The organism is Methylobacter sp., assembly GCF_004322395.1.
Classification (GTDB): domain Bacteria; phylum Pseudomonadota; class Gammaproteobacteria; order Methylococcales; family Methylomonadaceae; genus Methylobacter_A.
Window position 1 is genome coordinate 1 of sequence record NZ_SCTW01000154.1, and the last position, 57,671, is coordinate 57,671.

General features: G+C 48.4%; 46 protein-coding genes and 1 pseudogene (1 of these 47 running past the window's edge). 30 read left to right on the forward strand and 17 right to left on the reverse strand.

Features of this window, described 5'->3' with window-relative positions; all coding sequences use genetic code 11:
* Positions 1-121 precede the first annotated feature (121 nt).
* Together EPO18_RS19755 and EPO18_RS19760 are read right to left on the reverse strand one after the other, a co-directional pair.
* Positions 122-373, reverse strand: a complete 252-nt coding sequence (locus EPO18_RS19755; protein WP_292436466.1) for a hypothetical protein — start codon at positions 371-373, stop codon at positions 122-124.
* Positions 374-428: 55 nt separating this feature from the next.
* Positions 429-1,262 (reverse strand): annotated as a pseudogene (locus EPO18_RS19760) (IS3 family transposase); the annotation flags it as partial.
* Positions 1,263-1,385: 123 nt separating this feature from the next.
* On the opposite strand from EPO18_RS19760, the gene EPO18_RS19765 reads away from it, so the two are divergent.
* Together EPO18_RS19765 and EPO18_RS19770 are read left to right on the forward strand one after the other, a co-directional pair.
* Positions 1,386-2,600 (forward strand): argininosuccinate synthase, encoded by a 1,215-nt coding sequence (locus tag EPO18_RS19765; RefSeq protein ID WP_292436468.1) that lies wholly within the window; start codon positions 1,386-1,388, stop codon positions 2,598-2,600.
* A 208-nt stretch (positions 2,601-2,808) separates the two neighbouring features.
* Positions 2,809-3,420: a hypothetical protein gene (locus tag EPO18_RS19770; protein ID WP_292436470.1), complete on the forward strand. Its 612-nt coding sequence runs from the start codon at positions 2,809-2,811 to the stop codon at positions 3,418-3,420.
* 77 nt (positions 3,421-3,497) lie between these two features.
* Here the strand turns inward: EPO18_RS19770 and EPO18_RS19775 are convergent, their stop codons facing one another.
* Both EPO18_RS19775 and cysG read right to left on the reverse strand, forming a co-directional pair.
* On the reverse strand, positions 3,498-3,836 hold the full coding sequence (locus tag EPO18_RS19775) for a c-type cytochrome (protein ID WP_292436472.1): 339 nt from the start codon (positions 3,834-3,836) through the stop codon (positions 3,498-3,500).
* A 207-nt stretch (positions 3,837-4,043) separates the two neighbouring features.
* Entirely contained in the window at positions 4,044-5,438 is a 1,395-nt protein-coding gene (cysG, locus tag EPO18_RS19780) for a siroheme synthase CysG (protein WP_292436475.1), read from the reverse strand.
* A 79-nt stretch (positions 5,439-5,517) separates the two neighbouring features.
* On the opposite strand from cysG, the gene EPO18_RS19785 reads away from it, so the two are divergent.
* Complete coding sequence (locus EPO18_RS19785; protein WP_292436477.1) at positions 5,518-5,748, forward strand: sulfurtransferase TusA family protein; 231 nt, start codon at positions 5,518-5,520, stop codon at positions 5,746-5,748.
* A 240-nt stretch (positions 5,749-5,988) separates the two neighbouring features.
* Here the strand turns inward: EPO18_RS19785 and EPO18_RS19790 are convergent, their stop codons facing one another.
* Together EPO18_RS19790 and EPO18_RS19795 are read right to left on the reverse strand one after the other, a co-directional pair.
* Positions 5,989-6,516 (reverse strand): DNA-deoxyinosine glycosylase, encoded by a 528-nt coding sequence (locus EPO18_RS19790; RefSeq protein ID WP_292436479.1) that lies wholly within the window; start codon positions 6,514-6,516, stop codon positions 5,989-5,991.
* Between the two features lie 28 nt (positions 6,517-6,544).
* Positions 6,545-7,078 carry a rod shape-determining protein gene (locus EPO18_RS19795; RefSeq protein ID WP_292436481.1) on the reverse strand — a complete coding sequence of 178 codons (534 nt, stop codon included), beginning with the start codon at positions 7,076-7,078 and terminating at the stop codon, positions 6,545-6,547.
* Between the two features lie 176 nt (positions 7,079-7,254).
* Between EPO18_RS19795 and EPO18_RS19800 the strand changes: the two genes are divergently transcribed.
* The 4 genes from EPO18_RS19800 (at position 7,255) to EPO18_RS19815 (ending at position 12,587) form a co-directional block, all read left to right on the forward strand.
* Complete coding sequence (locus tag EPO18_RS19800) at positions 7,255-10,122, forward strand: response regulator (RefSeq protein WP_292436483.1); 2,868 nt, start codon at positions 7,255-7,257, stop codon at positions 10,120-10,122.
* Positions 10,123-10,639: 517 nt separating this feature from the next.
* Positions 10,640-11,221, forward strand: a complete 582-nt coding sequence (gene sodB, locus EPO18_RS19805; RefSeq protein WP_292436486.1) for a superoxide dismutase [Fe] — start codon at positions 10,640-10,642, stop codon at positions 11,219-11,221.
* 164 nt (positions 11,222-11,385) lie between these two features.
* Positions 11,386-12,081: an SDR family oxidoreductase gene (locus tag EPO18_RS19810; protein ID WP_292436488.1), complete on the forward strand. Its 696-nt coding sequence runs from the start codon at positions 11,386-11,388 to the stop codon at positions 12,079-12,081.
* Between the two features lie 5 nt (positions 12,082-12,086).
* A complete protein-coding gene (locus EPO18_RS19815) occupies positions 12,087-12,587 on the forward strand; it encodes a DUF3455 domain-containing protein (RefSeq protein WP_292436490.1) in 501 nt (166 codons plus the stop codon).
* 130 nt (positions 12,588-12,717) lie between these two features.
* Here EPO18_RS19815 and EPO18_RS19820 read toward each other — a convergent pair whose 3' ends face one another.
* The 5 genes from EPO18_RS19820 to arsC form a co-directional block, all read right to left on the reverse strand.
* The gene (locus EPO18_RS19820; RefSeq protein WP_292436492.1) at positions 12,718-13,644 is read right to left on the reverse strand and encodes a ketopantoate reductase family protein; all 927 of its coding nucleotides are present in this window, start codon (positions 13,642-13,644) and stop codon (positions 12,718-12,720) included.
* Positions 13,637-14,341 (reverse strand): DnaA regulatory inactivator Hda, encoded by a 705-nt coding sequence (gene hda, locus EPO18_RS19825; RefSeq protein ID WP_292436494.1) that lies wholly within the window; start codon positions 14,339-14,341, stop codon positions 13,637-13,639. The genes EPO18_RS19820 and hda overlap by 8 nt, the downstream gene beginning before the upstream one ends.
* A 2-nt stretch (positions 14,342-14,343) precedes the next feature.
* Positions 14,344-14,697: a DUF2069 domain-containing protein gene (locus tag EPO18_RS19830; RefSeq protein ID WP_292436496.1), complete on the reverse strand. Its 354-nt coding sequence runs from the start codon at positions 14,695-14,697 to the stop codon at positions 14,344-14,346.
* On the reverse strand, positions 14,694-15,287 hold the full coding sequence (wrbA, locus tag EPO18_RS19835) for an NAD(P)H:quinone oxidoreductase (protein ID WP_292436498.1): 594 nt from the start codon (positions 15,285-15,287) through the stop codon (positions 14,694-14,696). The genes EPO18_RS19830 and wrbA overlap by 4 nt, the downstream gene beginning before the upstream one ends.
* A gap of 102 nt (positions 15,288-15,389) precedes the next feature.
* On the reverse strand, positions 15,390-15,737 hold the full coding sequence (arsC, locus tag EPO18_RS19840; protein ID WP_292436501.1) for an arsenate reductase (glutaredoxin): 348 nt from the start codon (positions 15,735-15,737) through the stop codon (positions 15,390-15,392).
* 303 nt (positions 15,738-16,040) lie between these two features.
* Here arsC and EPO18_RS19845 point away from each other — a divergent pair, with 303 nt between their 5' ends.
* Positions 16,041-16,298, forward strand: a complete 258-nt coding sequence (locus EPO18_RS19845) for a type II toxin-antitoxin system Phd/YefM family antitoxin (RefSeq protein WP_292436503.1) — start codon at positions 16,041-16,043, stop codon at positions 16,296-16,298.
* Positions 16,298-16,726 carry a type II toxin-antitoxin system VapC family toxin gene (locus EPO18_RS19850; RefSeq protein ID WP_292436505.1) on the forward strand — a complete coding sequence of 143 codons (429 nt, stop codon included), beginning with the start codon at positions 16,298-16,300 and terminating at the stop codon, positions 16,724-16,726. The genes EPO18_RS19845 and EPO18_RS19850 overlap by 1 nt, the downstream gene beginning before the upstream one ends.
* 37 nt (positions 16,727-16,763) lie before the next feature.
* On the opposite strand, the gene EPO18_RS19855 is transcribed toward EPO18_RS19850, so the two are convergent.
* Complete coding sequence (locus EPO18_RS19855; RefSeq protein WP_292436508.1) at positions 16,764-17,312, reverse strand: REP-associated tyrosine transposase; 549 nt, start codon at positions 17,310-17,312, stop codon at positions 16,764-16,766.
* 256 nt (positions 17,313-17,568) lie between these two features.
* Here EPO18_RS19855 and EPO18_RS19860 point away from each other — a divergent pair, with 256 nt between their 5' ends.
* From EPO18_RS19860 to EPO18_RS19920, 13 genes are all read left to right on the forward strand, one after another.
* Positions 17,569-21,033 carry a TIR domain-containing protein gene (locus EPO18_RS19860; RefSeq protein WP_292436510.1) on the forward strand — a complete coding sequence of 1,155 codons (3,465 nt, stop codon included), beginning with the start codon at positions 17,569-17,571 and terminating at the stop codon, positions 21,031-21,033.
* A 200-nt stretch (positions 21,034-21,233) separates the two neighbouring features.
* Positions 21,234-22,103, forward strand: coding sequence for a 4-hydroxybenzoate octaprenyltransferase (gene ubiA / locus EPO18_RS19865; protein WP_292436512.1), 870 nt, complete (start codon positions 21,234-21,236; stop codon positions 22,101-22,103).
* Positions 22,104-22,243: 140 nt separating this feature from the next.
* On the forward strand, positions 22,244-23,071 hold the full coding sequence (locus tag EPO18_RS19870; RefSeq protein WP_292436514.1) for a YfaP family protein: 828 nt from the start codon (positions 22,244-22,246) through the stop codon (positions 23,069-23,071).
* Positions 23,072-23,133: 62 nt separating this feature from the next.
* Positions 23,134-24,882: a DUF2138 family protein gene (locus EPO18_RS19875; protein WP_292436517.1), complete on the forward strand. Its 1,749-nt coding sequence runs from the start codon at positions 23,134-23,136 to the stop codon at positions 24,880-24,882.
* Positions 24,879-25,517: a DUF1175 domain-containing protein gene (locus tag EPO18_RS19880; protein ID WP_292436520.1), complete on the forward strand. Its 639-nt coding sequence runs from the start codon at positions 24,879-24,881 to the stop codon at positions 25,515-25,517. Before EPO18_RS19875 ends, EPO18_RS19880 begins: the two co-directional genes overlap by 4 nt.
* A 162-nt stretch (positions 25,518-25,679) precedes the next feature.
* Complete coding sequence (locus tag EPO18_RS19885; protein WP_292436522.1) at positions 25,680-30,227, forward strand: alpha-2-macroglobulin family protein; 4,548 nt, start codon at positions 25,680-25,682, stop codon at positions 30,225-30,227.
* 197 nt (positions 30,228-30,424) lie between these two features.
* Entirely contained in the window at positions 30,425-30,769 is a 345-nt protein-coding gene (locus tag EPO18_RS19890) for a GIY-YIG nuclease family protein (protein ID WP_292436524.1), read from the forward strand.
* Between the two features lie 79 nt (positions 30,770-30,848).
* Complete coding sequence (locus EPO18_RS19895; RefSeq protein WP_292436526.1) at positions 30,849-32,525, forward strand: DUF2300 domain-containing protein; 1,677 nt, start codon at positions 30,849-30,851, stop codon at positions 32,523-32,525.
* 2 nt (positions 32,526-32,527) lie between these two features.
* Positions 32,528-33,316 carry a YfaP family protein gene (locus EPO18_RS19900; RefSeq protein ID WP_292436529.1) on the forward strand — a complete coding sequence of 263 codons (789 nt, stop codon included), beginning with the start codon at positions 32,528-32,530 and terminating at the stop codon, positions 33,314-33,316.
* A gap of 291 nt (positions 33,317-33,607) precedes the next feature.
* Positions 33,608-33,907, forward strand: coding sequence for a DUF6763 family protein (locus tag EPO18_RS19905; protein WP_292436532.1), 300 nt, complete (start codon positions 33,608-33,610; stop codon positions 33,905-33,907).
* Positions 33,908-33,923: 16 nt separating this feature from the next.
* Positions 33,924-34,769 carry an ATPase gene (locus tag EPO18_RS19910; protein ID WP_292436534.1) on the forward strand — a complete coding sequence of 282 codons (846 nt, stop codon included), beginning with the start codon at positions 33,924-33,926 and terminating at the stop codon, positions 34,767-34,769.
* 18 nt (positions 34,770-34,787) lie between these two features.
* Complete coding sequence (gene metA, locus EPO18_RS19915) at positions 34,788-35,852, forward strand: homoserine O-succinyltransferase MetA (protein WP_292436536.1); 1,065 nt, start codon at positions 34,788-34,790, stop codon at positions 35,850-35,852.
* On the forward strand, positions 35,853-36,320 hold the full coding sequence (locus EPO18_RS19920; protein ID WP_292436538.1) for a nucleoside deaminase: 468 nt from the start codon (positions 35,853-35,855) through the stop codon (positions 36,318-36,320).
* 82 nt (positions 36,321-36,402) lie between these two features.
* On the opposite strand, the gene EPO18_RS19925 is transcribed toward EPO18_RS19920, so the two are convergent.
* Positions 36,403-36,807 (reverse strand): hypothetical protein, encoded by a 405-nt coding sequence (locus EPO18_RS19925; RefSeq protein ID WP_292436540.1) that lies wholly within the window; start codon positions 36,805-36,807, stop codon positions 36,403-36,405.
* Between the two features lie 214 nt (positions 36,808-37,021).
* Here EPO18_RS19925 and purM point away from each other — a divergent pair, with 214 nt between their 5' ends.
* Positions 37,022-38,065, forward strand: coding sequence for a phosphoribosylformylglycinamidine cyclo-ligase (gene purM / locus EPO18_RS19930; protein WP_292436541.1), 1,044 nt, complete (start codon positions 37,022-37,024; stop codon positions 38,063-38,065).
* A gap of 174 nt (positions 38,066-38,239) precedes the next feature.
* Complete coding sequence (locus EPO18_RS19935; protein WP_292436543.1) at positions 38,240-39,706, forward strand: helicase HerA-like domain-containing protein; 1,467 nt, start codon at positions 38,240-38,242, stop codon at positions 39,704-39,706.
* Between the two features lie 147 nt (positions 39,707-39,853).
* On the opposite strand, the gene EPO18_RS19940 is transcribed toward EPO18_RS19935, so the two are convergent.
* On the reverse strand, positions 39,854-42,502 hold the full coding sequence (locus EPO18_RS19940; protein ID WP_292436545.1) for a bacteriohemerythrin: 2,649 nt from the start codon (positions 42,500-42,502) through the stop codon (positions 39,854-39,856).
* A 364-nt stretch (positions 42,503-42,866) separates the two neighbouring features.
* On the opposite strand from EPO18_RS19940, the gene EPO18_RS19945 reads away from it, so the two are divergent.
* The 6 genes from EPO18_RS19945 to EPO18_RS19970 all read left to right on the forward strand — a co-directional run bounded on the left by EPO18_RS19945 (position 42,867) and on the right by EPO18_RS19970 (position 53,359).
* Positions 42,867-43,214 carry an FUN14 domain-containing protein gene (locus tag EPO18_RS19945; RefSeq protein ID WP_292436547.1) on the forward strand — a complete coding sequence of 116 codons (348 nt, stop codon included), beginning with the start codon at positions 42,867-42,869 and terminating at the stop codon, positions 43,212-43,214.
* 28 nt (positions 43,215-43,242) lie between these two features.
* The gene (locus EPO18_RS19950; protein WP_292436550.1) at positions 43,243-43,596 is read left to right on the forward strand and encodes a metalloregulator ArsR/SmtB family transcription factor; all 354 of its coding nucleotides are present in this window, start codon (positions 43,243-43,245) and stop codon (positions 43,594-43,596) included.
* Between the two features lie 56 nt (positions 43,597-43,652).
* The gene (locus EPO18_RS19955; protein WP_292436552.1) at positions 43,653-44,132 is read left to right on the forward strand and encodes an arsenate reductase ArsC; all 480 of its coding nucleotides are present in this window, start codon (positions 43,653-43,655) and stop codon (positions 44,130-44,132) included.
* Between the two features lie 19 nt (positions 44,133-44,151).
* Positions 44,152-45,222: an ACR3 family arsenite efflux transporter gene (arsB, locus tag EPO18_RS19960; RefSeq protein WP_292436554.1), complete on the forward strand. Its 1,071-nt coding sequence runs from the start codon at positions 44,152-44,154 to the stop codon at positions 45,220-45,222.
* A 433-nt stretch (positions 45,223-45,655) separates the two neighbouring features.
* The gene (locus EPO18_RS19965; RefSeq protein ID WP_292436556.1) at positions 45,656-50,905 is read left to right on the forward strand and encodes a cupredoxin domain-containing protein; all 5,250 of its coding nucleotides are present in this window, start codon (positions 45,656-45,658) and stop codon (positions 50,903-50,905) included.
* Between the two features lie 267 nt (positions 50,906-51,172).
* Positions 51,173-53,359: a multicopper oxidase family protein gene (locus tag EPO18_RS19970; protein WP_292436558.1), complete on the forward strand. Its 2,187-nt coding sequence runs from the start codon at positions 51,173-51,175 to the stop codon at positions 53,357-53,359.
* Between the two features lie 578 nt (positions 53,360-53,937).
* Here EPO18_RS19970 and EPO18_RS19975 read toward each other — a convergent pair.
* The 3 genes from EPO18_RS19975 to EPO18_RS19985 all read right to left on the reverse strand — a co-directional run.
* Positions 53,938-54,597: a response regulator gene (locus tag EPO18_RS19975; RefSeq protein WP_292436560.1), complete on the reverse strand. Its 660-nt coding sequence runs from the start codon at positions 54,595-54,597 to the stop codon at positions 53,938-53,940.
* A 507-nt stretch (positions 54,598-55,104) separates the two neighbouring features.
* Positions 55,105-56,043 carry an SCO family protein gene (locus EPO18_RS19980; protein WP_292436563.1) on the reverse strand — a complete coding sequence of 313 codons (939 nt, stop codon included), beginning with the start codon at positions 56,041-56,043 and terminating at the stop codon, positions 55,105-55,107.
* Positions 56,044-56,047: 4 nt separating this feature from the next.
* On the reverse strand, positions 56,048-57,671 hold the 3' portion of the coding sequence (locus EPO18_RS19985; RefSeq protein WP_292436566.1) for a multicopper oxidase family protein. The gene runs 953 nt beyond the window's last position; 1,624 of the gene's 2,577 nt are visible here — the last part of the coding sequence; its start codon lies off the right edge, out of view; its stop codon occupies positions 56,048-56,050.

Here is a 57,671-nt window from a genome sequence, read left to right on the forward strand (position 1 = left end):
TCAGGCTTGGGTTTTTTTTTGCCCGGGATTTAGGCTGAACCGACATATAATCAGAAAAGAATTTGCACAGGAATGTGTAAAATTATAGCCAGTCAAAGTTGGCAGTTCATAGACTTATCAGTTATACCCAGTGCTGACTGTTTTCTATCTCCCAATGGCCGCGCACGGTTTCGGAAAACGCGGCAAATCGGTCAGCGAAGTCAGGTAGTACCGGCTTCGGTGCTGGTTTTGTTGCCAATGAGTCGGGTCGATTTGACTCGTCCCACCGCCTGCAAGCCCTGCCATTCTGGCTTTTGCAACAGCCAGGCAATATCACGGCTGAGGCTATAACGACGAATTTCCAAGCGGCCATGATTTTTGTCGACGGTTTCATGAACCTCCAGGGAACCTTTATCGGCTGATGTGTCAACACTTTTCCGGACACACGGTTAAGCAGCTTTATGCTGCAATTCATAGTCAATCGGCGATAAATAGCCATTTGCGGAATGAAGGCGTTCACGGTTGTAAAAGACTTCAATATACTCAACCTGTCTAGTCTCCGCCCGGGTTTGATAAGTCTGATGGTGTATCAGTTCGGTTTTCAGGGTATGAAAGAAGCTTTCTGAAACCGCATTATCCTAACAGTTGCCTTTACGGCTCATGCTCTGCCGGATACCGTGCTGTTTTAATAGTGCCCGGTGACTGTCCGAAGCATATTGACTGCCTCGGTCGCTATGCCACAACAAGTCTTTCCCGGGTTTCCGTTTCCAAATGGCCATCAGTAGCGCGTCGTTCACCAGCTTATCCCTCATGTGCTCCGTCATTGACCAGCCGACCACTTGCCGGGAATACAGATCAATCACAACCGCTAAATACAACCAGCCTTCTTGAGTATGGATAGTGGTAATATCGCCAGCATAGGCCTGATTGGCCTGACTCACTGTAAATTGACGATCCAGATGATTAGGTGCAATCGACTGGTCATGCTTGGAATTCGTAGTGGTCTTGAATTTACGTTTCGTTTTACAAACCCAATCGGCTTCCCGCATCAACCGGCCTATCCGTCGTCGACTGACTGCCTGGTCCCGGTTTAATAACGATTTTTGGAGTCGCCGGGTTCCATAGGTAGAGCGACTCTTCTTGAACAAGCCCTGGATAATAGTCGTCAGTTCAATATCATCCGATTCGATCCTGGTTTGAGCGCGATGCCGCCAAGCATAGTAGGCACTTCGGGAAACTTGCATAAAGCGACACATCGAATCAATTGGAAACTCGGTATCATGAACAAATTTCAGTTAGCAATGTATAGATAGCGCGATTGCCCTGTTTAAAGTGGGTACGTTGCTGCCGAAACTCGTATTTTCCGGTATAATTTGCCGCATTTTTTAACTTAGGGTACAGGCATTATGTCGGAAATTAATAAGGTGGTTTTGGCTTATTCCGGAGGTTTGGATACTTCCGTCATTCTTAAGTGGTTGCAGGATGTTTACGACTGCGAAGTCGTTACTTTTACGGCTGATTTGGGGCAGGGCGAAGAAGTTGAGCCTGCGCGGGCCAAAGCCCAAGCGATGGGCATTAAGGATATTTACATCGAAGATCTGCGTGAAGATTTTGCTCGCGATTATGTTTTTCCGATGTTCCGCGCCAATACGATTTACGAAGGCGAATATTTGCTGGGTACTTCGATTGCCCGTCCTTTAATTGCCAAGCGACTCATAGACATCGCCAATGAAACCGGCGCGAACGCCATTTCTCACGGCGCAACCGGCAAGGGTAATGACCAAGTGCGTTTTGAGCTGGGCGCTTATGCACTGCGTCCCGATATACAGATTATTGCGCCTTGGCGTGAATGGGATTTAACTTCTCGTCAAACATTGCTGGCTTATGCTGAAGAACATAATATCCCGGTGGAAATGAAAAAAGGCAAAGCATCGCCTTATTCGATGGATGCCAATTTACTGCATATTTCTTATGAGGGTCGGATTCTGGAAGACCCTTGGGCGGAACCTGAAGAAGATATGTGGCGCTGGACTGTTTCACCGGAATCAGCGCCCGACAAACCGACTTACATTGAGCTGACTTACCGTCTGGGTGATATTGTTGCTATCGATGATGTACCTTGCACGCCTGCTACAGTTCTGGAGCAATTAAACAAAGTTGCCGGCGCTAATGGTATCGGTCGATTGGATATTGTGGAAAATCGTTATGTCGGTATGAAATCGCGCGGCTGTTATGAAACTCCGGCCGGCACTGTGATGCTCAAGGCGCATCGCGCGATCGAATCATTAACGCTGGACAGGGAAGTGGCGCATTTAAAAGATGAACTGATGCCGCGTTATGCTTCTTTAATCTACAATGGTTACTGGTGGAGCCCTGAGCGGAAAATGATGCAAACCATGATTGATGCATCTCAAGCCAATGTTAACGGCAAAGTCAGGCTCAAACTTTATAAGGGCAATGTCATCGTTGTCGGCCGCGCTTCCGATACTGACAGTCTGTTTGATGAAAGTATTGCGACGTTTGAAGATGATGGCGGTGCATACAACCAAAAGGACGCCGAGGGCTTTATCAAGTTAAACGCGTTGAGAATGCGGATAGCCGCAGCCAAGCGGTTAGGCTAACTGGTAATGTAGGCAGCATAAAATTGTAAATTTTATGCTGCCTGTCTTCCATAAAATGTATTTAAATAAAATGCAGGATTTGTGTATTAAGCTTGTATAATCGCCAGTCCGGTAGCAAAACTACCGACATAGTTTGTTATGAAAAAAATAATAATTGTTCGGTCAGGATTTGTTGCCGTAAGTTCCTGATTTCGAGAGGAAGTAATTAATGAGCGATATAGATAAGACAAATTCAGTAGTGGAGACGTTGTACGGCAGTGCTCCTACGGCTCTGCAAAGAGTGCCTTCGCATCATGCATTAATGAAAGTTAACAGATTGTTGCTGACGATAATCTGTGCCTTGATGGTTATTATTTTAATAGCGGGTTTTTTATTGTTTCCAAGCGATAGTTTTTTAACACGATATAAAAGTGCCACTGCTACTGAGGCCTACGCGGCCGAGATGAATCCGGTATTGTCAGCAGAAGTTAACGCTCTGAAGGGGCAACTGGTCGGCTTGGTCAGCGGCTCAATTGAAAGCAAACTGAACGCGTTGGAAGAGAGTATTCGGGTAGGTTCCGTATCCAGTTCCATCGGCGCTATAGAAGACTTGAAAAACGACCTTAAAGTTCTTCGCTCCTATTCAGAACCAGCCAAGAAAGGAAAGGAGACTATTTCTAATGAGCAGTTGATGCAGGAAATGTCCCAATTAAAACGCCTGATCTATGTGACTCTTGCGTCGTGCGGTTTGATGCTGGCGGCAGTTGCAGGTATTTGGATTAAAAATCGCAACCGTTTGCCTTATAAGGAAACCAGAATAAGTTATTTGGAAAAGGATTAGTCAATTCTTTCAGATATAAAAAAAGCCGCCCCAAGTCTAAGACAGGGGGCGGCTTTTTTTGTGTTTGCGATCCGGATTTATTTAGTTTCCAGGTATTTGTACAGAGCATCAACAGCTTGATCTTCGCCGTATCCAGCTTTAGTAACGGCTGGGTTTTTCATGATTTCAGCTATAGCTTTAGGCATGCCGCCTTTGCCTTCTTTTAAAACGGTTTCGAATTTCGCTCTGTCCAGTTGACCCGCTTTAATTAAAGCAGATAATTGTGGGTTTGAAGCGATATCGTGGCAAGTGCCGCAACCGCGACCGAAAGCGCGCTCATAAATTTTCTTACCAACATCAGCAGCTTCGTCAGCAAATACTTGTCCGCTTAAAGTGATTAAAGCAATACCAGCTAATGTACCTAATGATTTTTTCATATTGTTCTCTCCTTTTGGTAGTAAAAAAAGAACTGTTGTTTATTTTTGAAGAAAATAACAGTTCGATTGAAAGTAAAACTGTGAAAGCATAGGGAATTTGACGGAAAAATTCAATTGTTTATTTATTTATTTTCCTCGAGTTATATTATCGACGAAAGCTATGAATGATAACTGAATCATTTGATCGTAAATCATGGCAAATAATAATTAACCAAGCTGGCGTGTCTGAAACCAGCTCAGCTTGTCATGTAACGTGACTACGGTGCCGATAATGGTCAGAGTAGGCGGCTTAATATCCTGACCGGCAATCTTGCCCGGCAGTGTTTCCAAAGTCCCGGTAATCACTCGCTGATTCGACGTAGTGCCTTGTTGAACAATGGCAATAGGTAAATCTTTGGGACTGCCGTGCTCAATCAGCGACTGGCAGATTTTTTCCAGGCCGGCCAGCCCCATATAGATGACAATGGTCTGATTGGGTGCTGCAAGTTGCGTCCAGTTCAAATTAACGGAATTATCTTTTAGGTGGCCGGTGACAAAAGTGCAGGATTGCGCATGATCCCGATGAGTTAGCGGGATACCTGAGTAAGTTGCGCAGCCGGAAGCGGCGGTAATGCCGGGAACTACCTGAAAGTTAATGCCTTGCTGCATCAGGGTTTCAATTTCTTCGCCGCCGCGGCCGAATATGAACGGATCGCCGCCTTTTAAGCGCACCACCCGTTTCCCGGCTTTAGCCAAGTCAGCCAGCAGGGTATTGATGGATTCTTGAGGCAGCGCATGATATTGCCGTTGTTTGCCGACATAAATCTTTTCTGCATCCCTGCGCACCAAATCGAGTATTTCCGGCGATACCAGCCTGTCATAAACGACCACATCAGCCTGCTGCATCAATCGTAATGCGCGAAAAGTCAACAAATCCGGTGCGCCGGGACCCGCGCCGACCAGATAAACTTCGCCGAGATTGGTATTTTCTTTTTGCTTGAGCAGGGTTTGCTCTAATTGCTGTTCAGCCTCCAACTCCTTACCGGAGAAGATCAGCTCAGCGACAGTGCCCTGCAAAACATTCTCCCAGAAAATTCTGCGTTGAGCCGGCTTCTTAATATGCTGCTTGACCTTATCCCTGAATCTATCGGCCAGATCAGCGAGGCGGCCATAGGCGGGAGGAATCACTGTTTCTATTTTAGCCCTCAGCAAGCGGGCTAATACCGGTGTGGCGCCGCCGGAGGACACAGCCGCAATAATCGGTGAGCGGTCGATAATGGCCGGAAAAATGAAGGTGCAAAGCTCGGGATTATCGACCACATTAACCGGGATGTTTTGTTCTGTCGCCGTCTTGGCAACCAGGCAATTGGTTTTTGCATTATCGGTTGCCGATACCACTAACCTGAATTCACCAAGATCAGCAGGGGAGAATGACTTTTGCAGCAGTGTTAAGTTATGAGTTGTCTGTAGACTCAATACTGTAGGGCTCATCTTGCTGGCGATCACGGTAATTTTTGCACCGGCTCGAGCCAATAATTCAATTTTTCGGGCGGCGATTTCGCCTGCACCGATCACCAGACAAGCCTGGTCTTTAAGCTTTAAAAATACGGGGAAATAATCCATTTAATTACGATGATTCTTGGATTTAAAAGAGGATGGTATTATAAGCGCACCAAACTTAGTTGAGAAAACTTAAAAAACTATGATCGAATTTAACCTGGAATTAGATGCCAGTGGATTGAATTGCCCATTACCCTTGTTGCGCCTGAAAAAAGCCCTGATGGACATGTCCAGCGGCGATATTGTCAAAGTGATTGCAACCGATCCTGCCGCACATTTGGACTTTGGCGTTTATTCTGACCAGACCGGGCATCAAATCATTCAATTGATAAAAGAATCCGATAAACAGATTTTTTATTTCAAAAAGAAATAGCGTAGGCCGAAATAAGGCCACCCAAGTCTGTCGAAGGGCGTAGCGCGAGGTAGAGTTTCCGGCGAATCCGGGAGGAAACAGCCGGAAAAGCTTTCGCTCCTTACCTACATAATCCACATGGATGTGGTGACCGCGATTGCTCCATGCAATCTTGCGGCATTTCCTCCATCCGTGGAGGTCAAGCGGATATTGCAGGAGCAAATATCTGTCCATGTAGGCAACGCCTGTTCTCGCTGCCGCTCAAATAGGCTTATTCCTGTCTACAGAGTTAAACGTTGCCCGCCATGCCTGAAGTTTTTGTTCATAAGAGAGGGACGCATGCGCCGGGCTAGTAGAAGGAAGACGCATATAGCTGACCGGAACGGTGCCGACAGTAGGCAAGACATAGCGCCGGTAGGTCGCTTCCGCTTTTGCTCCATTGAAGAACACTGCGTGGATATTGTTATGGGTATTAAAGAAACTCTGAAAGTCATTGACAGTGATGGAGTTGGTTTCAATTTTTGCGTCCAAGCTGCCGACTCGCGTACAGGATCGCAGCACATCCCATAGTGCGATGCGGGCTGTCTTTAATTCATGTAGACGAGCATCATAGGAAGAGTCATGATCAAACCCGAGCAGTTCAGCCATGATTTTCCAGAACGCGTTACGGCGATTTGCATAGTATTGACCTGCCGCTAAAGATTCCCGTCCCGGCATGCTGCCCAGAATTAATATTTCGGAACTTGAATCTGCAATTGGTTCGAAACAGAATAAAAGTGGATTTGTCATGATGTCCTAAATGTCGCCTGCCAGTATTTTATGGAAAAAGCAGTTGGCCTCCAATCCGGGTAAAGTCTAGCCGCTGTAACTCCTCTTTGTTAAGTTCGGGACCAGTCCACACATAAACCTTTCGGGCGCCAGCCATGCTGCAAAGTTCGGCAAACGCGCGAATTTCAATTTGAGTTAAACCTCCTTCCAGCATGTCCAATGGATGAATAATAACAACCGGGGATGGGGTAAAATTCGGCACAGCTTTCTTGATGAAGTGTTTCAGGGTACGTTCAGCAACAGCGAAGTCTGCCAACAATGTTCGCGGGTGTTTAAATCCATTAACTACCGTAACATTGGGTAATCCTGTTTTAGTGTTTGCCTCATGACCAACTGCTAAGATTAAAGATTTACGGTTGGTGTTTTCTATAGCAATGATGGGCACGTCTTTGAACTCTTTATCGGATTGAACATGAAGTACAGATAAATGTTCCGGTTTAACTCGTATATATAATGTACTGCGAAAGAAATTGAATATGTGGTTTATTTTGTCGGCTAACAAGTTATTATCTGATGCCTGCATCCCTAAACTCCATTACTTACAAATTGATTTAAGGCTTTCTGTAACTGTGCTTCTAACAGAATAACCGAAATAAATTAATTAATCAGGCAACTTTTAAAGTTAGATCTATAATGCCATAAAAGTAAGTACAGATAGTCAAAATAATCTCCCAAAAAACACTTTTGAGCTCAGACAAAATGGTTAAACGAAGTATTTTTAGAAAACTGCTCGTTACGATGGTAGGCTTAATTATCGCCTTGTTGACGATGTTGACCTTTATTCAGATTGAGTTTCAAAAGGATGTGTTTGAAAAGGAACTGGAAAAACGCATAGTGTTGATGAAAGGAAGGTTAATCGATAAAGGACATATTCTGTCTGATAATTTACTGGATCAGGTCAAAAATGGAATTGCTTCAGCTAATCTTTCGCTGGTTGGGGATCAGTTAAGAAATGCGGTGCAGGAGAATAAGGAACTTTCCTACATTATATTAATGCAAGCCTCGGGTAAGGCTTATATTCATACGTTAAAACCGCAGTCAGAGATGGAGATTTTATCCGGCAAAGAAGATCTGTTCGCAGTGGCTCAAAAGGCTGCAATGGTTAATGAGTATGTAAGCGACGGTAAATCTTTTATGGAGTTTATCATGCCGATCCAGGTGAGTTCAGAACCTTGGGGGGGTCTTCGCCTAGGCTTTTCTTTGGAACTTTTTAATCAGGAGATTATTAATTCTCAACAGGAGAGTGTTCGTCAAATCCGCGAAATGATAAAAAGACTTTTAATAACCACCGCTATTTTTATCCTGATTGGCGCCGGTATTGTATTGCTGGTATCTGAGCGTCTGTCCAGACCGTTGATGCACTTGACCCGGTTGGCAGATGAGTTAGCTCAAGGTAATTTTTCAGTCAGTGACAAGGTTAAAAAAATTCGGCAGGATGGCGAAATTGGCGCATTAACCACAGCGTTTGTTCAAATGGCCGGGAATCTTAAAATTTCTTACGATAAGCTTGAAGAATATAGTCGGACGTTAGAGCAAAAAGTCATAAATCGTACCTTCGAATTGGCCGAAGCGCGAGACCATGCGGTTGCCGCTGATAAAAGCAAATCAGAGTTTCTGTCGATGATGAGTCACGAAATCCGGACGCCGATGAACGCTATCATCGGCATGACGCGCTTAGCTTTACAGACGGATCTGACTCCAAAACAACAGGATTATTTGGCTAAAGTTCAGGTTTCTTCTCGTGCACTGCTTGGAATTATTAACGATATTTTAGATTTCTCCAAAATCGAAGCCGGGAAACTGGAACTGGAAACTATCCCATTTCATTTGAATGATGTGCTGAATGATCTTGCCATTTTGACGGCTGACAGAGCAGAAGAAAAAGACCTTCATATACATTTTATTACTGCCGACGATGTGCCTTTGAACTTGGTGGGCGACCCTCTAAGACTGGGGCAAGTGCTGCTTAATTTAGTCGGTAATGCGATTAAATTTTCCAGCCACGGCGATATTTTTATCAGAGTTGCAGTGGCAGAAGACTGCGAACCAAGAGCGGATCAAATTATGCTTGAGTTTTCTGTTAAAGACACCGGCATAGGCTTGACCCCAGAACAAATGGACGGGTTGTTTCAGTCCTTTAATCAGGCCGATAAATCTACTACCCGTAAATACGGCGGAACCGGCTTAGGTCTGGCGATTTGCAAGCGGATGGTAAATATGATGAATGGCGTCATTCATGTATCCAGTAAAGTGGGAAAAGGCAGTACTTTTACGTTTAGCGCCAACTTTGGAAAACTGCAGGAAACCTATCGAAAACGAGCAGCGCCGCGCGATGCTTTTCGCGACGTCAAGGCGTTAGTAGTAGATGGTAACAAAGCATCAAGAGACATTTTATGTTTGTATTTGGAAACTTTTTTTTTCCAGGTAACTTCAGTCAGTACCGGTGAGCAAGCGATTCAACTACTGGAGAACGCTTCTACTGAAAATCCTTATCAACTTGTACTTATGGATTGGAATTTACCCAAAATGGACGGCATTACGGTTGCACGTCGTATTAAAAATAATCTTAAGATAGCCCACGTTCCTTACATTATCATGATAACCGTTCATAACAGGGAAGATATTGCACAGCGGATAACTGATCTCAATCTGAATGGGTATCTTATTAAACCAGTGCATCCATCGGCATTGTTCAATGCAATTGTTGGAGCGTTCAATCAAAATCATGTTGACGAAGATTCTGTTTTGCAAACGTGCCAACTTAGAAGAAGGAACGAAAAGCAGCATGAGATTAAGAGCGCAAGGTTATTATTAGTAGAAGATAATCTTATTAATCAACAGGTCGCGAAAGAAACATTGGAGCAGGAAGGTTTTAATATTGTTATTGCCATGAATGGACAGGATGCTGTACAAAAAATACGAGAAAGCTACTTTGATGCGGTATTAATGGATTTGCAAATGCCTATCATGGATGGTTATGAGGCGACCCGGATCATACGTTCTGAATCGCAATTTGATGATTTGCCGATTATTGCGATGACGGCTCATGCCATGAACGATGTTAGAGAAAGTTGCCTGTATGTAGGCATGAATGGGTTTGTAACCAAGCCTATAGATGTTGATGAATTATTGGCAAGCCTGACTAGTTTTATCAAACCGGAACTGCGTAAAGCGCCGGATTCTTACTTGGCAAAGGCAACCGAACAAAAAGAAGCCTTATTACCGAAATTTTTGCCGGGTATCGATATGCAACAAAGTTTAAAAAATGTCGTGGGAAATATGCAACTGCTACGTGACTTGTTATTGAAGTTTTATGAAAGCTTTAGCGATGCCGAGGCCCGATTGGATGCTCTTTTACAAGCGGGCGACGTTGATTCAGCTTTGCAGTTGCTTCATGGAATGAAAGGTGTAGCAGCCAATCTTGCGATGGCGGAATTGAAAACATGCATTGTAGCGTTGGAACAGGCTCTTAACACACAACGTGAATATCAGCCTGAATTATTGATTGACTTTGCGCGGGCGCAAAACAAAGTGCTTGAGTCAGTTGGACAGCTTACACAGCTCTAACGGTCAAGAGATAACGGCGGCAACGGTGCCGCTACATTGATCGGATGTATGCTGAGTAATTCCTAATTATAAAAATACGCAGATACCTATGGAAGCGCTAACAGATTTTCAGGGCTAAAGTCTTTGATTGATGTGCCTGGCGTAAGTCAGTCTGATCATTGCGACCTTCCGTAAGTGATTACTGATTTTGCAGGTATTTTATAGGCTGTCGTTGTAAATGACAGCATAAGTCAGCCAAGCTTTGAAAGTATTATTTAATTGGGGTATAAAGCAAATAGCTTTCAACATATCGGGTGACAGCTTCTATCGACACTCCAAAGCTGAACATTTTTGCAGGTTCGCATGGATAGCACATAAGCTGTTTTAATGATTTGCTGAGTTCCAGCTTGTGCTAATCGCTTTATTTAATCGGCGAGCAATGCTAAAGTAAATGTTTATTAAAACACTTGGTATTTATTTTTTGTTGCCGGCTGTTTACGCATAACATCTTACGACAACTTTAATTTAGGAGAATCTCATGGCTTTCGAACTTCCTGCTTTACCTTATGCTAAAGGTGCATTAGCGCCTCATATTTCTGAAGAAACTTTAGAGTATCATTATGGCAAGCATCATCAAACCTATGTAACAAACCTGAATAACTTGGTTCCGGGAACTGAATTTGAAGGTTTGTCGTTGGAAGAAATTATCATGAAATCTTCCGGCGGCGTTTTCAATAACGCGGCGCAAGTCTGGAACCATACTTTCTACTGGAACAGCATAGCTCCGAATGCCGGCGGTGAGCCTAGCGGCGCTTTAGCCGATGCTATCAATAAAACTTTCGGTTCATTTGCAAAGTTTAAAGAAGAATTCACTAAATGTGCGGTCACCACTTTCGGCTCAGGCTGGGCTTGGCTGGTGCAAAATGCCGACGGCAGCTTGGCGTTGGTTAGCACCAGTAATGCAGGTTGTCCTTTAACGGCTGGTCAAAAGCCTTTATTGACTTGCGATGTTTGGGAACACGCTTATTACATCGATTACCGTAATGCGCGCCCAACTTACCTGGAAGCATTCTGGACTTTAGTTAACTGGGATTTTGCTGCAAAAAACTTTTCAGCTTAATGTTTTGATCGATACTGCGTAAATTACAACAACCGCGAAGAACGCCAAGCTTGTTTTTTCTTCGTGGTGAGATTTTTTACCTATTGCGCAACAGCAGTTTTTAAGTAGTATAAGAAGCCTTCTGCGTCTACCGATGCAGGAGGTTTTTTTATGGGAGAAATACGATGGCTACAGTTTTAATTACCGGCGCTAATCGCGGCTTGGGTTTGGAGTTTTGCCGCCAATATGCCGAACAGGGCTGGCATGTCATTGCCTGTGCCCGTAACCCGGACGATGCGTTTGATTTAAATAATCTCGCCAGTCATCACTCTAATGTTCAGTTGGAAGCGTTGGATGTTTCAAAGTTTAAGCAAATTGATGCGCTATCTGAAAAACTAGCCGATTTGGCGATTGATGTTTTGATTAATAATGCTGGTGTATATCTGGATGACAAAACTAACGGTTTCGGCCATTTTGATTATCAGGCATGGACTGAGTCGTTGTTAACAAATACCGAAGCGCCGGCCAAAATGACGGAAGCGTTTTTACCGCACATCAAAAAGAGCAATAAAAAATTGATTGTTGCGATCAGCAGTCTAATGGGTAGTATGGCTGACAATGACAGTGGCGGCAGTATTTTTTACCGATCAAGCAAGGCGGCGCTGAATGCGGCAATGAAGTGCCTAGCGGTAGAACTTAAAGATCAGTCTATCGGTGTGCTTATATTCCACCCCGGCTGGGTCAAAACCGATATGGGGGGGCCTAATGCATTAATTAATGCCGACCAAAGTGTTTCCGGAATGCGTATTCTGATAAAGGACTTTTCATTGGATCAATCAGGCAATTTCGTCAAGTATGACGGAACGCCAATGCCATGGTAAATACTATGATCAAAAAGACATTAATTTTATGGCTCATATTACAAGGCGCGGCTTATGCTGAGACTTCAATACCTGAGCAGATTAAAGCGCCTGCCGGTTATAGTCCTGTTTTAACTGCCCATGCGAAGGGCGATCAGATTTATCAATGCGCACTCAATAAAGGCGAGTATGCATGGGAAACGCAGGCGCCCGATGCCAAGTTGTTCGATGCGCAGGGTAACATTGTCGGAAATCATACGGCAGGCCCGCTCTGGGAATATAAAGAGGGCAGCCGTGTGGTGGGAAAGGTGGTCAAGAAAATCGATATAGCGCCCGGTTCGTCTATCTCCTGGCTGCTAGTCGAGGTAGTCTCCCATAAGGGCGACGGTTTGTTTTCAAACGTCGGTTTTATTAACCGGCTTAATACGCACGGCGGCTTGCCTCCTACTTCGGGATGCGATGCCAATCATTTGGGTGGTGAAAAACGGGTTCCTTATACAGCGGATTATGTTTTTTACGGGAAATAACCGTAACTACTCAATCTATCAATACAATAGAACGCAGATGCCAAAAGTAGGCGCCTCTAGGCGACGCAGATGAATATGATAAACACAGATTAAATCTTATTTAATCATAATTATCCGCGTTATCTGCGTTCTATTTTTTAACTATTAGTTTCAATTCTCTGAGCTTCATCAAGGCATAGACCGATTCCAGGTAAGGAACTGATATGCCTAGCCTCTGAGCCGCACGTACGGCATTGCCCAGAATAGCTTCGGTTTCCATCGGCTGGCCGTTTTCATAATCCAGTAGCATGCTGGTTTTATAAGGTGGCATCGCGTAAGTATGTTCGATGTTAATGTTAATAATATTGTCGGGTAAGGGATGCCCGGAGGCCGCCGCAATGTTGAAAACGTCCTGCATAATGTTGCGTACGAAAGGCTCTTGGTTTTGCAGGATGTCCAGCGTCGGCAGGCCTCCCGATAAGACCGATAGCGGGTTAAACGGCGCGTTCCAGATGCATTTTTGCCAGCGTCCGGTGATTATGTTTTCGTTTGTGTTGCAGTCGATGCCGGAGTGGCTGAAAAGCTCGCAAAGCTGTGCAGTTTTATTGCTAATGCCGTTCGGCAGATTGCCTAATGCCAAACGCCCATAAGCCAGATGCAATATCTCGCCGGGGCCTATCCGGTTACAGCAAATAAACGCCAAACCGCTGACGACCTCATTGTTGGGAAAGGCATCCAGCATTTCCTGTTCGATTTCCACTCCATTTTGGATAAACACTATTGCGGTATTTTCAGCAACAGCAGGCTGTATCAGGGCGACTCGATCCACAGCCGGAATGACTTTCGTGCAGAGTAAAATAGTGTCAGCCGAACCTTCAAAATCCGCAGCATTCTTCAAAACTTGCGCCGGAATAAAATTCCAGCGGCCGAGAGAGCGGCTGTCAATAATAAAACCGTGCTGCTTGACCTGATCATAATCGGAGCGGCAGACTACCGACACTTCGGCGCCGGCCTTTGCCAACAGCGAGCCATAAAAAGCGCCGATAGCGCCCGCTCCAATGACAAGCACTTTAACCATGGCTGTCTTCGTCCAAAATCTGCTTTAAAAAAGGAAGGGTTAATTTACGTTTGGCGGCCAATGATGCTTTATCCAGCTTTTTCAGCAAAGCCCATAAAGAGGCCGGATCCCTGTCGTAATGCGTTAGCAGGAAACGTCCTGCTTGTGGAGCAATTTCAAAGCCCATTTGATCTGCTTTAAAAATTAATGCTTCGATGCGATCATTATCCGCTAAAGCCTGTATTTTTAAAGTCAGTCCCCAATTAAGCCGGGTTTTAAGATCGGGTAATTGAATTGCAAGGTCACCGGGGGCAGAAGATGCAGATACAATCAGTTTGTGGCCGCTATCACGATGCCGATTGAAGAAATTAAAAAAAGCCAGCTCCCAAGCCGCGTTACCGGCTATAGGCTCGATGTTGTCGAAACAAACCACATCATACTGATCAAGTCCGCTTAGCATCAAAGGTTCAGGCAGCCCAGCATTCGATAAATCGAAATAGAACGAACTGAGGTTTTGGTTTTGCGCCTGATGACAGCAAGCTTGCAGCAGATGAGTTTTACCTTGTCCGGGTTTACCCCAAAGAAAAACTTGCTGTTCACCAACGCCTGCAATGCACTGTTGTAAATGAGTAACGATTTCCTGGTTGGTACCGGGGAAAAAATCATTAAACGTTTGATTGGCCCTGAATTCAAAATGTAATGGAAGTTGCTCTGCCATTGTCAGTTTTGTTTACCTGCAAAGCGGACATAAAATGCCGAACCCAAAAAGAGCATCAAGCTCAGCATGATTTCAAGTGACGCATAGAACCGCTCATCGGCATTTACATAGGCTTCGGCAGTACCATGCAGGAAATAGATCAGGCTGACATAAGCCGCCCATGCGCAACTTCTAGGTTTGCGGTCCAGCAAGCCGCGCATCGGCAGCAATAAAGGTGTAACGGTGACCAATAAAACCAGCGCTACCGGAAAGCGGGTGGAGGGCGCAAGGATAGTATTCCAAAGCATTAATAATGCGAACAATCCGAAAAAACCAACTAAGGCGATGATGTAGTAATAAATCGGTTTTATGTTCATGCTGCTTGTTTCAATTGAAGCGCGGTTTTAGCCAAGCGTGCACCCAGCGCTTTGCACAAGATTCTTTCATGATCAGTCAATCCCACGTGATTAGCCGATACGTGGCTGGGGCCGTAAGGCGTGCCGCCCGCAGTCGTTTCACGCAACGCATGTTCAGTACTGGGTAGACCCAGTATCAGCATACCGTGGTGCAGCAGCGGTAACATCATCGATAACAAAGTGCTTTCCTGTCCGCCATGCATGCTACCGGTTGAGGTGAATACGCCGGCGGGTTTGCCGGACAGCGCGCCTGAAAACCAGATTTCGGTGGTGCTATCGATAAAGTATTTCAGCGGCGCGGCCATATTGCCGAAATGGGTCGGGCTGCCCAATGCCAAACCGTCGCAGGATTTTAAATCGTCAAGCGTAGCGTAAAGCGGGCCGTGGGCGGGAATAAGCTCTGCGGTTTTTTCGCAGATGGTTGAAACCTCGGGGACGGTTCTGAGCACCGCTTCCGCAGCGTCAACCGATTCAACACCACGAGCGATCTGATTGGCCATTTCGGCAGTGGCGCCATTGCGGGAGAAATACAAAATCAGGATTTTTGCCATAAGCTTAAGATAGATATGGATGCGATTTTTCTCACTCTCCCTCTGGGAGAGGGCTGGGGTGAGGGCTTTCTAAAAGCGTATCCTTTGGCTGTACGCAGTAGGTCATAAAATAGCACGCACATCTTCCGGCGGACGGCCAATCGCCGCTTTGCCGCCCGCGATAACAATAGGCCGCTCAATCAAAATAGGATTATTCACCATCGCTTGAAGCAGCGCTTGCCGATCCAGCGCTACGTCGTCTAAACCGTTGGCCTTATATTCGGCTTCTTTTTTACGCATTAACTCGCGCGGCTCCATATCCAATTTTTGCAGAATATCATCCAACTCCTGAACAGTGAGAGGCGTTTTAAGATACTCGATAACCTCCGGCTCGATGCCTTGCTCTTTTAACAACTGCAAGGTTTGACGCGATTTGCCGCAACGCGGATTGTGATAGATTTTTACGTTCATGGTTGACCTGCTTTTGAAATATAAAGTAACTGAAAATAGCACTTGGGCGACGACAGATTAAAAGCAACACAATGCGTCTAATCAGTGGCCCATAAAATCCGTATCTGCTGAGCCGTTACAAACAAAACCTTATGATAGCATTTTTAAAAAATTCACACTTTGCGGAGATTGGGAGCAAGGGTAAAAAATGGCAAGATACAGTAGCAAACGCCGCTCTGCTTTCTTGACTACAAATTATTTTAATTGCTATAAATAGATTTATGTAGCAACATGACTACAATATTTTTATGGCGAGGTTTTATTATGAGTATCACAACCGTTTCCAGCAGAGAATTTAATCAAGATGTCAGCAGGATAAAACGGGCTGCTGTTAATGGCCCTGTGTTTATCACTGACCGGGGTCAGCCGTCGCATGTTTTATTGACTATCGAAGACTATCAAAAAATCACCCAGCAAAAGGAAAGCATTGTCGAATTGCTTGCAATGCCCGATGCTGCCGACATTGACTTTGAACCGTCTCGCTTAAACAAAGAGCTTTATAGACCGGCGGATTTGTCATAATGGTCATGTATTTGCTTGATACAAATGTCGTTTCTGAATTGAGGAAAGCGAAATCGGATAAAGCGGATAAAAACGTAGTGTCGTGGGCTAATAGCGTTCCGGCAACAAGCCTGTTTTTATCGGTGATTAGCATTTTAGAGATCGAAACAGGCTTGCTTTTAGTCGAACGACGGGATCCGCAACAAGGCGCAGTGCTCCGTTCCTGGCTTAACGCCCATGTGTTACCGGCATTTTCCGAGCGCATTCTGGTCATCGATACCGCCGTCGCGCTCTGTTGCGCGAAGCTTCACGTTCCTGATCCTCGTTCGGATCGAGACGCCATTATTGCGGCTACCGCGTTGGTTCACGGTATGACGGTGGTTACTAGAAATACCAATGATTTTAAGCAGACGGGCGTTGAAATCTTGAATCCTTGGGAATACACGTGACAAATAAACCACAACGTAGGGCGTGCCATGCGCGCCTTTATTCGCCGAATTCGTAATTATCGTCTAAGGCAATATCTTTCCCCCAATTTTCAGCATACCACCCGTTACGCACCAGTCGGTGGAAACTCGAATACGGCCAATCCGCGACCTTGACCGCAAACCCATGCTTAACCGGGTTCCAGTGAATATAATCCATGTGCCGGTTGAAATCGTCCTCATCACGGATCAAATGATCCCAGTAGCGATGTTGCCAGAGCGTGCCTTGCTGTCTTTGGCGTAGCCGCGCGCTCTGCCATTCCGGACGATTCAAGCGTTCCCCGCAATTCTGCGTAACGGTTCGTTTAATCATGCTCCAGCGAGCGGAAAAATCCGCATCGCCCGGCGGTAAGCGCCAAATGCAATGTATATGATTGGGCAACAGCACCCAGGCAACAATGTCGAAATGCTTGCTTTGCCGGGTAAATTCAATCCCCTCTCGCAACGCCGCCCGGACATCGTCATCGGTCAGAAAGTGTTGATTGCGGAAAGTCTTCACCGTGAAAAAATATAATCCGCCCGGCACATAAACCCGTCGATAATGAGACATAACAACCTCGTAGGGCGCGCCGCGCGCGCCAAGATAGCAAAATATAGAAATATCCACATCACGAAAAGGCGCGCATGGCACGCCCTACGGAATCAACCTGCCAGCCATGAAACAGGTAGGGCGCGCCGTGCGCGCCGGAATATCGCGCAAATCCCAGTGTAGCTCAGCATAAAAGCTAGGACAAAACCTAGCGGCGAAAGTATCATGTCCGCCATTTTTATCAAAAAAGCCCGGACAACGGCTGGACAGGATGCACATGAGCACAGCTTTTTCTTTCGATATTTTCTTGAGCCACAATGTTAATGATAAACAACGAGTGCGAAGCTTGGCGGAACGCTTGCGGGCTGAGGGTTTCCGGGTTTGGTTTGATGAATGGGCGATTAAGCCGGGCGACGATATTTATCTGGCTGTCGAACATGGGCTTGAATCGGCGCGGGTGCTGGTTTTGTGTTTGTCGGAACACGCCTTGGCTTCGGATTGGGTGAGGATGGAGCGCAGCACGGTGTTGTTTCGCGACCCGTCCAACGTCGGGCGGCGGTTTATTCCGCTGCTGCTGGACGATTGCAAGTTGCCCGACAGTTTGCGGCGTTTCAAGTATGTGGATTTTCGGCAGGAGGTGGAGGGAGCATTTTTGGAGCTGGTGGAGGCTTGTCGTGTAGCCGACCAAGAAAGTCCGGCAATTACTGACATATCGCAGTCTTCAACAGTTCAGGGCCTACAAGCTGATAACAAAGACCAGCCACCGGTGGAACTTCTTGCAGTGTTAAAACGAAAGTTTAAGGCACACGCAAGCTGGATTTACAGTGTGGCAGTCAGCCCGAAGGGAGAGTGGCTGGCATCTTGCTCTAAAGATGAGACGGTGAAGTTATGGTCTATGAATGGAGGTGTATATCTGACAACGCTAAAAGGACATACGGAGGATGTAAACTGCGTAGACTTTACGACCGATGGTAACAGTATTGTTTCCTCATCAGATGATAAGACTATCCGTATTTGGGATCGGCCGACTGGGCGCATTAAGCATATTCTTAGCGGACATTCTGGTACTGTGGATCCCGTTGTTGCATTGACCGATGGTAAAAGGCTACTTTCCGGCGCAACAAATGATGATAAATCCATTAAGCTATGGAACATACAAACGGGTGCATGTCTAAAAACCATTAAAACCGAACAAACCATCTGGACCGCTGCTGCTAATGCCAGCGGTACACGCGCTGTTATCGGTGGTGATAGCGGCAAACTGACACTCTGGGATTTGGATGCCGCTGAATGTTTGGCAAGTTTGAAGGGTCATTCTGATATCGTGTATTCCGTGCAAATGACTGCCGACCAAATGTTTGCAGTTTCGGGGTCTGAAGATAAAACCGTCAAAATTTGGAGCTTGGCAACGGCTAGTTGCGTGGCGAGCTTGGAGGGGCATCAGAGTGCAGTTATGTCCGTCGCCCTCTCCCCAGATGACCGTATCATCGTCTCTACCGGATTAGAGGATAAGACGGTTCGGCTTTGGGATTTAAAGTCGGGTGATTGTTTACAGGTGATTAAATACAATAAAAATTTATTCCCCACTTCTGTCGCCTTTAGCCCCGATGGTTCACGTCTGGTGGTGGGTACATACCAAGGGCTAATTTACATTTATAGCCTCAACAAGCTAAAAGCAATTACCGTTGCCGAACCCGCTCGTCGCTACAGTAACGCCAAAGTGGTACTAATCGGCGAAAGCGGCGTAGGCAAAACCACGCTGGCGCATCGCTTGATCGCCGATGACTATGTTAAAACCGAATCCACGCACGGCATGAATGTCTGGCATTTGGATTTACCTGATGCCGAAAGTTCGGACCTGCCCAATGAAAACGAAGGCCCAGTTATTGAACGGGAGGCTTTGCTATGGGATTTGGCCGGTCAAGAAGATTACCGGCTGATACACCAGCTTTATCTGGAAGAAACCGCGCTGGCCTTGATGCTTGTTAATCCGCAAAAAGACGACCCGTTTGCCGAAGCGAGCGATTGGCTAAAAGCCTTGTCGATGTCTGTTTCTCGCAATGACCCTCAGCGCGAGGTGGCTAAACTGTTGATTGCCACGCGCTTGGATGTGGGCGGCATGAAGCTCAGTCGGCAAAAAATCGACCGTTTTTTACAAGAACACGGCTTTGCCGGTTTTTTGGAAACCAGCGCTAATCGTGGCGACAATTGTTCGGACAGTATGAACGGCGACCAGCCTTCCACATTGAAACAACTGATCGCCCAACATATTCCCTGGGATCAACTGCCGTGGACATCGACACCGCGTTTGTTGGCGGAACTTAAAAATGCGCTGGTAGCTTTGCGTGACGATGGGGATATTCGCTTGCTGCGTTTTGCCGAACTGGCTCAACGCTTGGAGCAAGCATTGCCGAATGAGGCTATCACCGAAGCGAATATGCGCACCGCCGTAACGTTGTTGGCGAATCACGGTTTGCTGCGTCCGCTAAAGTTCGGCGATTTGGTGCTGCTACGTCCTGAATTGTTGAACGGTTATGCTGCTGCGGTGATCCGGGCTGCGCGTTGCCATCGGGATGAAATCGGCTGTGTCAGCGAGGAGGCGGTTTTTAGCGACGAATTTGATTTTACCGGCGTGGAGCGTTTGCAGCATCGCCCGGATGAAGAGTTGTTGCTGCGCGCCCTGCTGCAAATGTTGCTGGACAGTTCGTTGTGTATGCGGGTATGTGAAGAAAACGGGCAATGGCTGTTGATTTTTCCGTCGCAATACCGGCGCGACCGCGACATTCCGAAGTACCCGGAAATTTTTGTTTCGTACACGTTCAGTGGCGAGTTGCAGACGATTTACACCACTCTGGTGGTGCGGCTGTGGTATAGCCGCAGTTTCGACCAAAAGGAATTGTGGCAGAATGCGGCGGAATTTACCACCAGCACCGGTAAAACTATCGGTGTGCTGTTTGAGAAATTGGGCGATGGAGCTGGAAAAATCAGCGTGTTTTTTGAAACCGGCGTACCTGATGAATTGAAGTTGATGTTTATCGAGTTTGTGCATCGTCATCTTGCCAAACGTGGTCGTGAGTTGCAGCGGCAGCGGCGTTATGTCTGCAACTGCGGTGAACCGGTGACCAATTTGGCCTTGGTGCAAGAGCGGCAAGCATTAGGCAAAAAATTTATTATCTGCCAGCGCTGTGATAAGCGGGTGCAGTTCATGGATCACATCGAAAAACGCTTGGCTTCCGATCCGGTGGCGCGAAAGGTGTTGCTTATGGAGCAAACGGAACGGCAACAGCGCGATACCCAATCGGAAGAGCAAGGCTTGATCGGGCATATGATGGCTGTTTGCGCCGATGCCAATGCGATTTTTCGTCCGGTGACAATGTTCGATTACGGCATCGATGGCGAAGTGGAATTTAAAGACCCGGAAACAGGCGCAGCCAGCGGCAGGAAGATTTATGTTCAGCTTAAAAGCGGCAACTCGTATTTGCGCAGCCGTAAACGCGACGGTAAGGAAATTTTTGACGTAACAAACGACCGGCATTTGCAATACTGGCAAAACCAGCCGGTGGATGTGTATCTAGTGATTCGCCAGCATGACGAAATGCGCGGCGAGGATGTGATTCGCTGGATGAATGTCAGCGCCTATCTTAAGCAACGGCAGGGTGCGCAAAGCAAGCAGTTGATTTTTTCAGGGGAAAAGCTGGATTTTGCGGCGGTGTGGAGGGTTAGGGACGGGTTGTTTGCGTAGGGCGTGCCGTGCGCGCCTTTCTGGCCCCTAAGGCGCGCACGGCACGCCCTACTCGTTCATAGCTATAAAAAGCTCAGTCTAAATACTGTTATAGCAGTGTTATCAATGTTCCCAAAAACTCGGCATCTGCTGAGTCGTTACCAACAAAAAGCTATAATAGCGTTTTTAACAAAACTCACGCTTTGGAATAGGCAATAACAATGATAGACGCAGCAATGGATCGAATTAAGGAATATTGGTTATTAGCACGATTCGATAAACCTATCGGCATCCTGATTTTATTGTGGCCTGCATTATGGGCGCTGTGGGTTGCCAGCGACGGCAAGCCCGATTTGCTGGTGTTGGCCGTTATTTGCCTGGGCGTGGTGTTGATGAGAGCCGCCGGTTGCGTGATTAACGATTACGCTGATCGCGACTTCGACCCGCATGTAGAGCGCACCAAACAGCGGCCTATCGCGGCCGGTAAGGTTAAGCCCAAGGAAGCATTGATCGTTTTTGTGGTGCTGTGTTTGTGCGCTTTCGGCCTGGTGTTATTGCTGAATATCTACACCATCATGCTGTCGTTCATCGCCGCATTTTTAGCAGCCAGTTATCCGTTTATGAAGCGCTACACCCAACTACCCCAAGCTTATTTGGGTATTGCTTTTGGTTGGGCCGTGCCGATGGCTTTTTCCGCTCAGATAAATAGCATCCCGCCGGTGGCATGGGTGATGTATTTGGCCGTTATATTATGGGCATTGGTTTATGACACCATGTATGCGATGGTCGATAAGGATGACGATTTAAAAATAGGCGTTAAATCGACGGCCATACTATTCGGCGCTTACGACCGCCAAATCATGGCCGGCTTACAGGTCATCATACTCGGCCTGTTGATTACGGTCGGGCAAATGGCGCAGACAAGCTGGCCTTACTATGGCGGTATTTTAGTCGCGGCAGGCTTATCGGTTTACCAGCAAAAATTGATTTTCCACCGGGAAAAAACGCTTTGTTTTAAAGCGTTTTTAAACAGCAATTGGTTCGGTTTGGCTGTATTTGCAGGGTTGGTTGTTGATTATTGGCTGAGATGAATAAATTGATCAATGAATGTCCTATTTGATTAGAGGGATTGCTGCGCCGATTTAGTATTGACACATTATATTTAAGGTAGCAGTATTGAATTTTATTCCCACTAATTTTTTAATGCCAAAGAGGCTGATAATAGATAGATATGGCGTTAGCAGAAGTGGGTGTTTCAGGCCTTATATTTATCAGGTCCATGTTGCTGCTGGTTGTAAGTCTGTGCAGTGTTGCAGATGAGAAACCGCCGTCGGTGGAATGGACCGCACCTGCCGGCGGCTGGATTTACGACGGCCTCACTAACAATTCCGATCAAGCAAGAGTAGCTTATCCGGTGCCGCCGATTGACCGCGGCGCGCAAAGCCATCGTATCGCCATCGAAGGCAAACTGAAAAACCTCAATGGCGTTCGGCAGCCGCATACACTGGTAGTTAATGGCAATCCGTTACCTTTATATACCGATGACGATGGCCTATTCGTGCGTCCTTACGCTTTCGGCTCAGGTTCCAACAGCGTTGCGCTGATGAGTTCGAGCGGTGAACGATTGCAGTCTGTGCAGTTTTATGATGCCAACGCTGAAAAAACGCCTGCGCGTATCCGCTTAATAATGGGCTGGGACGATCCTCAAGCTGAAGTCGATATACATGTTATTACCCCCGACGGGCAACATGCTTTTTTTGCAAATCCGGTGCTCAGCAATGGCGGCGGCCTTGATGTCGATGGCGTGGATGGCCCTGGTCCGGAAATATTTACTATGGCCGCGCCCGTGCACGGCACTTATCTGGTTTACGTGAATTACTGGGGAAATCTGACCGAGGATGGTTATAACTTCAATGCTCAGACTAATCGCAATGACATGATTACGACACAGATTACGCTGGTGCTGAACGAAAATACGATCAATGAAAAACGGGAAAATTTCATCGTGCCGTTGCGTACCATCGGTGAGCTACAGTTGGTGAAAACATTTCGTTACTAAAACATTTCGTTACTGATGATTCATGGAAGCAAATTTAGACATTAAAGCGGGAGATTATGCGGATGAATCCGACTGATAATAGTGACAAGAAGACAGGCCGGACATGGCTTAGTCCTCGTCTGGCGATGGTGATAAGCGTTTTGTTGGTTGCCGCCTTGGCAGCTACGATCGCCGAATGGAAATGGCAGTTAATAAGTCGGCATTTTTTCGCAACATCACAGGAAAGTCCAATTGTGCTCGAAAAGTTATCATTGGATCTTGAGCATCCCGATGCGTTGATTGAAAGCGAAGTGCTTGCTGATTTACCCAAGGATTTGCTCACCGTGCCTTTGCTGCATGATACGCTGACCGAAGACTTTGTGTTTTATTACCAGGCCAATGCCGACAGGTTAGGGCTGGCCGGAAGTTTGCGCAGGATTGTCTATGAGCACAAATTGACCGTGCAGGACTCCCTGATCGCCGATCTGTTGAGCCAGCCGGCCCAATTGGCGCTATGGCGCAGTGCTGACGGCAAGCTGACTTACAGTCTGCTGCGTATTAAAACCGGCTTGCTGGCACAAGCATCGCTGTCGATGGTGAATGTCATGCAGTCTATTGCCGAAGCGGCAGGTGAGGATAGGCAGCTGACAAAATCGGCAGACATGATGCTGAACGGGGAAAAAATACAGTTTTACAGTTTGCGCTACCTTCGCGGCAAGAACCTGCTGTTTGCGTATCACAATGGCTATTTGATAGCGCTATCGAATCCGGCCATGGCGATCGATTCTGAAAACGGCGAGGCTGAATTATCCGACTCGGCGCTTACCTTAATCGGCCATTTATTCAATGGCGATAATCTTTTTACCGATCATTTCGGCTTAACGCAAAGTTCCGTCAAACACCGGGTCAGCCTGCATGCCGATCATTTGATGATGGGTTATCAGGCATTTTTTCCGATGCTGGCAGGTTTGCGCTTTGAAATGGACAACACCGGTTGGCATAGTTTTCTGGCTGTGAATAATGGGACGACGAATAAAAACTTGAATGTCGATGCCTTGTGGCGCGCAATGCCTGCGGATGCAGGGATGTGCGTCGCATTGCCGCTGGAAACGGACAATATTGAAAATATTATCCGGAAAGTTGCATCGGATAAATCCGAGTTGGACGATATTGATTCGGTGCTGACCGGCGCTGCTGCGCTGTGCTGGTACGGTAGTTCAAGAATGCATACGCCGCTGATTGCGCTTGAGTTGGCTGCAAATGTTCAGCAGCCCGAAACGGACAATGAATTAGCCGGTTTGTTTACCGATATTATTGGCAGCTATGAAAAAAAGGTTGAGGGAGGGCGTTTTCCTGTCGATAGCCGGGATCTGGCAAGCGGAAAATTATGGCAACGTATTGTCGGCTCCAAATATGGTCTTTATAGCGCGGATCAGGCGGAGCCGCCACTGGATCTGGCATCCCAAAATTTCTTTCGTGTGAGTTTTGCTCGCCATGGCAGCACGCTGTTGTTTTCGCTGGACGATAAATTGTTGCAACACGCCCTGGATACCTTAGACAAGAATTACCCCGCATTATCCGAAAAAGTTCCTGCCGGTTCGACGATGCCGATATACCTGTCCCCTGGCAAGCTGGCGCCTTTGCTGGAACTTGAGTCGATGGACAGCCTTCCTGCGGATCAGGAAGCCATTTTCCGCAATGCCGCTGAAAAGAATCTGCTGCCCAAAATCCGTGCTTTGCAAGCTTATCCTGACTATTTGCTACTGCTGCCGCAAGGATTTCATGCGGATTCGGATTGGAAATGGCAGCCTCTTGAATGGAAGCCTTTGTGAAAAAATGGCTGATCGGTTTTTTTCTGCTGCCTCTCAGTTTTCAGGTTGCAGCGGATAATGTTGCCGATGTGCATTTGACTGCGCAACAGTCGCAGGTTTTTCGCAGTTGGTTCGTGCGTATTGTTGAGGAACAGTTGCGGCAGGGGCCTAGTCCTCGTTGGTATCAGCAGGATTGTGCGGGTTTGGTGCGTTTCGCGGCTAATGAAGCTTTAAAAATTCACGATACGAAATGGTTGCGCAGTAACGGCATCGGCCACGAGTTCCTGCCGCCGGAATTAACGTTGACCACCAACCAGCGCCAGTTGGCGCAGAAATGGAATGTCGGCAACGGTAAAACCGATGCCTATGCCGAAGCGATATTGTTGATTCAGCATAACAGCCGGTTTCTCGGCCGCGATGTCAATCAGGCCCGACCCGGAGATTTGCTTTTTTTCGATCAGGGCGATGATCAGCATTTGATGATTTGGATGGGGTATTTTATCGCCTATCACACCGGATCAAGCTCGCCGACCGATAACGGGCTTCGGGCAGTTGCTTTGAATCAGCTGATGCATTGGAAAGATACCCGGTGGATACCTGACGAACAAAATCCGAATTTTATTGGCGTTTATCGGCTGGAATTTTTAACCCGATAAACCTGAAAAACATAGTTTGTCCACGAAAAGCACGAAAAGCACGAAAAAATCATTACGTTGTATTGTTCTGTCATTTATCTTTCGTGTGATGTTTCACAACGTTGAATATTTTCGTGCTTTTCGTGGACGAATGATTTTTATAGAATAAATGTAGATAAGATCATGAATAATCCTTTGTTTTTTCGATGTGTGCTGATTTCATTGTTGCTGGTTATGGCTGCTGCCGTTTCGGCAGAGCCTAACGAATCGATTCCTGCCAGCGATTACATGTACAACCAGGCAGGCGGAAAATTTTTCCTGCTGGCGGACAGCAGCTTTGGTAGCGCCGAAGAGGCGCGGGTGCGTCTGGAAGCAACGGATCGCTCTAATCTGGAAAGCTATGGCGGTGTCGATATTCGCGTTTATCGCATCCGCAATCCGTTGGAATTTTTGAAACAACAAAAAAACCTGCATCGCATACAGCCGGAAGTTAATTACAAAGGCGAAGGTCTTGCCAACACCTTGGGATATTTATGGGATAACTGGTATCGAAAGTCGCGCCGTGCGATGCAACGGGTTTTTTCTTATCAAATGCGCAAGACCGTCACGACCGAAGCGCCGAGCTTGAAAATGGGCAAGTCTATAGGCAAGCCGACGGAATTCGAGCATCATCCTGAATTCGACCCCATTCCCGGCTTGCCGTTAGTCAGCCAATTCCGTTATCCGGTCGGTGAGGCTAAGACGATCCAGCCACCTGCCGGTGTGGCGCTTAGCGGCTCATCGAGCAATTTTATTGCGCCGTCCGAAGGTAATGTTTATATCCCGCTCGGCAAGCTGGAACCGGGCTTGTACCTGACCGAAGCCTTTGCCGGACAGTTTCGCGCCACGACGATGGTTTTTGTGTCGGACACGATTGCCGTTACCAAAATTTCCGGCAAGGAACTTTTGGTGTGGACGGCAGACAAGAATACCGGCGCAGCAGTCGCAGATACGCAAATCTACTGGACGGACGGCGTCGGCGTGCTAAATAGCGGCAAGAGTGACGATAACGGCCTTCTGCATCTGTCTCATGCCAGTTCCGAACGCAGTTATGTGCTGGGCGAGGATAACAACGGCGGCGTATTTGTGTCGGAAAATTTCTACTACGACAGCGAAATATATAACAGCAAGATGTATGCGTTCACGGATCGGCCGTTGTATCGCCCCGGCGATGCGGTTGATATTAAGATTGTCGGCAGGCATTTTAAGAGTGCTCGGGAATCGGAGTTGCCCAAAGCCGGGCCGATTGAGCTGACTATCGTCGATGCTGCCGGTGCATCCTTGCAAACGCTGAAACTGGATTTCGAACCCTTGCACGGTGCGGATACCCGCTTTTTATTGCCGCAAAACGCTGTTGCGGGAGGCTATGAAATCCGCTTCAGTTACGATAATCAACAATATTCCAGCGCTTTTCGGGTGGCCGAATATGTAAAACCTCATTTCGAGATTTCATTGAATTTGGACAAGACGGATTATCGGACCGGTGAGCCGGTGGAAGGGCAATTGCTGTTGCTTTATCCGGACGGCAAGCCGGTTAAGGGGGCGCATATCGACATCAGCCTGCGTGTGCAACAGTTGTCGATGGTCGACAGTGAGCTGCAATACCTGGGGCAGTTTCCGGTCAAGCTGCAAACGATGAACCTGGTGACTGACGATCATGGCGCGGCGCACATGACATTGCCTGCCGCCGAAAAGCCCAGCCGGTATCTGTTGACGATTTTTGCCAGCGACGGCGCGGCATTCAGGGTCAAAAACACCAGGGAAATCCTGATTGAGCGCGGTGCGATGCAATATCAGTTGAGCGCTCCGCAACGTTTTAGCGCTTTGGGTTCACCGGTTACGTTTTCTTATACCGGTCAGGCCGATGCAGCTAATAAGCCGGTGCGTTACGAGTGGGTGCGTCTTGAAGATCAAAGCCGCGGCTCCGCCGATTTGGCCGATTTAAGTGGGCAATTTACCGTGCAGTTTGACAAGCCCGGCACTTATAACCTGAACCTGAAGGATCAGGCAGGCCTGATTGTTGGCGGCACCAGTCATACCGTCAGCGGCCCTGACATGAAAGCGGCGGCAGGCAGTATTGAAATGATCATGGATAAATCGGAATATCAGGTCGGTGATACTGCGGTTGCTTTGCTGACTTTTCCCGAACCTGTGCAGGATGCGTTGCTGACTTTGGAACGCGACAATGTCCACTCCACCGCGTTGCTGTCCAAGGGCGGCGATTGGTTGAAAATCACGCGTCTTAATGACACGCAGTATCAGCTGTCTATTCCCGTGCAAGCCGATTTTTCGCCTAATATCACCGTGTCCGCGTTGTATACCTTGCACGGCGATTACAGCTTTCAAAATGCCGGTATCAAGGTGGTGATGCCGACCATAGCGGTCGAGATCAAAACCGATAAGGAGGTCTACAAACCCGGCGATACCGTCACCGTGGAGCTGCAAACCCGGTTTGCCGATCAGCCGGTATCGGCGCAACTGACGGTCAGCGTCGTCGATGAAATGATTTATGTGTTGCAGCCGGAAATTGCGCCGACTATCGATAATTTTTTCTATCATCCGCGACGGAACAATGTGCGCACCGCGGCGAGTTTGTCTTTTATCAGTTATGACGTGGCTATTCCGCATTCGGAGGCAACGGCGCAAAGCAACCGTAATGATAGAAACATTAAGCTGCTTGAGCGGCCGCGCCGGGAAGATGTCGATACGGCGGCCTGGAAACCTGATTTGACGACCGACAAGGACGGTAAGGCGCAGTTCACCTTTGTCGTGCCCGATTCCCTGACTCGCTGGCGCATTACCGCCAGGGCGATTAATGCGGAAGGCCATGTCGGTCAGCGCAAGGCTTATGTGCGTTCGGAGAAGGATCTGTACCTGAAATGGTCCGGGCCTACGCGTTTTCGTGCGGGCGATCATCCTGCACTCGGTTTGCTGGCGTTCAACCAGCAAAAGCAAAATATTACCGCAGACTGGTCCGTAGACCTTGAAGGGCAATCCCAAAGCAAGACAGTGGAGTTGCGTCCCGGCATTAATTATCTGGCCTTGCCTGACGATATTGTTTTTAAACCGGGGAAATTGGAAACCAGCCTGGAGCTGGCAGGGGAGGAACAGGATAGTCTCAGCGTTACCCTGAACACCAGTGCGGCAAACTGGCAGGATTTGCATACGCTAGTGCTGGACATCAATCAACGCAGTACCGCTCTGGCATTGCCCGATGATGCAACGGATATTGATTTGCGTATCAACGGCTCTGTCTCGGCTCTATTTTATTCGGCGTTGGACGATTTGCTGGACTACCCGTACGGTTGCGTCGAACAGACTGCCAGCCGCCTGCTGCCGTTGAGTCTTGCCTATCCGCAATTGCAGCAGGCGGCTCCGGGCATACGCGAACGTTTGCAATTAATGATGAAGAACAGCCGGTTGCGCCTAGTGCAGATGGCGGGACCTAATGCGGCGTTTACTTGGTGGGGCAACAGTTCCGGGGCCGACGCATTCCTGACCGGATACGCTTATTATGCGGACTGGTATGCCAGCCGTGCGTTGGGGTTGAATATGCCTCAGGAGCATTGGCAGCGGGTGCAGGATGTCTATGCGACTGAAGCTCAGCACACGCCGCTGCTGCAACGGGCGTTGATCATCGATTTTGCCGAGCATATGCAGTTGCCGGTAACGACATTACTGCAGGGTTTGATGGACGATCTGGCAAAAGCCGGCGACGGGGACTCATCGGTCACTATCACGGACGGCATGAGCGTTGTTATGGCCGCTCCGGAATCGCCGCTTGGGCTCGCTGCCGCTCGCGTCATTACAGCCAGACTGGCTGAAGCTAAAGGCGTTGCGCGGCCCGAGGCGTTTGCCACAGGTTTGCCGGCGGCACAGGCATTGCTGGATAGCAGCAGTCTGGTTTTTGCCGACGCAGTGAAATTGTATCGCCAGCCGTTGGATAGCGCGCGCAGCCGTGCGCTGTTTGCCCGCTTGTCGCCGGAGCAGGCGACGCTTGAGCGGGCTTTGGCGCTCACTTGGCTATATGAAACTGCTGCAAAAGCGGAATCGGATCAAGTTTATGTGCCGAAAGGCGAATGGCAACCGAGGCCGACCTCAATAGGTAACGCTCACTGGCAATGGCAGGGTGAGGCACCTCCCGCTGAATTGAACTTGACAGAAGACCCAAAACAACCGCTGCGTGCCGGTTTGAATTTTTCCAGCGCCAGCGCCCCTGTTGCGGGCAATGCGCCGGTTCAAATTATCCGCCATTTGCAACAGCTCGTGCCCGGCACTGAAAGCCTGCATTTCCAGGGGCAGGATGTAACTGACGGTAAAGTGTCCGGCGATGCGTTGTATCTGGATGAAATTGTGCTGAAGAGTTCTGCCGACAAGCCGTTGCGCTACGGTATTATCGAGGTACCGCTGCCGCCAGGAGCAGATGTCGAGCGCACCACCTGGGGCATACAGTTGACGCCTTCCGGTAGCCAACAGGCGGCTCCGTTGGAAAAGGCGCAGAATGAAACAGGACAACTGCTTTATGCCGTGCCTATCGACAGTTTGAGCGGCGAGTTGCATATTCGGCATTTGTTGCGTTTTTCGCAAAAAGGCCGGTTCAATTTACCGGCGGTGCGCTATCGGCATATGTATGATCCGGCAAAATCCGCGCTGGAGTCGCCGGTTGTTTATAGCACATTGCGGGTTGAGTAAATGGCGATGTTCGGAAAATAGAACACGGATGATACGAAACACCAGAGCTTTGCCATCTTTCTCCGTTCGTCCTGAGCCTGTCGAAGCCAGTCATGAGCTTGTCGAATGGGATGAATGGAGAAAGATGGCAAAGCCCCAGAGTGAAATCAGAGGATTCTCCGAGCAAAGTCGAGAGATTTACAAATAAAGGATAAAAAATGTTTTGGGCTTATATTCTTCGCTGTGCCGATGGTAGTTATTACACTGGACACACCGACAACCTTGAAATGCGCATCGGTCAACATCAGGCTGGGGAATGTGCTGGTTATACAGTAACATGCCGCCCACTAGAGCTTATCTGGTCACAAGATTACCCCACCCGAGAGGAAGCCTTATCAGCTGAGAGGCAAATCAAAGGCTGGTGCCGCAAAAAGAAAGAAGCCATGATGCGCGGCGACTGGGCAGAAGTGTCTCGTTTGGCCCAAAGTAAATCCGCCCATCCTTCGACAAGCTCAGGACGAACGGATTTACTTTTAAGCTCATCCCAGAAAAATCGAAGGTGAGCCTGTTGAAGAGCTTGGGTTTATATGCGCACTCTGTTTCATATAGAACTTAGGAATGCGTATTCATATAGAACCAAAAATGCGTAGTCCTAAAATGTTCTTTCATAGAAACTACCTAATCCTGTTCGCACTATTGCAGACGTTTGCAGTAGCGGCAAAGACTCCCGATGTTTTACAAGTGGCGCTACTGAACCGGGCCAGCAATGTTACGCAGTTTGCCCGGCTTACGGCAGACGGCCAAGCTGAGCGCCTGCCTTTGGAGCGCAGCTTGCAAACGCCGCTGGGCAGTACCTGGAAACTGTTCATGTATGCCTATGCCGTTGACCGAAAATTACCCGACCCCGGTTACACCTGTCAGGGGAATGACAAGGAAGAGGTCTATTGTTGCAGCCAGAAGGGCGAACGCATTGATCGAGATACGGCACTGGTGCGCTCTTGCGGGCTGTATTTTTCGCCGGCTCGCCTTGGAATAGACGCACAGACTTGGCGCCGGTATTGGCAATCGAAGACAATACCTGCCGGCCTGCTTGAACTATCGGCGGTCGCGCCTGCAACAACGGTGGATGTGCAAGCGTTGTTGCAGGCCTTGAAAGACCTGCCCGCTCAGCAACAGGCCAGAGCTGCATTGCTGGACGTATTGCTCGACTCGGATCTAATTACGAATCTCGGCGGCCGTTTGCGGGTGAAGACCTGGAGCTGGTATCGCAATGAGGATCCCAAGCAGCGTATTGGCGGCTTTGCTGGCTGGTTGAACGATGGTTCGCCGCTGTGGGCGGCCGGGCAGGGCAGCAGCGCCGATATTCTGTCCAAGTACAGCCACGCCCTTGATAGCTTCCTCCCGGTGACAACTGTTCAGCCAGGGCCGGACAACTGCGTGGAGGTCAACTTGTTTGCCCGTTATCCGATAAATGCCGTGTACGACTCGCATAAGCGGATTCCTGACTCAGGAATTCTGCATGGCGCATACACGCTTCGATTTGCCAACGGTAATACCATCGACATAAAAAGCGCTGGCGATATAATCCTGTCGCGTTTACAGGAAAAACCGCTGTTGCGGGCTAGGCTGTCGCGCGAGGAATATGTCGCCCGGGTACTGGATCGCGAAGCGGCGGCAGCGCCGTTACAGGCAGCCAGAGCCTTAGCGATTACCGCCCGGTCCTACCTGTTGCAGAATGCAGCGCACGATGGCGAATGCCTGCTGGTCGACGACAGCAGCGCTAACCAACGGGTAGCGCCGCGGCCTGCATCCGAGTCGGCCCGTGCGGTTGCGGTTTGGACCGCCGATGTTGTGATGGCCGGAGAAGCGGTTAATTATCATCTGGATACACCCGGCCCCAACAGGCTGGTTTGGCGCGATGCCGTTGCTCAGGCAAATAGCGGCATGCGTTTTGACGCGATTCTGCGGCAGGCATTTCCGCGCAATAGCCTGGCCAGTTGGCAAAGACCTGCCTCGGCTTGCGAAGTCCTGGCTGATGCTGAAAGCTGGTTGAAAAGCCGATTGCCGCGTTGGCGTGAGCTACTGGATCGTGAGCCCGGTTATGTTGAAACTACGCTGTTTTCAGTATGCCGCTTGCAAGCCGGTCATCCTCATGTCGACAAGAATAGCCGGCGTATTTTTGTCCGGAGCGTACTTAATCAGCAGGATCGCCTCGACATCACCCACGAATACCTGCATCTGGCGTTTGAAGCTTATCCCAGTGGTCAAGACGAAAACTATATTGAACATCTTGCCCGCCGTTTGTTAATGGAGTTGTAATCATGAAACACCGAATCGTTTATCTTGCGCTATGCACCGCTTTAGCGATGCCGCCTGCCACTGCCGAATCTACGGTCAGTATTGATGTGCCCAAAGGGGGATGGCATGCAGCCAGCGATAAAAAGGCGTCTTTTACGCAGCAGGTTACTTATCCGGCGGCGTCTGTGAATACTCCTGCGAATCAAGCGGAGACGGCACTTATTCGTGGACGCATCGCGGCTCAGGCAAAACCCAGCGGCCGGCCGGCAACTCTGGTAGTCAACGGGGTGGCAATGCCGTTGCGGGTTGAGCAGGACGGCAGTTTTGAACGCCCTTATAGTTTCTCGCCCGGCAGCAACAGCGTTGAAGTTCGCGATCCCGACAGCCCCGAGGTAAACCGGGTGCAATTTTTGCATAACGGCAAGGAGCAGGCAGCAGCCGGGTTGCGCGTGGTGCTGTCATGGGACAGCGACAACACGGATCTTGATTTGCATGTGATAACGCCGGATGGCGGTCATGGCTGGTACGGCGATAGAGTATTGGGCAATGGCGGCGCTCTGGATGTGGATGTCACCACGGGTTACGGCCCGGAAATCTTTGCGATGCCTGCACCTTTAAAAGGCCGTTATCTGGTTTATATCAATTACTACGGCGGCGGTTATAGTGACGACGATCCCGCACAAATCATAACCACGGCGCATGTTACCGTCATTACCCAGGAAGGCACGGTCAATGAAAAACAGGAGAGTATTACGGTTCCGCTACGCGAGCCCGGAGAACTTACCCTCATTAGGAGTTTTAGTTATCCCTGACGCTTGGTTTGAACGCTGATGCAATCTGTTGCAGAGGGGCTTGTATGAAGAATTTATGACAACAATTCTTGCAAGAAAGATGTGCTTCCTTTATAAATATGACACCCGGATGCATCTGATCGGCATCGTCATAACAGGCTTTAACACTGACTTCAACATAAAAAATCCGCAAATTAAATTTATGTCGGTTAGCATAAAATACTTTTGTGTTTTCTTTCGCATTGTTAATAATAATATGTCTTTTTAGATATTTTGTATCGAAACATTCTGGCTAAGTATTGAGGAATAATCATGACAACCATAGCAGACCCCATAATCGGCAGTTGGTACAAGGATGTAGAAAACAATCTAAAATTTAAAGTCATCGCCATTGACGATAGCGATGATTCCATTGAAGTCCAATATCTTAACGGTGATATTGGCGAATATGATCATGACAGCTGGTATAACTCGACTTTCGATTATATCGAGGATCCTGAAGATTGGAGTGCGCCTTTTGACGATTTGGAAACCGATGATCTGGGTTATACCGATCCCGACGAGCACAGACCCAACCCTGAAGACATGGACATCGAAGACTACCTGGATTAATTAGGAAAACTATCACATGAGAATGAGTCCACAGGAATTCCTGGACTGGAAAACAAAACGAATTACCTTGTTGGCAATGTCCGGTGCCGGAAAAACCACGCTGGCCAATAAATTGCCCAAAGCCAAATGGTTCCATTATTCAGGCGACTACAGGATAGGCACAAAATATCTGGAAGAGCCTATCCTGGACAATATTAAACGTCAGGCCATGCGCGTTCCCTTTCTGCGCGAGTTGTTGCTTTCCGACTCCATTCATATCAGCAATAAGATAACCGTTGATAACTTGGCCCCCGTTTCCAGCTTTTTAGGCAAACTCGGCAATCCTGATTTAGGGGGATTGTCTTTACAGGAGTTTAAACGCCGGCAAAAACTGCATCATCAGGCCGAGATTGCTGCGATGAATGATGTGCCGGATTTTATTTATAAAGCGGTAGATATTTATGGATATAAGCATTTTGTCAATGATGCCGGCGGCAGCGTTTGCGAGCTGGACAGTCCGGAAACGTTGGAAACGCTGGCGCAGAACACGCTGATTGTTTACATCAAAATACCGCCGGTGTTGGAGCAAACCATTATTGAGCGCGCTAAATCCGATCCCAAACCGCTTTATTACCGGGAAGCGTTTCTTGATGAAAAAATTGCTGAATTCATGCAGCTTAAAAATCACTCTTCCACTGATGTTATGGAGCCTGATGACTTTGTCTCCTGGGTTTTTCCCGAGTTATTCAAATCCAGGCTACCCCGCTATCAAGCCATCGCCGATCAATACGGCTATACGGTTGACGCGAATGATGTCGCCACCGTTAAAGGCGAGGATGACTTTATCCGGCTTATCGCCGATGCCCTTGCTTCTCAGCAATGATATGGGAGGAGCCCGTTTATGCCTTTAGTTGCTCATACTGATCTGCCGACATTTCAGCGTCTTCGTGAAGAAGGGGAGGAAATATTAGATCCTAAACGCGCCAGTAATCAAGATATACGGGAAATGCATATCGGCCTGCTCAATATGATGCCCGATGCGGCATTGGAAGCGACAGAAAGACAGTTTTTCCGGTTGGTGGGGGCGTGCAACCAAATTGTTCAATTTCATGTGCATCCTTTTACCGTCGAAGGGCTAAAAAGGAGCCCGGAAGCGCAAGCTCATATTGCTAAATATTACGAGCCCTTTGAGAAAATCAAGCGGGATGGGCTGGATGCGCTGATCATCAGCGGCGCTAACGTTACCCATCCACGATTGCCCGAAGAGGATTTCTGGAAACCGTTGGCCGAGGTTTTTTTCTGGGCCAAGGAAAATGTTACCTCGATACTTTGTTCATGCCTTGCGACCCATGCGGTCATTCAATATTGTTACGGTATTGAGCGAACACGCCTGCAGGCCAAGCGCTGGGGAGTGTTTTCGCACAAGTTAACCAATCGGGCTCATCCATTGGTCGCGGAAATCAACACCCGTTTCGATGTTCCTCACTCCCGTTTTAATGAAATATTCCAAAGCGACATGGAACAGCATGGGCTTAAAGTCCTGGCCGTCAGCAAGGAAGCCGGTGTGCATCTTGCCGTCAGCCCGGACGGTTTTCGCATTGTGTTTTTTCAGGGCCATCCTGAATATGATGACATCAGCTTGTTAAAAGAATACAAGCGGGAAGTCTTGCGCTTTTATCGCGCTGAAATAGACGACTATCCGCCATTCCCCGAAAACTACTTTAATGATGCCGTTCAGCAGGTTTTGGTCGATTATGAACAGCAGGTCAGAATAGCTAGACAGAACGGGCAGAGGCTGCAAGAATTTCCGGAAAATCTAATTCTCGAACATATCGACAACACCTGGAGCGACACTGCAAAAGCGGTATTCAACAACTGGTTGGGAAAGATATATCAATTGACCCATCAGGAGCGAGGCCTGCCTTTTATGGATGGCGTAGATCCAAACAATCCATTAGGTTTGTAGATGCACAAAGATTTTTTGCAACAAGCCGTTGATTTGGCTGTAGACAATGCCAGATCAGGGCAGGGAGGTCCATACGGGGCTATTGTCGTAAAAGATAACCGGCTGATTGCGGCCAGCGGCAACAAAGTTACCACCACCATCGACCCTACCGCTCATGCGGAAGTGATGGCTATACGTCTGGCCTGTAAAGAACTGAACGATTTCCAGCTGCACGGCTGTATCCTCTATTCCAGTTGCGAACCTTGCCCGATGTGTTTAGGGGCAATCTATTGGGCGAGACTAGCAAAAGTCTATTTTGCATGTAGCCGACATGATGCGGCTGCCGCCAACTTTGACGACAGCTTTATTTACGATGAAATTTCTGTTTTACCGCATCAGCGCAGCATTGCCATGCTGCATTTAAACCTGCCGAATGCCCTGCAGCCGTTTAATATATGGGCTGAAAAGAGCGATAAAGTGCTTTATTGAAAAACAGGCAAAAGGCTAAGGGCGAAAGGCGAAAAACCTAAGCTTCTAAGCTCGTCCTTTAGTCTTTTGCCTTTCGTCTCTGTCATTTATTAGCAATCTTAATTAACCATCCATTGTTATCGGTACATCCTAATTCCGCTTTGGCGCTGACATTGATCCTGACATATTGGCCATTCAAAGCGGCAGGCAACTTTGCCTTAACCCGATGAAAACTGCTATTGCTTTCAACGGTATACTCAAGAATTTGATTTTTAGCGGTCAGTTTTATCGTGTCCGGCTTGGCCCAAGGCGAGACAAGAAAGGTAAATGTAGATTCAGGCGGAACCTCGGTTTTTTCGGGTTCTTTATAGACCGGAAGAGTGAAGTCTCTAAATTGGGGTTTTTTGCAAATCTCTTCTGTTAAGCCGGGATCATAGGCAATAGCTGTATTGGCAAATGATAACGTTACAATAAACAGTATAGGGTTAAGCATTTTTATTATATTCATATCCACTCCTCAAAAAAGACTCTGTGTTGTTATTGACAGTTTCGGTTGAACGCAACAGGAAACCGCATTAATTATTTTCAGCTTGGCGCAATATTCACACAAGCGCTACGATACTGTTCGATAGATAAATCTATACACATTCATAACCTTCAGACAAAACCGATGATGTCTTGTACAATATCGGAAGTTTAAATTTTAGCAAGAGAACACCACATTGAGCGAACAAAATCAAGAAGGCTTGAATTATAAAAGTGCAGGCGTTGATATTGAGGCCGGTAATGCATTAGTTGAACGCATCAAGCCTATTGCAACTAGAACACGTACAGCAGGCGTCATGGCCGGTTTAGGCGGTTTCGGGTCCATGTTTGAATTGCCATTGGATCGTTATCGGCAACCGGTTCTGGTTTCCGGTACCGATGGCGTAGGCACCAAGCTTAAACTAGCCAATGAATTGGATATTCATGATACCATCGGCATCGACCTGGTTGCGATGTGCGTCAACGATATTATCGTTCAGGGCGCAGAGCCTTTATTTTTCCTTGATTATTTTGCTACCGGCAAACTGGATGTCGATACTGCCGCATCGGTCGTAGAAGGCATCGGTAAAGGCTGCGAACTGGCAGGCGCGGCGTTGGTCGGTGGCGAAACTGCAGAAATGCCGGGTATGTATGCGGACGGTGAGTATGATCTGGCTGGATTTTGCGTCGGCATCGTGGAAAAAAGCAAAGTGCTTGACGGCAGTCAAGTCAAAGCCGGCGACAAGCTGATTGGCATTGCATCGTCCGGTCCGCATTCCAATGGTTATTCATTAATCCGGAAAATCATTGCCCATAGTAATTGTGCGCTTACCGATATTTTCAATGGCACAACCTTAGGTTCAGCTTTGCTAGAACCTACCAGAATCTACGTTAAATCGTTATTGGCGCTGTTGGATAAAGTGCCGGTGCATGCGTTGGCCCATATCACTGGCGGCGGTTTGACAGAGAATCTGCCAAGGGTGCTGCCTTTGGGGACCCAGGCTAATATCGACCTTACTTCTTGGGAGTTCCCAGACATTTTCAAGTGGTTGCAGGAAAAAGGCAATGTATCGCTGCCGGATATGCTGACTACCTTTAATTGCGGCATCGGCATGATAGTTTGTGTCGCTTCCGAAGATGAGCGGGCTACGCTTCAAACGCTTAGCCAACTGGGCGAGACAGCTTTTGCTATCGGTGAATTGGTTGAGTCTGAAGGCAAGCCGGAAGTTAAATATTTGTAAACTGGCTTTAACTGTTTCCACTTAAAGCATATCACCGCGAAGGTCACGAAGAAAAAACCAAAATAAAAATTCCATGTTCTTCGTGTCTTGGCAACTGCTCCATGCAGTCGTTCGTGATAAATATTTCTTAGCTATTACGTAAAACAAATTGTCATCATTGAAAGGACATTAATTATGCAGGAAATTTTAATTGGTGGTCAAAATGGTACCCAAGTCATTATGGATGCCGCAATGGGGAATCGCCATGGAATGATTTCAGGGGCGACCGGTACGGGTAAAACGATTACCCTGCAAATTCTGGCAGAGGGATTTTCAAAAATAGGTGTTCCTGTTTTTCTAGCCGATATCAAAGGCGACCTGTCCGGTATTACTGTTCCGGGTCAACCGCATGAGAAAATTTCCGAGCGTGTTCAACAGATTGGTATCGCTAATTATCAGCATCACGGTAATCCGGCTGTTTTCTGGGATATTTTTGCCAAAATGGGACATCCGGTGCGCACCACTATTTCAGATATGGGGCCATTGTTACTCAGCAATCTGTTGGAGTTGAATGACACGCAAACAGGGGTTCTTTACAGCTGTTTTAAAATCGCCGATGACAATGGCCTGCTATTGCTGGATTTAAAAGATTTGCGTTCCATGTTGCGTTGGATGGGCGATGAGTCTAAAGAATTGCAAACAGAGTACGGCAATATTTCCGATGCAAGTCTTGGCGCGATACAAAGACAATTATTGGTGCTGGAAGAACAGGGTGCCGAGATGTTTTTTGGCGAACCTGCTATACAACTGGGGGATTTCTGTAAGACGGATTTTTCAGGCAATGGTGTTATCAGCATTCTTGATGCGACCGAGCTGAATAGAAAATCACCGCGTTTATATGCCGCTTTTCTACTCTGGCTGCTGTCCGATTTATTCGAAACTTTACCGGAAGTCGGTGATTCGGATCGTCCCAAGCTAGTGTTGTTTTTTGATGAAGCGCATTTGCTTTTTGATCAAGCCCCCAAGGTATTAGTGGATAAAATCGAACAAATTGTCAGATTGATTCGTTCCAAGGGCGTGGGCGTGTATTTTATCAGCCAGAGTCCGCTGGATATTCCCGAAGATATTTTGGGCCAGCTGGGCCTTAAAATTCAACATGCCTTAAGGGCTTATACGCCGAAAGATCAACAAGTCATCAAAAGCGTCGCCGGCACTTTCCGTAGTAATCCAAAGTTAGATACAGAAACCGTGATTCAGGAATTGAAGACAGGTGAAGCGTTGGTCTCAGTACTGAATAAAGATGGCAGTCCAGCACCGGTTGAACGGATTTTTATTCGTCCGCCTGAGTCTCAACTAGGCTCGATATCCCCGCAGCAACGCGATGAAATAATGCGTCGATCACCCTTTAGCGGCCGGTATGAACAGGAAATCGATCGGGAGTCGGCCTATGAATTGCTCAAGAAAAAAGCCGAACGGCAGGCTGACAAAGCGGTTGAGGAGTTGCAAATCAAACAGCCGGAAAAAACAACATCCAGCCAGTCAAGAGGCCGGCAAAGCGTCGGTGAAGCGCTGCTAAAAAGTGCGGCACGCAGCATAGGCAGTACGGTAGGCAGACAGATTATTCGAGGCATTATGGGCTCGTTATTGGGTGGACGGCGGTAATATCGAGGTTAATGCGATACCGACATCGCAACCTGACCGGAGAGTGTTGCCAAACGCCTGTTTTCGCTTTCGCTTGAACAGGCCGCTTCGACAAGCTCAGGACAGGCCGCTTCGACATGCTCAGGACAGGCTTATTCCGTCCTACTGCTAATTAAAGCTCTGCTCTCGTAACAGCACAGCAAACTCTTCCGCCGGTACAGGTGGGCTTTTGATATATCCTTGATATAAATCGCAATTTTTTCTTCGTAAAAATGCCAGTTGTTCCGGCGTTTCAACACCTTCGGCCAGGACTTTAAAGCCCAGAATATGCCCCATCGCAATAATAGTGGCGGCAATTTCCGTATCGTCTTGCAAGTGAGGAATGTCATCGATAAAACTTTTGTCGATTTTCAGCACATCCAGCGGAAAATGCTTGAGATAAGCCAGCGACGAAAAACCGGTACCAAAATCGTCAATGGCAAGATGAATACCCTGCGAACGTAGCTTGTTCAAAAGAGCCATAACATTCTCCTGATTTTCCATCAGTCCGCTTTCAGTCATTTCCAGCTCAAGATACTCGGCCGGAAATCCAGTTTCGCTTAAGCATGTAGCAACCAAAGCGCTAATATCGCCGCGGCGGAACTGTTGCGAGGAAACGTTGACCGCCAAGGTTAGCGGAGGCAAACCTGCATCCAGCCAAAGACGGCCTTGTCTACAGGTTTCCCGTAATACCCATTCTCCGATTTCCAAAATCAGCCCCGTTTCTTCGGCGATAGGGATAAAACGCAATGGCGGAATTAAGCCTTCTACCGGGTCCTGCCAACGCACCAAGGCCTCTGCGCCGACTATATGTCCACTGGCAATATCCACCTGAGGCTGGTAGTAAACGCACAATTCCTGCTGTTCAACTGCACGACGCAGCCGCGTCTCCAATGCAATGCGCTCGCGGGCTGCAAGCGTCTGGTCTTCGGAAAAATAAGCATAGCAGCCGCGTCCGGCATCTTTGGCTTGATATAGCGCCGCATCGGCGTGATCCATCAGTATTTCATAGCTGGCGCCATGTTCCGGATACAGGCTGATACCGATACTGGCGCCAATCTGTACATCGTTACTTTGGGTTAACTGAAAAGCCTTGCTTAAAACCAGGATGATTTCCGAGGCCACCCGGGCGGCATCTTCCGGATGAGCAATGTCCTCGAGTAGTACGACAAATTCATCGCCGCCCAAACGTGCTACCATGTCCACGTCGCGCAATCTTGCCGAGATACGGACAGCGACTTGTTGCAGCAGTTCGTCGCCTGCCAGATGCCCCAAACTGTCGTTGACCGCTTTAAAACGATCCAGGTCAAGCATCAGTAATGCCAGTTGCTTGCCCTCACGACGTTCTACTTCGATGCTATGTTTCAATCGCTCCTGCAACAGCCGGCGATTAGGAAGTTGGGTAAGCGGATCGTAAAAAGCCAGCTGTTTGATTTCTTCCTCGGCGGCCTTGCGTGAAGTAATGTCGGAAAAGGAGCCGACATAATGATTGACTTGTTTACTCCGGTCTTCGGATTCTTTCACCGCCGTGATAATAAGCCATTGAGGGTACACCTCGCCATTTTTACGGCGATTCCATATTTCACCTTGCCATGCATCGGTACGATTGATGTTTTCCCACATTGCAGCATAAAAAGCCTTGTCATGCAGTCCTGAACTGAGCAAGTTGGGGTTCCTGCCGATGGCTTCCTGGGCGCTGTAGCCGGTGATTCGGGTAAATGCCTGATTGACTTTGAGGATGATATTATTTGCATCGGTGACCAGCATCGCATCCTGCAATTCAAAAGCAGTGGCGGCAATGCGAAGGTCTACTTCATCCTGCTTTTGCTTGGTGATATCGGTAATAAAGCCGTGCCAAAGCACGGAACCATCCGTCTGTAGCTGCGGTAGGGCATTGCCGAACAACCAGCAGACAGATTCGTCGTTAAACTTCAAGCGGTATTCCTGACGCCATGGCGTTAGATTCTGTGCCGAAATCCTAAAGGAAGTCTTGAAGTTTTCCAAATCATCAGGATGTAAAGCAGCAAGTACCTTGCTCGCATCTTCGCTGACTTCTTCCGGGCTAACCCGGTAGATAGCGTGAATGGCCTCATTGGCGTACGGAATGCAGGAACGGCCATCGGGAAATAACTGAAATTGGAATACCAGCCCAGGTACCTGGCTGGCTATTTTCTGGAGGCGATCCAGCGCATCCAGGCTTGCCTGTTCTGCTTTTTCCCGTTCAACCACTTCCTTTGCCAGCTGCATGGTGCGTGAAGAGAGCGCGTCGTACATGGAAAGCATGGTTTCGATCAGCACTTTCATTGCCCCGCTCATTTCTTGGTCGGCTTGCTTTTTAGCTTGATTTAGCGGTTTGCCTGATTGCACCGCCAACACCACCTTCGCCATACGCATGTCGGTATCCAGAATATGAAAAGCCAGCCATTGGGTCAGAAATGTCAGAATTTCCTCAATCACCTGATCCAGTGGTCTGATGGTTTTGCTGCCCATTATTCTGTTTACGGTAGCCAGAAATCTCCTGTGATCGTCTTTATGCTTTGTTTCCCAGGCGTCTTCAGGAAAGAATGTGTGCCATATACGTTCTTCTGCCTGAAAATGGTAAATAGCGTATTCCGCCAAGTCATTGAATACATTATTCAGTGTGGGCATGTCCGATTGATAGGCCAAGTGACCGGCCAGCACATTCAATAAATCGACCAACTTTTGATGTTGTTCATCAATCAGCGGTACTCCAACTTCGAAATTTTTATTCCATGGAAAAACTTCAACTGAATACATAATGCTCTCGTCCAACCTAAAAATTTGGTTGGGTTTTTATGGTGAAAATCAAAAATATTGTAGGCTTATAAGTAAGCTTCAACCGATTATATGTAAGCTTTAACCGATATAAACTTTGTTAGTCTAGCACGCTAAATGCCTTCGTATGAATTGCTCAGTATAGCTTTGTTTTCCGACGTGATTGAGATTAGTGATAAAATGAAACATTAACAATATGATGCACAGTTATTTTATTAACCTAAGGCTAGTTCGGTTTTTGATAGATCGTACGGTTAAAAGCATACAATCCGTCAATCACGAAGATGGGCTTCGTACCGCATCATGCTGAAAACTCTAATAATCACAATAGTGGAAACTCAGGATCATGAATACCCATACAGTCGATGCAACACCTTCTACCGACATCTTTTCTTCGACTTTTTTAATAGGCAATGTTGGCGCGCCGTTTGTTATCGGGCTGGCGGTCGGTTACTTCGCTAAAAAAATGTTGCGCACGGCGTTGTTTTTGGGAGGTGCTGCCATCGTACTGCTCTTTGCGGCAGAATATTATGGCGTTATCGATATAACCGATGAAAAACTGCAACATGCCGCTACTGCCGCTACGGAAGCTGCAAAAAGCTCCGGTGGGTTCCTGGTGGATCGTCTGACCAGCATTACCAGCAAAGGTATCAGCGGGGTTGGCGGATTTTTTGTCGGATTCAAGCTGGGCTAGTTCTCCTGGCTCATGAATCGCTATAAATATGATAACGCCAACGACTCTATTTAAATGCCTGTCAGATGAGACCCGCTTGCGCTGCGTGGTTCTGCTGCATGAAGAAGGCCGGCTCTGCGTTTGCGAGTTAACCCATGCGCTGGATTTATTGCAGCCTAAAATCTCGCGCCACCTCGCGCAATTGCGGCAGAGCAACCTGTTGCTGGACAGCCGCGAGGGACAGTGGGTGTATTATCAAATTAATCCTGAGTTACCGGCTTGGGTATTTGAGATTTTAGATGTCACCGTCAAGCAGTTCGCTACCAATGCCAAACAGCAAAAAGATAGCGGCCGCTTGCGGGCAATGGGCGATCGTCCCGAGATAACGAAATATTGCGGCTGATTTTTTTTATCTTATAATATTCGTTTATCCGAATATATAAATGTAAGGAACAAGCCATGTTAAAAGTTTTGATATTGTGTACCGGGAATTCTTGCCGAAGTGTGTTGGGCGAGGCGCTAATTAATCATTTGGGCGGCGACCGGTTTCAGGCTTTTTCAGCCGGCAGTCATCCGACCGGTAAGGTAAATGCCAACGCACTGGCGACATTGGAACGTCACAGCATCTCAACCGAGGGGTTTTCCAGCCAATCCTGGGATGAATTCGGCGATAAAGGCATCGATATTGCGATTACCGTTTGCGACAGTGCAGCCGGAGAAGCGTGTCCTGTCTATCTTAATAGTGTGGTCCGGGCTCATTGGGGCTTGCCCGATCCGGCTCATGTCACTGGTAGTCCTGAGGTAGTTGAAGCGGCTTTTGAAGCGACTTATGCGGCTCTGGAAAAACGGATACACCATCTGTTGGCGTTGCCGGTTGAGACAATGTCCAAGCCTGAATTGACCGAGGCGCTAAACAAGATTGGCGCGGAAACTCTTTGATAATTCAGGAAGCAATATCATGAATGCACAATTTGATCTAATCCCGAAACGTTTGGGATTCGTAGAGCGGTTTCTGACGCTATGGATATTTATCAGCATGGCGGGAGGGATTTCGCTGGGCTATTTCATTCCCGGTTTCACAGAGTGGCTGAGCCGCTTTCAAGTGGGAACCACCTCCATGCCTATCGCTATCGGCCTGATACTAATGATGTACCCGCCGCTGGCCAAGGTGCGTTACGAGGAATTACCCAAGGTTTTTAAGAACACCAAGATTTTGCTGCTGTCCCTGATCCAAAACTGGGTAATCGGCCCGGTGCTGATGTTTACGCTGGCCGTTATCTTTCTTAGGGATTACCCGGAGTATATGGTGGGGCTGATTATCATCGGCTTGGCCCGTTGCATTGCGATGGTGTTGGTCTGGAACGAGCTGGCTGAGGGCGACACCGAATATTGCGCTGGTTTAGTGGCGTTCAACTCCATCTTCCAGATGTTATTCTTTTCCGTTTATGCGTATGTTTTCGTCACTGTCTTGCCGGATTGGTTGGGGATCGCTTCCGGTCTTGAAGTTCAGGTTACCATGATCCAAGTCGCTAAAAGCGTGCTGATTTACTTAGGCATTCCTTTTTTCGGCGGCATGTTCACGCGTTTTTTTCTAGTGCGGCGCAAGGGTTTACAGTGGTATGAGGAAACGTTCATGCCGAAAATCAGCCCGGTTACCCTGATTGCGCTGCTGTTCACCATTCTGGTCATGTTCTCTCTCAAAGGCGAATATATTGTGCAGTTGCCTATGGATGTGGCGCGCATTGCCATACCGCTGATCATCTACTTTCTGATCATGTTTCTGGTCACGTTTTATATGTCGGCCAACTCAGGGGCAGGGTATCGCATTAGCGCCACGCTGTCGTTTACCGCTGCCGGTAATAATTTCGAGTTAGCCATCGCGGTGGCTATCGCGGTTTTCGGGCTGCAATCAGGAGAAGCGTTTGCCGCAGTGATTGGCCCTTTGGTAGAAGTTCCGGTATTGATCGGGTTGGTTAAAGCTGCGCTTTATTTTAGACAGCACTTCCATCTTTCGCCTGCATTCAAGTAGCTTATACAGGTAATCTCCGTTCCCAGCAAAATCTGCATTAGCAATTGCCGAGGTGAAATACCTGTTGCCTGTAGGCAAAAAAAATGCGGCTGATTAGGCCGCATAAAGAAGGATATAAAACTCTGAATCCCGAGGAGGGAATTTGCATCTCAAGAGTTGTATATATATTAGTAAAAATACTTAGGTGATGGAATGTGGCAAATTGCCGCGTGTCAGAATGTCGCAGATTTATGTCAAAAATATCTAAGTACTAGTTCGTAATAGATGAATATTTCAGGTTTTTACCTGACTTTTAAGCTCTTTTTTTAGGGTTTTACCCGATTCTTAATCGCCTTCCCAAGTTGTATTGTTGGGTCATCTCATAAATGCATTGTTAACAATGCAAAAGCTGAGAGCCACTCAACACTGCTTGAACAAATCCGGGAGGGAAATTATGAAATCACACCCCAACGTTCAGACCAAAACCCAATTCCAAAGCGCATCGCTTGCTAAGCTGTGTTTATTAATATTGGCGCTAGCGGCAACCGGTCTAGCTCAGGCTGCTCAGAATTGTATAACCGCTGATGTGGTTGCGTTAGATCAAACTTTCTATTACAACCGGCTTGGCGCAATGAATCCTTCGGGGATGATTTATGCATTGAAGCGCGATGTGGTTGCAATAGATGGAGCGTCGCAACCATCTCCTGGAAACGCAATGTTGCGAGCCGGCAAGCGGCCAAGACCATTAGTGCTGCGTGTTAATGAAGGCGGTTGTTTAACTGTCAACTTCACCAACTGGCTAAGTATGCCGAATACCGGCACCGGTACTGTTCCTGACCCTACCGCTCCCGATATACATGATCCCAACGTGATAGAGGCTGAAACTGTCACTGGCCCGGCCACGCGCACCGCATCATTTCATGTGATCGGCATGCAGTTGGAAGGCATAGAGTCGGACGGCTCGAATGTAGGTAATAACAGCAATAGCTTGGCGAACCCAGGCGAAACCAAAACCTACACCTTTTACGCGCAGAAAGAAGGCACCTATTTCGCTTACAGTACGGCAGCGACGACAGGAGGCGAAGGCAATGGCGGCTCACTGGCTCATGGCTTGTTCGGTGCGGTCCATGTAGAAAACAAGGGCGCACAATGGTACCGCAGCCAGGTTACGGAACAGGATTTGGCGTTAGCCGCAACAGGCTCTACCAAATCGGAAGCGGATGGGAAATATTACCCGGTTATCGATTACGAAGCCGTTTATCCCGCTGTTGAAACCCGAAAATCGGCCGAGCAACTTAGTTTAACTGCCAATCCGGATGGCACCACCACTAAGGCAGTCATGACCAAACTGACCAGCAATATCGGTTTTATTAGCGAGGATAAAGGTAGAGTCTTGATCTGGGAGAATGGCAAGGCGAATATTAAAGATGTTCTTGCCGACGGCTCGGCCACAATAGATGGAGCCTTTAACAGCGAGATATTGCCATATACCTGGAAGATCGAAGGCACTGAGCCCCATCCTTTCGCAGGCACACCGATACTGAATATGCTGGATGGCACCAAAATCGTTCATTCCGATCTTAACGCGATCATTACCGGAAGCAACCTAGGTCCCTTCGAAACAAAACAGGAACCCAACAATGCAGTCTATCCGGGACGCACCGACCCGTTCCGGGAATTTACCGTTATTTTTCACGACGAGATCAAGGCTGTGCAGGCATTTCCGGCTTGGTATAACGATCCGGCTTTCATCCACACTTTGCACAGCGTCAGGGACGGTTTTGCGATGAATTACGGTTCAGGCGGTATCGGCTCGGAAATTATCGCCAACCGGTTAAAACTCGGTCCGATGAAAGACTGTGTCGAGTGCAAATATGAAGAATTCTTTTTAACTTCCTGGGTGCTGGGCGATCCGGCAATGGTGGTCGATGTGCCGGCGACCGTTAATGCCAATGGAATGGGCGTGGTTGAGAATCCCCAGTTCGCGACCAAAGCTTACTTCCCGGACGATCCGTCCAACGTTCACCACAGTTACCTCAATGACCGGGTGAAGTTCAGGAATCTGCACGCAGGCCCCAAGGAGCATCACATTTTCCACCTGCACGCCCACCAATGGCTGCATAGCCCCGATAGCGACAACTCCGCCTATCTGGACAGCCAGAGCATCGGGCCGGGCAGCGGTTATACCTATGAAATTGCCCATCACGGCAGTGGCAACCGTAACCGGACAGTCGGAGATTCGATATTTCATTGCCATTTTTACCCTCACTTTGCCCAGGGTATGTGGGAGTTATGGCGAGTACATGACGTACTGGAGACCGGCACCGTATTAGCCACGGACGGCAGGCCGGCTCAAGGTTCCAGGGCGCTGCCGGATTATGAAATCAAGGCGGGAACCCCGATACCGGCTTTGGTGCCTATGCCGACGATGGCAATGGCGCCGCTACCAGGCGCCAAGGCAGAGATTGAATACAGTGCGGGTCAGCCGACCGGCCAAATTAAGTTACCTGAAGTGGCAACGGGTAATCCTGGGTATCCGTTTTTTATTCCCGGTATTGCCGGACACCGTCCGCCGCACCCACCGATGGATACTATTGTTGATGGCGGTCTGCCCCGTCATATCGTCACCGGCGGTACGGCAACCAGCTATCAGGAACGGGATAATTTCAACAAAATTCTTAATACCTTAGCCGCAAAGAAGCTGCCTGAATCGGGAACACCGTGGGAGAGACAGGCCATGCTATTTCATGGCGGCGACGGCGTTACAGCGGGGCCGAAGCATCACACCACGCCGAAACCGAATGGCGGAACCGGGTCATTCAAAGTCAACGGCTTGCCAGCGGTTGCCGGCGCACCCTATGCCGACCCGTGCATTAACGATGCCCAGCAGCCTGCTACCGGTAAGAATCGTTTTTATCATGCTGCGGCTATTCAGCTGGATGTCAAAATGAACAAGACGGCCTGGCATTTTCCGCAACAGCGCATTCTGACTTTATGGGACGATGTGGCAGCTACGATTGATGGAATCAGGCCTCCCGAACCGATGTTTTTTAGAGCCAACAGCGGCGAGTGCATCATTTTTGAACACACCAACCTGGTTCCAAATGTTTATAAAAAGGACGCTTTCCAAGTCGAGACGCCGACCGATATTATCGGCCAGCATATTCATTTGGTTAAATTCGATGCAACATCGTCCGACGGTTCCGGCAACGGTTGGAATTATGAAGACGGCACTTTCAGTCCCGAAGAAATTCATGAGCGTCAGGTTGCGCTTAATGAACCCTCAGGCCAATGGTTGGACCCTGAAAATGTAAATGCCGCTAAACCTGGTATATGCAAATTGACAGGATTTGAAAAAGGTAAGGGAACTTGTATACAAACCACAATACAACGATGGTACGCCGATGATGTGACGAACAACGTGGGTGAAGACCGGACGTTGCGCACGGTCTTCACCCATGACCATTTCGGCCCGTCAACGCATCAACATCCCGGACTTTATGCCGGTCTGGTTGTTGAGCCGGTGGGTTCGATATGGAAGCATAATGAAACCGGAGCGATTCTGGGCAACAGAAAAGACGGCGGCCCGACCACTTGGCAAGCCATCATCGAACCCGGTAATGGCGAAAAACCTTACCGCGAGTTTATGTTGGAAATGGGCGATTTTTCGCTTGCCAGCCGGCCCGACGGCACGCCGGTTAATCCGCCCGGAAAAAAGGAAGACGGGCTGCATAATTTGCTCGCTCTAGCGCCGACCTGTCCGGGTGGTGGCGCAAGACCCTGCCCGGAAGCCATTTCCGCCGAAGAACCCGGCACTATGACGGTAAACTATCGAAACGAGCCGATAGCCCAGCGGATACATAACGGAATCAACGGGCAGACGGCCGGCACGGCGGGCGATCTTTCATTCGCATTCGAGTCGCGGACAGACCGCGCTATTACCGCACTGAACAGTCAACCCACTTTTTTTGCTTCGCCGTTGACTAAGGATGTATTGCCCGGAGACCCGTTTACTCCGTTATTGAAAGCCTATAGCGGCGATAAAGTCCAAATCAGGATTTTAATGGGCGCTCATGAAGAAGGGCATAACTTCAGCGCACACGGCATCAAATGGCTGTTCGAACCGTCTTTGAAAGACTCCGGCTACAAAAATTCACAGATGCTGGGAATTTCCGAGCACTTTGAGTTTGAGATACCCGCAGTAGACGCGGTCAAATCAGGAACGCCGTGGGCCGATCTCGCCTATTTCCCTGGCACAGCGACAGACGATGTTTGGAACGGCCTGTGGGGAATCATGCGGGCTTATAACGGTAAAGGAAACTTCTCCAATCAATATCCGGCGCCGACGCTGGCGAAGTTACCAAGCAATCCGAATGGGATAGCGCTATCGCCAAAGGCCTGTGCCGTAGTAGGTAACAAGGCCGAGCCGAATTGCTCGGGCATGAACGGGGTTTGCCCGACCAATGCACGGAAAGTTGATTTTAAGGTTCATGCTTTTCTTGCCCAGGATGTGCTGGGTGGCCCGCTGGTCTATAACTACACTGCCGGGCTTGAAGATCCAGGTGCTATTTTGTATGTTCGCGATCAGGACTTCAACACTAAAACAAACCGGCTGAAACCGGGTGTTCCGATAGAGCCCTTGATTCTTCGCGCCAATGCAGGGGACTGTATTAAGCTGGATTTGGTCAATCACCTTCCGGCTAACTTAAGCGTTACTCAAGCTGACGGCTATAGCACGCTGCCGATGATCATCGAAGGCTTTAACAACAACGACATACAACCTTCCAGCTATGTAGGGCTAACGCCGCAATTGCTGGAGTTTGATGCGTTAACCGGCGGCGGCCTGAGCGTAGGATCGAATTGGACCTTATGGAAGGGCGATTCAATCATCGCAGCCCCCGGTAAGTCGGTCAGCTATAAATGGTATGCGGGCAGAATGACAGTTAAAACCGATCCTAGCTCCGCTTCTAAAACAGAGCGGCTTTTTGCCGAACCTGTTGAATACGGCGCAATCAACCTGATGCCGTCGGACCGGATCAAGCAAACCAGCAAAGGCGCCATCGCCGCGATGGTCATCGAGCCATTGGGCTCTACCTGGGTCGAAGACATTGATTCACGCGCTTCGGCTACGGTTACGCTACCTGATAAATCAACATTCAGAGAGCATGTGCTGATCTTTCAGGATGACCTGAATTTACAGCACAATGGCGCCGCCGTACCGAATACCGCCCAATCTGATGATCCCGAAGATACCGGACAAAAAGCCTTTAACTATAAGACCGAACCGCTGTGGACACGGATGGGATTCGCTCCGGGAACGCCGCTGGAGTTAACCCGCAACGAAGACTTCAGCAACGTACTGCAAGGCCCGGCAGAAACTCCGGTATTCAAATCCAAAGCCGGCGATACCGTTCGTCTGCGTGTTTTGCAGTCGGGTGGCCATGCGCGCAACCATGTATTTCAGTTGCACGGACACGGTTGGCAGGAAGAGCCCTATACCAATGGATCAACGGTGATGGCTGAAAATAACTGGTCCGAATGGAAGGGTTCCCAGGAGGGTATCGGCCCCGGCAGCCATCTTAACCTGTTGCTGACCAATGGAGCGGGCGGTTTTTACGGTACGCCGGGCGATTACCTGTATCGGGATCAGGCATCGTTCCAGTTTGACAATGGTTTGTGGGGGATATTCCGGGTAGAAAAATAGAAGCCGGCGCGTTACCCGTAAAAAACCGGGTCATTATTCCTGTTCGCTGTAGATTAGGCTAACGCCGGCATGTCGATGAATATGCCGGCGTGCGGCGAATACGGAACTATACAGGACATTCTCGTTAGCAATCCGAGCGAGGTTTTTTGATAATTGGACGAGGTGCCGGCATGGATGCCGGTAAGTCGGATTGGTTATTTATTTTCAAGGAGTTAAATTTAACAATATGACATAAATTGCTTAACTTAACGGCATTGAGGACTCATCATGTCAAAGAAAATACATCAATTCAATAATGAAGGCATTCATAACGATGCTTTTCCTGTGCCGGCTCTGTTGTCGCCGCGCACCAAGGCCGTAGCCGGTCTGATATTTGTATTGCCATGGATCGGGAGTCCTGCTTGGGCAGCTTTGCCGGGCGGTACTTTGGATCCGGCGACCATACCTAAATATGTCTCGCCCTTGTTCATTCCTCCGGAGATGCCTAAGGCACTTAATGAAAATGCTCCCGGTGTCGATTATTACAAGATCGCTACGCGCCAGATTTCACAACAAATTCTTCCTAAACCGCTGCCCAAAACGAAAGTGTGGGCATACGGTTCCAGCGATAATCAGAATACCTTCCACTCTCCTTCCTATACCATTGAGGCGTCGGTCAACCGTCCGGTACGGGTGACATGGATCAACGACCTCAAGGACAGTAAAGGACATTTTCTCCCTCATATGCTGCCGGTCGACCAGACCGTACATTGGGCTAATCCGCCCGGCGGCCCAGGAGGACAGGACAGCATGGGCACGGATCCGAAACCGTATACCGGGCCTGTACCGCTGGTCACCCACCTTCATGGCGCTAATGTCGTTCCGGGTAGCGACGGTTACCCGGAATCCTGGACTTTGCCTGCGGCATCGAACATACCGGCCGGTTATGCGACCCGAGGAACGCATTGGGCGCAAATTGAAGGAGAGAACGATGAAGCCGGAGAGGGGACCTATCAATATTCCAACGACCAGCGCGCCACTCAGATGTGGTTCCATGACCATACTTTAGGCATGACCCGAAGCAACGTCTATGCCGGTTTGGCGGGCAATTATATGCTGCGTGGCGGCATGTCGGACCTTCCTAGTTTGTTATTGCCGCAAGGGGCTTATGAGATCCCCCTGCTGATTCAGGATCGGGCTTTCAACAGCGACGGCAGCCTGTTCTATCCGGGTGAGAGGGCGTTTTTCGAAGGGCTGGCTAAGAAGGACCTTCGGATACCTTTTATTCCGCATAAAACTGCGGGCGGGAGCGACAGTGATGTCTCGCCGATCTGGAATCCGGAATATTTCTCTAACGTGATGCTGGTTAATGGGCACAGCTGGCCGAAGCTTGACGTCGAGAAACGCCGTTATCGTTTCCGCATTCTAAATGCGTCTGACTCACGCTTCATGATACTGAAGATTGCCGGTGACCCGACAACTCGGCCTGCCACCGAGGCGGTGCCGTTCTGGGTAGTCGGAGGCGACGGCGGCTTTCAAACCCGGCCGGCAAAGTTAAATTCGCTGCTGATTGGGCCTGCCGAAAGGATCGATGTGGTGGTGGATTTTACCAACGTTCCGGCCGGTACTCCTCTCTACCTGATTAATGAAGCGCCTGACGAGCCCTATGGCGGCGGCGAAGCCGGAGTGGATTATGATTTCGCCGATCCGGAGACAACCGGTCAAGTGATGAAGTTTACGGTCATACCCAGAACTGCAAAGGATAAATCGGTTCCCCCTCAGCAAATACAGGCCTTGTTGCCGCCCCAGAATCTGGGCAACCCCACAAATATACGCAAGGTTTCCGTTAACGAAATGGAGTCCGGAACCGTTTTTGCGGACTACAACATCGATTCCAATGGAAGCTTGGTGAGTATTATTGAGAATCTCGCCGGCGTCCCATTCGGCCCGACTATTTCCATGCTCGGCACACTGGATAGCACTGGCGCTCCTGCGCCCTTTGCGTGGATGGACCCGGTTACCGAAAATCCCGGTAACGGCACTACAGAAACCTGGGAAATCTACAATTTCACCGAGGATGCCCATCCTATCCATATGCACTTGGTAGAGTTCCAAATTGAAAGCCGTGAGCCGCTGCAAACCGATTCTTACGGTATGCCTTTGCTTCCTGCAACGCCACTAAGCGCTGCGCGTGGCCCGGAAGCGTGGGAACGCGGCTCAAAAGACACGGTGATCGCATATCCGGGTGAAGTGACGCGGGTAAAAGCCAGATTCGACCGTCCTGGCTTGTATGTTTGGCATTGCCACATTTTGTCTCATGAGGACAACGACATGATGAGGCCCATATGCGTGGGCAATCAGGCTGACTGTCCGGTTCCGCTGGCAAACAGTCCCAAAACCAATGTAGATGCATCTTTCTACAAGCCTTGGAGCAAGACCGGCATACGGCATAGAACCCGTAGGGGAACCTCCTGACGGTTGGCAGGAGTCGTATCAATGAATCAACGGTCACGGATAACAACAAGCGGTCTGAAGGGAAGGGTTCCCAACCTGGACCAAGCAGTCGTCTTAATCAGGTGCTATCCTAAAAACCGCAGCTGGGATGTATGGAAGCCAGTGTGCTGAGCGCCATTCGACAAGCTCATGACAGGCTTCGGCAAGCTCAGGAGAGCTCTGTCGAAGCATGTGCGGCTTCCACATGTCCGCCTAATTAATGCTCAACTGAGATCGCTATCCTGAGAAATTTGTCCTTTGTCGGCGCGGATTTATTCGCACCGTGCGGATAAATCAGTACCTATAGCGCTATGCCCCTACCTGCCGATAAAAACGGCAGGTTCAGTAAAAACGGATTGCAATATAGCAGTCTGCTTTGCATCGAAAACGGACGGGTGGCGCTAAAGTAACTTTGAAATGTCTTGTGGTGGAAAAATATCGACGTTCAACCCCCCTTATGCAATCAAATCGTAAACCCATCCCGGTCGCGTATTGGTCCCATCATACCCAAGCGCCGAAAAAATACAGCATCAGGTTGCGCCCACACTGGATTGACCGGATTACCACGCCTGCAGGGATGAGCCGACACCTGTTTGGCTGGCGCCCGATAACAATGTGGCTACATTATGAGCGTTAAATTTCTTCATTAACGTGGCGCGATGAGTTTCTACAGTCTTTACGCTGATGCAAAGACTATCGGCGATTTCTTTATTCTTGTAGCCTGCGGCGATCAGTTTCAGCAACTGTGACTCTCTGCTGGTCAGTTTCCAGTTTAAATGATTATCAACAGGCGTTTTTTCTACCGAAAGATAGCTTTGGATAATCTTTGGCAGAATGTCGGAACAGACATAATACCGGCCTGCCAGAATATTTCTCATGGCATCAATCAATTGAGGCCGTGTCGTGCCTTTTAATATATAACCATCGGCTCCGGCGCGAAATGCATCGCAAATATTTTCTTCCTCATCTTTAACGGTAAAAATCAGTACTTTGGTAGTTTTCCATCGTTTTTTTATTTCTTTTATGACTTCTACACCGTATTTTTTCGGCATCATCATGTCCAATAAAATCAAGTCAGGCGGGGTAAGCCAAGCCTGCCGAAAAAGCGCTACAGGGACGGCAGCATGATAAATGACAGTAAATCCCGGCTCCTTAGATAACAGTACGCGCAACCCTTCTCTAATAAAGGGTTCGCTTTCAATTATCACAATCTTATGCATATTTATCCTCTACATAGAACTCAATGGTTTATAAAAAGGCTCCCCTTGTGCTTTTTTGCGACACAAATTATGGCTGGTCAAAATTGCATAAAGCGGATGAACCAAATTCAAAATTAAGGGTTATTTAAGGTAATGCAGGCTAAAATATAACCAAATCATAAATATATAAACTGAGCCCGGTTCAGGCTGCAAAAATTTGTGACTGCACTTACCTTTCTGTTTAGATGTTATCTTCAAGTGCTTGAAAAATAAATTAGTATAACTACTAATCTTCGCCGAAATTTGTCGAGTCAGCCTAATCCGATACTGTTGTGTCTTGCTTCTTACGTTCCGGGCTAGGAATGATAATATGACCAACTTGCTGGATTGCCTTACAGGACAACAAATTGTCCAGGCAAAAAAAGACCGGCCCGGAAAACGCTTCCGAACCAGTCCAATGGGCTTATAAAGTTGTCGATATATCTGCTGCCTTAAGTGTTTGCACCTGTTTCAATTGAAGAAGGTTTATCAATGCATTGGGCTTTCCATATATTTGATCAGAGCTTCTACATCGGCATCGGTAAGCCTAAGGTTCGGCATCGGCAGTTTTTTGTATCGGTTAAAAAGATCTGTGGCGATAGGGTCTTTTTCCGTCAGCATTCGATCCGGCATCTTCAGCCAGCGAGTTAGCCATGCCCGCTCTCGCCGTTTAGCCACTCCTTGAAGTCCCGGTCCCAGACCGTCCTCCGTACCCAGACTGTGACAGGAGTCGCATCGGGAACGAAACAGATCTTCGCCAAGACTGATCTTTGGCAGTTGCTTTGCTGCCGCATAACTCACCTGTTGTTCTGAGGTAGCGACCTTGAAGTTGTGCAACTTGCGGCCCAGCAGCCAGGCCAAAACTTTCGGTTCGTCAAACGGCGAGCGTTTCATCCATTGCCCGGTGGCTTCATTACCGATCATGAAGCTCACATTGTGCTCACCGAGTTTTTTCGCCTCGGCTTCCTCCCGGTACAAACCCAGTTTTTTGCGCAGCAACGTGGTATCGGCCTTCGTTCCGGTCAAGAACGTCCAACCCGGGCCAACATTAAACTTGGCGGCATACTCTTTAAGTGCTTTGGGCGTGTCATGCTTAGGATCGATGCTGATCGAATAGAAAAAAACATCCTTGCCAACCCGGTCGCCCAGCAGCTTTTGCACTTGGCGCAAGCTAGCCGTCTCCAGAGGACAGGTATCGCCGCAATGGGTGTAAATAAAATTGATTGCGATCACTTTGTCTTTAATGAGATCGTCATAGAAACGAACCGTTTTTCCATCCTGCGTCACCAGCGGAATGTTGGGAAAATAATCCGCTCCCCACGGAGAACCCGGAGGAGCAGCCCAAGCCGGGCCGCTTCCGAGCGTCAATATCACGCCTATGAATACGTTGCAGAGAAACAATTTGCTGAAACAACTAGTTTTCATCATTGCTTTATTGTTTAGGTAAAACAAACGATTTCTTTGCCTCAAGATCACCTGTTTTATAGGTCGGCAAAGTAATGCTGGAGTCGTAGTCGACGCCTGACCATTCCGGCATCGGTGCCGGTATGGCTAAAGTTTGTCCGGGATTCATTACATCCCACCGCAACAGCATGGCTTTATCCTCATGCTGAGTATTGTGACAATGTTCCACATAAGTGCCGGCAAACTCCCTGAAGCGGACCGCCACGTCAACACTGGCCGTGCTGTCTGCCAGAGAACCGATACGATAAACATCCTTACGGGCGTATTTTTCCCAAGGCGGCGGCGTTTTGCCGCCACGATAAAGAATTTGTCCTTCTTCAAAGTGAATATGTACCGGATGACTCGAACTTTGATTATTGAGCTTGATATGCCAGATCTCGGTTTTACCCATCTCAGGAGCCGCTGAAACCCGATGCGGATCTGCCGATAATCCGTCGCCGCGATCGGCCTTGATAGTCCAAGGCATTAGATCCGTTCCACTGGACCTGCCGAACTCGAAAGTTCTTTGCACAGCGGCTTGCAGTTCCTGGGTTGTCGGTTTGTTCAACGGGATCATCTGTTTCTTGCCTTCCACGTAATCGGCAGGGTTCATGCTCAAATCGGTGCCGCTGTATCCCTGCACCCGGAACTCAAGGAACTTGCCAACGCCCGGATCTCCGTTATTGCCATCCGCTCTGTATTTCCCACTGAGCACATCCGGCAATGCAATCACTTTGTTCGGACCTCTGCCATCTACATGCTCCAGCAAATTAACCAAGTACAATTTTTTGCCTGCCATACCCTTAAAATCGACAATCATGTCGTAGCGTTCGGCAATGGCTTGCTCAGGCCAAGCTCCTTGGGCAGACTGGGCATTGGGGAACGGTATCGCATGTTGCATAATATTGCCGTCGTTAGCGATCATGTAGGAGGGTACTATCTTACCGGCTTCATCGACGATAGCGATTTTGTACCAACGCGAGACACTGCCGTTCAAAATACGCAAACGATAGCGCCGGGCGCGAACGTCAACATAGGGTTTGTAAACCCAGTTGACGGTAACGCGGTCGCCCAGATAGCCATCGGTATTAAAGATATTGAATTTTAGCTGTCCGTTTGTATCCCAAGCCTTGTCGGCAACCAGCAGATTCATATCGTAATCGCGGTTTCCCCAATCGAGTCCCGAACCGCTAGGCAAGCATAAATTCGCATTATTGGGATTGGCGTAGTGGCAGGCATAGCCCTCATCTGAAGTTCCGCCATTAGCCTCATTCTGGTCTTTAGGTTCCCGTCCGCGATCTACAGCACTGTAATAGTTCATCATCGCGGCATTGCCTTTGTAGACGTTCTGCGCGGTGTAATCCAGCATATGGTCGTGAAACCAATGGGTACTCATAGTTTCCCGCCAGTCGCCCGGAACGTAGGAAATACCGCCGTGGCCGTCAGGGGCGCCGGTCTTCATATCGGTAGCGCCTTTATTAATGCTGTCATGCCCGGCCAGAATCATCGGCCAGTGATAATCGTAAAACTGGCCGGGATAAAAGTAGGCGTGCATATAGCCATCGCTTTCGGCCGGATTATGACCGTTATGTTCGTGGGTGCTGATAGTATGC

Bases quoted from the DNA above. Each gene is read 5' to 3' on its own strand.
- EPO18_RS19905 (WP_292436532.1), top strand. From the start codon at position 33,608: ATGACAACCATAGCAGACCCCATAATCGGCAGTTGGTACAAGGATGTA.
- EPO18_RS19845 (WP_292436503.1), top strand. From the start codon at position 16,041: ATGAGTATCACAACCGTTTCCAGCAGAGAATTTAATCAAGATGTCAGC.
- EPO18_RS19910 (WP_292436534.1), top strand. From the start codon at position 33,924: ATGAGAATGAGTCCACAGGAATTCCTGGACTGGAAAACAAAACGAATT.
- EPO18_RS19970 (WP_292436558.1), top strand. From the start codon at position 51,173: ATGTCAAAGAAAATACATCAATTCAATAATGAAGGCATTCATAACGAT.
- wrbA (WP_292436498.1), bottom strand. From the start codon at position 15,287: ATGGCAAAAATCCTGATTTTGTATTTCTCCCGCAATGGCGCCACTGCC.
- EPO18_RS19890 (WP_292436524.1), top strand. From the start codon at position 30,425: ATGTTTTGGGCTTATATTCTTCGCTGTGCCGATGGTAGTTATTACACT.
- EPO18_RS19950 (WP_292436550.1), top strand. From the start codon at position 43,243: ATGATAACGCCAACGACTCTATTTAAATGCCTGTCAGATGAGACCCGC.
- EPO18_RS19770 (WP_292436470.1), top strand. From the start codon at position 2,809: ATGAGCGATATAGATAAGACAAATTCAGTAGTGGAGACGTTGTACGGC.
- hda (WP_292436494.1), bottom strand. From the start codon at position 14,341: ATGGCAGAGCAACTTCCATTACATTTTGAATTCAGGGCCAATCAAACG.
- EPO18_RS19860 (WP_292436510.1), top strand. From the start codon at position 17,569: ATGAGCACAGCTTTTTCTTTCGATATTTTCTTGAGCCACAATGTTAAT.
- EPO18_RS19945 (WP_292436547.1), top strand. From the start codon at position 42,867: ATGAATACCCATACAGTCGATGCAACACCTTCTACCGACATCTTTTCT.
- EPO18_RS19940 (WP_292436545.1), bottom strand. From the start codon at position 42,502: ATGTATTCAGTTGAAGTTTTTCCATGGAATAAAAATTTCGAAGTTGGA.
- EPO18_RS19870 (WP_292436514.1), top strand. From the start codon at position 22,244: ATGGCGTTAGCAGAAGTGGGTGTTTCAGGCCTTATATTTATCAGGTCC.
- EPO18_RS19775 (WP_292436472.1), bottom strand. From the start codon at position 3,836: ATGAAAAAATCATTAGGTACATTAGCTGGTATTGCTTTAATCACTTTA.
- EPO18_RS19795 (WP_292436481.1), bottom strand. From the start codon at position 7,078: ATGCAGGCATCAGATAATAACTTGTTAGCCGACAAAATAAACCACATA.
- EPO18_RS19830 (WP_292436496.1), bottom strand. From the start codon at position 14,697: ATGAACATAAAACCGATTTATTACTACATCATCGCCTTAGTTGGTTTT.
- sodB (WP_292436486.1), top strand. From the start codon at position 10,640: ATGGCTTTCGAACTTCCTGCTTTACCTTATGCTAAAGGTGCATTAGCG.
- EPO18_RS19955 (WP_292436552.1), top strand. From the start codon at position 43,653: ATGTTAAAAGTTTTGATATTGTGTACCGGGAATTCTTGCCGAAGTGTG.
- EPO18_RS19875 (WP_292436517.1), top strand. From the start codon at position 23,134: ATGAATCCGACTGATAATAGTGACAAGAAGACAGGCCGGACATGGCTT.
- EPO18_RS19925 (WP_292436540.1), bottom strand. From the start codon at position 36,807: ATGAATATAATAAAAATGCTTAACCCTATACTGTTTATTGTAACGTTA.
- EPO18_RS19765 (WP_292436468.1), top strand. From the start codon at position 1,386: ATGTCGGAAATTAATAAGGTGGTTTTGGCTTATTCCGGAGGTTTGGAT.
- ubiA (WP_292436512.1), top strand. From the start codon at position 21,234: ATGATAGACGCAGCAATGGATCGAATTAAGGAATATTGGTTATTAGCA.
- arsC (WP_292436501.1), bottom strand. From the start codon at position 15,737: ATGAACGTAAAAATCTATCACAATCCGCGTTGCGGCAAATCGCGTCAA.
- EPO18_RS19920 (WP_292436538.1), top strand. From the start codon at position 35,853: ATGCACAAAGATTTTTTGCAACAAGCCGTTGATTTGGCTGTAGACAAT.
- EPO18_RS19895 (WP_292436526.1), top strand. From the start codon at position 30,849: ATGCGTAGTCCTAAAATGTTCTTTCATAGAAACTACCTAATCCTGTTC.
- EPO18_RS19900 (WP_292436529.1), top strand. From the start codon at position 32,528: ATGAAACACCGAATCGTTTATCTTGCGCTATGCACCGCTTTAGCGATG.
- EPO18_RS19965 (WP_292436556.1), top strand. From the start codon at position 45,656: ATGAAATCACACCCCAACGTTCAGACCAAAACCCAATTCCAAAGCGCA.
- EPO18_RS19755 (WP_292436466.1), bottom strand. From the start codon at position 373: ATGAAACCGTCGACAAAAATCATGGCCGCTTGGAAATTCGTCGTTATA.
- EPO18_RS19885 (WP_292436522.1), top strand. From the start codon at position 25,680: ATGAATAATCCTTTGTTTTTTCGATGTGTGCTGATTTCATTGTTGCTG.
- EPO18_RS19820 (WP_292436492.1), bottom strand. From the start codon at position 13,644: ATGGTTAAAGTGCTTGTCATTGGAGCGGGCGCTATCGGCGCTTTTTAT.
- EPO18_RS19790 (WP_292436479.1), bottom strand. From the start codon at position 6,516: ATGACAAATCCACTTTTATTCTGTTTCGAACCAATTGCAGATTCAAGT.
- metA (WP_292436536.1), top strand. From the start codon at position 34,788: ATGCCTTTAGTTGCTCATACTGATCTGCCGACATTTCAGCGTCTTCGT.
- EPO18_RS19855 (WP_292436508.1), bottom strand. From the start codon at position 17,312: ATGTCTCATTATCGACGGGTTTATGTGCCGGGCGGATTATATTTTTTC.
- EPO18_RS19935 (WP_292436543.1), top strand. From the start codon at position 38,240: ATGCAGGAAATTTTAATTGGTGGTCAAAATGGTACCCAAGTCATTATG.
- EPO18_RS19785 (WP_292436477.1), top strand. From the start codon at position 5,518: ATGATCGAATTTAACCTGGAATTAGATGCCAGTGGATTGAATTGCCCA.
- EPO18_RS19980 (WP_292436563.1), bottom strand. From the start codon at position 56,043: ATGATGAAAACTAGTTGTTTCAGCAAATTGTTTCTCTGCAACGTATTC.
- EPO18_RS19810 (WP_292436488.1), top strand. From the start codon at position 11,386: ATGGCTACAGTTTTAATTACCGGCGCTAATCGCGGCTTGGGTTTGGAG.
- EPO18_RS19975 (WP_292436560.1), bottom strand. From the start codon at position 54,597: ATGCATAAGATTGTGATAATTGAAAGCGAACCCTTTATTAGAGAAGGG.
- EPO18_RS19800 (WP_292436483.1), top strand. From the start codon at position 7,255: ATGGTTAAACGAAGTATTTTTAGAAAACTGCTCGTTACGATGGTAGGC.
- cysG (WP_292436475.1), bottom strand. From the start codon at position 5,438: ATGGATTATTTCCCCGTATTTTTAAAGCTTAAAGACCAGGCTTGTCTG.
- arsB (WP_292436554.1), top strand. From the start codon at position 44,152: ATGAATGCACAATTTGATCTAATCCCGAAACGTTTGGGATTCGTAGAG.
- EPO18_RS19815 (WP_292436490.1), top strand. From the start codon at position 12,087: ATGATCAAAAAGACATTAATTTTATGGCTCATATTACAAGGCGCGGCT.
- EPO18_RS19850 (WP_292436505.1), top strand. From the start codon at position 16,298: ATGGTCATGTATTTGCTTGATACAAATGTCGTTTCTGAATTGAGGAAA.